Annotated in this window: 60 protein-coding genes, 3 tRNA genes and 2 pseudogenes (1 of these 65 only partly in view); 37 read left to right on the top strand and 28 right to left on the bottom strand. The window is 50.6% G+C overall.

Annotated elements, in window-relative coordinates:
• From O3660_RS02930 to O3660_RS02905, 6 genes are all read right to left on the bottom strand, one after another.
• Positions 1-78, bottom strand: partial view of a CHAP domain-containing protein gene (locus tag O3660_RS02930; RefSeq protein ID WP_003684181.1) — the 5' portion only. 747 nt of this gene lie to the left of the window's left edge; only the first 78 of its 825 coding nucleotides appear in the window; the start codon lies at positions 76-78; its stop codon lies beyond the left edge, outside the window.
• Between the two features lie 38 nt (positions 79-116).
• Entirely contained in the window at positions 117-572 is a 456-nt protein-coding gene (locus tag O3660_RS02925; protein ID WP_036472608.1) for a DUF6636 domain-containing protein, read from the bottom strand.
• Positions 573-613: 41 nt separating this feature from the next.
• Positions 614-1669 (bottom strand): hypothetical protein, encoded by a 1056-nt coding sequence (locus tag O3660_RS02920; protein WP_371464533.1) that lies wholly within the window; start codon positions 1667-1669, stop codon positions 614-616.
• Positions 1670-1905: 236 nt separating this feature from the next.
• Positions 1906-2094, bottom strand: coding sequence for a hypothetical protein (locus O3660_RS02915; protein ID WP_314553572.1), 189 nt, complete (start codon positions 2092-2094; stop codon positions 1906-1908).
• 233 nt (positions 2095-2327) lie between these two features.
• Entirely contained in the window at positions 2328-2729 is a 402-nt protein-coding gene (locus tag O3660_RS02910) for a hypothetical protein (protein ID WP_371464532.1), read from the bottom strand.
• 405 nt (positions 2730-3134) lie between these two features.
• Positions 3135-3434 carry a porin gene (locus O3660_RS02905; protein ID WP_283121674.1) on the bottom strand — a complete coding sequence of 100 codons (300 nt, stop codon included), beginning with the start codon at positions 3432-3434 and terminating at the stop codon, positions 3135-3137.
• A gap of 94 nt (positions 3435-3528) precedes the next feature.
• Between O3660_RS02905 and O3660_RS02900 the strand changes: the two genes are divergently transcribed.
• The 4 genes from O3660_RS02900 (at position 3529) to O3660_RS02885 (ending at position 7370) form a co-directional block, all read left to right on the top strand.
• The gene (locus O3660_RS02900; RefSeq protein WP_371464529.1) at positions 3529-4359 is read left to right on the top strand and encodes a carbon-nitrogen hydrolase family protein; all 831 of its coding nucleotides are present in this window, start codon (positions 3529-3531) and stop codon (positions 4357-4359) included.
• 9 nt (positions 4360-4368) lie between these two features.
• A complete protein-coding gene (ruvC, locus tag O3660_RS02895; protein ID WP_003684216.1) occupies positions 4369-4914 on the top strand; it encodes a crossover junction endodeoxyribonuclease RuvC in 546 nt (181 codons plus the stop codon).
• Between the two features lie 78 nt (positions 4915-4992).
• Positions 4993-5877 (top strand): lipid A biosynthesis lauroyl acyltransferase, encoded by an 885-nt coding sequence (locus O3660_RS02890; RefSeq protein ID WP_283121683.1) that lies wholly within the window; start codon positions 4993-4995, stop codon positions 5875-5877.
• Positions 5878-6575: 698 nt separating this feature from the next.
• Positions 6576-7370 carry a 3'-5' exonuclease gene (locus O3660_RS02885; RefSeq protein ID WP_371464528.1) on the top strand — a complete coding sequence of 265 codons (795 nt, stop codon included), beginning with the start codon at positions 6576-6578 and terminating at the stop codon, positions 7368-7370.
• 92 nt (positions 7371-7462) lie between these two features.
• On the opposite strand, the gene prmC is transcribed toward O3660_RS02885, so the two are convergent.
• From prmC to tldD, 6 genes are all read right to left on the bottom strand, one after another.
• A complete protein-coding gene (gene prmC, locus O3660_RS02880; RefSeq protein WP_049350818.1) occupies positions 7463-8275 on the bottom strand; it encodes a peptide chain release factor N(5)-glutamine methyltransferase in 813 nt (270 codons plus the stop codon).
• Between the two features lie 415 nt (positions 8276-8690).
• On the bottom strand, positions 8691-9545 hold the full coding sequence (locus tag O3660_RS02875; protein WP_049350819.1) for an amino acid ABC transporter substrate-binding protein: 855 nt from the start codon (positions 9543-9545) through the stop codon (positions 8691-8693).
• A 73-nt stretch (positions 9546-9618) separates the two neighbouring features.
• Positions 9619-10350, bottom strand: coding sequence for an amino acid ABC transporter ATP-binding protein (locus O3660_RS02870; RefSeq protein ID WP_049350820.1), 732 nt, complete (start codon positions 10348-10350; stop codon positions 9619-9621).
• Between the two features lies 1 nt (position 10351).
• Positions 10352-11020, bottom strand: a complete 669-nt coding sequence (locus O3660_RS02865) for an amino acid ABC transporter permease (RefSeq protein WP_371464526.1) — start codon at positions 11018-11020, stop codon at positions 10352-10354.
• A complete protein-coding gene (locus O3660_RS02860) occupies positions 11010-11669 on the bottom strand; it encodes an amino acid ABC transporter permease (protein ID WP_049350821.1) in 660 nt (219 codons plus the stop codon). Before O3660_RS02860 ends, O3660_RS02865 begins: the two co-directional genes overlap by 11 nt.
• A gap of 151 nt (positions 11670-11820) precedes the next feature.
• Positions 11821-13263: a metalloprotease TldD gene (tldD, locus tag O3660_RS02855; RefSeq protein WP_049358141.1), complete on the bottom strand. Its 1443-nt coding sequence runs from the start codon at positions 13261-13263 to the stop codon at positions 11821-11823.
• A gap of 256 nt (positions 13264-13519) precedes the next feature.
• Between tldD and O3660_RS02850 the strand changes: the two genes are divergently transcribed.
• On the top strand, positions 13520-14020 hold the full coding sequence (locus tag O3660_RS02850; RefSeq protein WP_049351498.1) for a DUF4189 domain-containing protein: 501 nt from the start codon (positions 13520-13522) through the stop codon (positions 14018-14020).
• 393 nt (positions 14021-14413) lie between these two features.
• Here the strand turns inward: O3660_RS02850 and O3660_RS02845 are convergent, their stop codons facing one another.
• From O3660_RS02845 to O3660_RS02820, 6 genes are all read right to left on the bottom strand, one after another.
• Positions 14414-15256 (bottom strand): hypothetical protein, encoded by an 843-nt coding sequence (locus O3660_RS02845; protein WP_049351499.1) that lies wholly within the window; start codon positions 15254-15256, stop codon positions 14414-14416.
• A gap of 15 nt (positions 15257-15271) precedes the next feature.
• Positions 15272-17032, bottom strand: coding sequence for a bifunctional biotin--[acetyl-CoA-carboxylase] ligase/type III pantothenate kinase (locus O3660_RS02840; RefSeq protein ID WP_049351500.1), 1761 nt, complete (start codon positions 17030-17032; stop codon positions 15272-15274).
• Entirely contained in the window at positions 17029-17535 is a 507-nt protein-coding gene (locus tag O3660_RS02835) for a bifunctional heptose 7-phosphate kinase/heptose 1-phosphate adenyltransferase (RefSeq protein ID WP_152333332.1), read from the bottom strand. Before O3660_RS02835 ends, O3660_RS02840 begins: the two co-directional genes overlap by 4 nt.
• A gap of 258 nt (positions 17536-17793) precedes the next feature.
• Positions 17794-17869 (bottom strand) — tRNA-His (locus tag O3660_RS02830).
• Between the two features lie 9 nt (positions 17870-17878).
• A tRNA-Arg gene (locus O3660_RS02825) sits at positions 17879-17955 on the bottom strand.
• Positions 17956-17982: 27 nt separating this feature from the next.
• Positions 17983-18060, bottom strand: a tRNA-Pro gene (locus O3660_RS02820).
• A gap of 201 nt (positions 18061-18261) precedes the next feature.
• Between O3660_RS02820 and folD the strand changes: the two genes are divergently transcribed.
• The 22 genes from folD to O3660_RS02710 all read left to right on the top strand — a co-directional run bounded on the left by folD (position 18262) and on the right by O3660_RS02710 (position 38154).
• Positions 18262-19113 (top strand): bifunctional methylenetetrahydrofolate dehydrogenase/methenyltetrahydrofolate cyclohydrolase FolD, encoded by an 852-nt coding sequence (folD, locus tag O3660_RS02815; protein ID WP_049329493.1) that lies wholly within the window; start codon positions 18262-18264, stop codon positions 19111-19113.
• Positions 19114-19196: 83 nt separating this feature from the next.
• Positions 19197-20270: an AI-2E family transporter gene (locus O3660_RS02810; RefSeq protein ID WP_049351502.1), complete on the top strand. Its 1074-nt coding sequence runs from the start codon at positions 19197-19199 to the stop codon at positions 20268-20270.
• Positions 20271-20399: 129 nt separating this feature from the next.
• On the top strand, positions 20400-21641 hold the full coding sequence (locus O3660_RS02805) for an aromatic amino acid transporter (protein ID WP_049351503.1): 1242 nt from the start codon (positions 20400-20402) through the stop codon (positions 21639-21641).
• Between the two features lie 93 nt (positions 21642-21734).
• The gene (locus O3660_RS02800) at positions 21735-22208 is read left to right on the top strand and encodes a cell surface protein (RefSeq protein WP_371464524.1); all 474 of its coding nucleotides are present in this window, start codon (positions 21735-21737) and stop codon (positions 22206-22208) included.
• Positions 22205-23266, top strand: a complete 1062-nt coding sequence (locus O3660_RS02795) for a glycosyltransferase family 4 protein (RefSeq protein WP_049351505.1) — start codon at positions 22205-22207, stop codon at positions 23264-23266. Before O3660_RS02800 ends, O3660_RS02795 begins: the two co-directional genes overlap by 4 nt.
• Positions 23267-23286: 20 nt before the next feature.
• The gene (gene gmhB, locus O3660_RS02790) at positions 23287-23865 is read left to right on the top strand and encodes a D-glycero-beta-D-manno-heptose 1,7-bisphosphate 7-phosphatase (protein ID WP_049351506.1); all 579 of its coding nucleotides are present in this window, start codon (positions 23287-23289) and stop codon (positions 23863-23865) included.
• A gap of 71 nt (positions 23866-23936) precedes the next feature.
• A complete protein-coding gene (locus tag O3660_RS02785; protein WP_049351507.1) occupies positions 23937-24668 on the top strand; it encodes a lysophospholipid acyltransferase family protein in 732 nt (243 codons plus the stop codon).
• Positions 24669-24732: 64 nt separating this feature from the next.
• Positions 24733-25428, top strand: a complete 696-nt coding sequence (locus O3660_RS02780; protein ID WP_049351511.1) for a M48 family metallopeptidase — start codon at positions 24733-24735, stop codon at positions 25426-25428.
• 172 nt (positions 25429-25600) lie between these two features.
• The gene (locus O3660_RS02775) at positions 25601-25972 is read left to right on the top strand and encodes a hypothetical protein (RefSeq protein ID WP_049351508.1); all 372 of its coding nucleotides are present in this window, start codon (positions 25601-25603) and stop codon (positions 25970-25972) included.
• Between the two features lie 156 nt (positions 25973-26128).
• On the top strand, positions 26129-27604 hold the full coding sequence (locus tag O3660_RS02770; protein WP_318250483.1) for a surface lipoprotein assembly modifier: 1476 nt from the start codon (positions 26129-26131) through the stop codon (positions 27602-27604).
• A gap of 288 nt (positions 27605-27892) precedes the next feature.
• Positions 27893-29389, top strand: a complete 1497-nt coding sequence (locus O3660_RS02765; protein WP_318250484.1) for a subtype B tannase — start codon at positions 27893-27895, stop codon at positions 29387-29389.
• 292 nt (positions 29390-29681) lie between these two features.
• Positions 29682-30725 carry a 3-deoxy-7-phosphoheptulonate synthase AroG gene (gene aroG, locus O3660_RS02760; RefSeq protein ID WP_049329504.1) on the top strand — a complete coding sequence of 348 codons (1044 nt, stop codon included), beginning with the start codon at positions 29682-29684 and terminating at the stop codon, positions 30723-30725.
• A gap of 164 nt (positions 30726-30889) precedes the next feature.
• Positions 30890-31897 (top strand): IS5 family transposase, encoded by a 1008-nt coding sequence (locus tag O3660_RS02755; RefSeq protein ID WP_371464521.1) that lies wholly within the window; start codon positions 30890-30892, stop codon positions 31895-31897.
• 232 nt (positions 31898-32129) lie between these two features.
• On the top strand, positions 32130-33038 hold the full coding sequence (locus O3660_RS02750; protein WP_049351227.1) for a hypothetical protein: 909 nt from the start codon (positions 32130-32132) through the stop codon (positions 33036-33038).
• Positions 33039-33075: 37 nt separating this feature from the next.
• Positions 33076-33495 (top strand): nuclear transport factor 2 family protein, encoded by a 420-nt coding sequence (locus O3660_RS02745; RefSeq protein ID WP_049351226.1) that lies wholly within the window; start codon positions 33076-33078, stop codon positions 33493-33495.
• Between the two features lie 115 nt (positions 33496-33610).
• A complete protein-coding gene (locus O3660_RS02740) occupies positions 33611-33856 on the top strand; it encodes a GNAT family N-acetyltransferase (RefSeq protein ID WP_049329758.1) in 246 nt (81 codons plus the stop codon).
• A 19-nt stretch (positions 33857-33875) separates the two neighbouring features.
• On the top strand, positions 33876-35042 hold the full coding sequence (locus O3660_RS02735) for a beta-ketoacyl-ACP synthase III (RefSeq protein WP_371464520.1): 1167 nt from the start codon (positions 33876-33878) through the stop codon (positions 35040-35042).
• Positions 35043-35438 carry a hypothetical protein gene (locus O3660_RS02730; protein WP_049351224.1) on the top strand — a complete coding sequence of 132 codons (396 nt, stop codon included), beginning with the start codon at positions 35043-35045 and terminating at the stop codon, positions 35436-35438.
• Positions 35439-35447: 9 nt separating this feature from the next.
• On the top strand, positions 35448-36122 hold the full coding sequence (locus O3660_RS02725; protein ID WP_250601432.1) for a glutathione S-transferase family protein: 675 nt from the start codon (positions 35448-35450) through the stop codon (positions 36120-36122).
• A 162-nt stretch (positions 36123-36284) separates the two neighbouring features.
• Entirely contained in the window at positions 36285-36959 is a 675-nt protein-coding gene (gene tsaB, locus O3660_RS02720) for a tRNA (adenosine(37)-N6)-threonylcarbamoyltransferase complex dimerization subunit type 1 TsaB (protein ID WP_371464519.1), read from the top strand.
• On the top strand, positions 36956-37399 hold the full coding sequence (gene rimI / locus O3660_RS02715) for a ribosomal protein S18-alanine N-acetyltransferase (RefSeq protein ID WP_049351221.1): 444 nt from the start codon (positions 36956-36958) through the stop codon (positions 37397-37399). Before tsaB ends, rimI begins: the two co-directional genes overlap by 4 nt.
• Positions 37393-38154 (top strand): uracil-DNA glycosylase family protein, encoded by a 762-nt coding sequence (locus tag O3660_RS02710; RefSeq protein ID WP_049351220.1) that lies wholly within the window; start codon positions 37393-37395, stop codon positions 38152-38154. The genes rimI and O3660_RS02710 overlap by 7 nt, the downstream gene beginning before the upstream one ends.
• Before the next feature lie 71 nt (positions 38155-38225).
• Here O3660_RS02710 and O3660_RS02705 read toward each other — a convergent pair whose 3' ends face one another.
• The 4 genes from O3660_RS02705 to thiE are packed head-to-tail and all read right to left on the bottom strand — an operon-like array spanning position 38226 to position 40276.
• Positions 38226-39014: a thiazole synthase gene (locus O3660_RS02705; protein ID WP_049332237.1), complete on the bottom strand. Its 789-nt coding sequence runs from the start codon at positions 39012-39014 to the stop codon at positions 38226-38228.
• Between the two features lie 55 nt (positions 39015-39069).
• Positions 39070-39363: a YciI family protein gene (locus tag O3660_RS02700; protein ID WP_049351219.1), complete on the bottom strand. Its 294-nt coding sequence runs from the start codon at positions 39361-39363 to the stop codon at positions 39070-39072.
• Between the two features lie 58 nt (positions 39364-39421).
• Positions 39422-39616: a sulfur carrier protein ThiS gene (gene thiS, locus O3660_RS02695; protein WP_049351218.1), complete on the bottom strand. Its 195-nt coding sequence runs from the start codon at positions 39614-39616 to the stop codon at positions 39422-39424.
• A 42-nt stretch (positions 39617-39658) separates the two neighbouring features.
• Complete coding sequence (thiE, locus tag O3660_RS02690) at positions 39659-40276, bottom strand: thiamine phosphate synthase (protein ID WP_049329750.1); 618 nt, start codon at positions 40274-40276, stop codon at positions 39659-39661.
• Between the two features lie 207 nt (positions 40277-40483).
• Here thiE and O3660_RS02685 point away from each other — a divergent pair, with 207 nt between their 5' ends.
• Positions 40484-40867 carry a hypothetical protein gene (locus O3660_RS02685; RefSeq protein ID WP_004518967.1) on the top strand — a complete coding sequence of 128 codons (384 nt, stop codon included), beginning with the start codon at positions 40484-40486 and terminating at the stop codon, positions 40865-40867.
• A 20-nt stretch (positions 40868-40887) separates the two neighbouring features.
• Here the strand turns inward: O3660_RS02685 and O3660_RS02680 are convergent.
• Positions 40888-41417 (bottom strand): annotated as a pseudogene (locus O3660_RS02680) (IS1595 family transposase); the annotation flags it as partial.
• Between the two features lie 218 nt (positions 41418-41635).
• On the opposite strand from O3660_RS02680, the gene O3660_RS02675 reads away from it, so the two are divergent.
• Positions 41636-41902, top strand: coding sequence for a SemiSWEET family transporter (locus tag O3660_RS02675; protein ID WP_004518970.1), 267 nt, complete (start codon positions 41636-41638; stop codon positions 41900-41902).
• Positions 41903-42051: 149 nt separating this feature from the next.
• On the opposite strand, the gene mgtE is transcribed toward O3660_RS02675, so the two are convergent.
• The 3 genes from mgtE to O3660_RS02660 all read right to left on the bottom strand — a co-directional run bounded on the left by mgtE (position 42052) and on the right by O3660_RS02660 (position 45384).
• Positions 42052-43524: a magnesium transporter gene (gene mgtE / locus O3660_RS02670; RefSeq protein ID WP_049352817.1), complete on the bottom strand. Its 1473-nt coding sequence runs from the start codon at positions 43522-43524 to the stop codon at positions 42052-42054.
• Between the two features lie 232 nt (positions 43525-43756).
• Entirely contained in the window at positions 43757-43849 is a 93-nt protein-coding gene (locus O3660_RS02665) for a methionine/alanine import family NSS transporter small subunit (RefSeq protein WP_036472778.1), read from the bottom strand.
• Positions 43849-45384 (bottom strand): sodium-dependent transporter, encoded by a 1536-nt coding sequence (locus tag O3660_RS02660; RefSeq protein ID WP_080974689.1) that lies wholly within the window; start codon positions 45382-45384, stop codon positions 43849-43851. The genes O3660_RS02665 and O3660_RS02660 overlap by 1 nt, the downstream gene beginning before the upstream one ends.
• A gap of 775 nt (positions 45385-46159) precedes the next feature.
• On the opposite strand from O3660_RS02660, the gene gap reads away from it, so the two are divergent.
• The 8 genes and pseudogenes from gap (at position 46160) to O3660_RS02620 (ending at position 53605) form a co-directional block, all read left to right on the top strand.
• Entirely contained in the window at positions 46160-47188 is a 1029-nt protein-coding gene (gene gap, locus O3660_RS02655; protein WP_003684617.1) for a type I glyceraldehyde-3-phosphate dehydrogenase, read from the top strand.
• A gap of 100 nt (positions 47189-47288) precedes the next feature.
• A complete protein-coding gene (gene uvrD, locus O3660_RS02650; RefSeq protein WP_371464517.1) occupies positions 47289-49496 on the top strand; it encodes a DNA helicase II in 2208 nt (735 codons plus the stop codon).
• A 106-nt stretch (positions 49497-49602) separates the two neighbouring features.
• Positions 49603-50043 carry a hypothetical protein gene (locus O3660_RS02645; protein ID WP_314053741.1) on the top strand — a complete coding sequence of 147 codons (441 nt, stop codon included), beginning with the start codon at positions 49603-49605 and terminating at the stop codon, positions 50041-50043.
• Positions 49989-50711, top strand: coding sequence for a type IV secretory system conjugative DNA transfer family protein (locus tag O3660_RS02640; RefSeq protein WP_241479531.1), 723 nt, complete (start codon positions 49989-49991; stop codon positions 50709-50711). Before O3660_RS02645 ends, O3660_RS02640 begins: the two co-directional genes overlap by 55 nt.
• A gap of 155 nt (positions 50712-50866) precedes the next feature.
• Entirely contained in the window at positions 50867-51349 is a 483-nt protein-coding gene (locus tag O3660_RS02635) for a DUF6636 domain-containing protein (RefSeq protein ID WP_065425725.1), read from the top strand.
• A gap of 66 nt (positions 51350-51415) precedes the next feature.
• The gene (locus O3660_RS02630) at positions 51416-52240 is read left to right on the top strand and encodes a CHAP domain-containing protein (RefSeq protein WP_371464516.1); all 825 of its coding nucleotides are present in this window, start codon (positions 51416-51418) and stop codon (positions 52238-52240) included.
• Between the two features lie 243 nt (positions 52241-52483).
• Positions 52484-53176: pseudogene (locus O3660_RS02625) on the top strand (IS110 family transposase); the annotation flags it as partial.
• A gap of 219 nt (positions 53177-53395) precedes the next feature.
• Entirely contained in the window at positions 53396-53605 is a 210-nt protein-coding gene (locus O3660_RS02620; RefSeq protein WP_049351538.1) for a hypothetical protein, read from the top strand.
• A 38-nt stretch (positions 53606-53643) separates the two neighbouring features.
• Here O3660_RS02620 and uvrB read toward each other — a convergent pair whose 3' ends face one another.
• Both uvrB and O3660_RS02610 read right to left on the bottom strand, forming a co-directional pair.
• Positions 53644-55671, bottom strand: a complete 2028-nt coding sequence (gene uvrB / locus O3660_RS02615) for an excinuclease ABC subunit UvrB (RefSeq protein WP_371464515.1) — start codon at positions 55669-55671, stop codon at positions 53644-53646.
• A gap of 254 nt (positions 55672-55925) precedes the next feature.
• Complete coding sequence (locus tag O3660_RS02610) at positions 55926-56339, bottom strand: type IV pilin protein (RefSeq protein ID WP_070747509.1); 414 nt, start codon at positions 56337-56339, stop codon at positions 55926-55928.
• Positions 56340-56448: the final 109 nt, after the last annotated feature.

The raw sequence follows: 56448 nt of genomic DNA, 5'->3' as shown, positions 1-56448 counted from the left end.
ATAATCATTGATAACCTGTTCTCGAACTTGGTCTCTTTGATTTTCTTGCTTGTGATTACCAGTTTTATTTGTATCCATATACCATTCCTTTAATAAATTAAATTCCTAAAGATGTATTAAAACAGCTTCTGCACTTCCTGACTAATCTTAAATCCATGTTTATCTTGATTTATGCAAGTTACTTCTGAACCGGAAGCCGTACATTGCCAGCCATTACCTTTAACTGTTTCTCCATTTTTCAAGATACGGGCTTTGGGATTAAAAGGAAAGTCACTATGACAAACCATATCTGCTTTACCGGTTTTACCCAAGAAGAATGTTCCACCCCATTCAAGTTCGCAATCGTTGGGGCGCGGTAAAACAGGCTTACCTTTAATTTCAGTCAGACATGATACACCCTGAGCCAAATCAGATACTTTCGCATCACCGCCGCAATAAATCTTACCGTTTCCGGCACGAAAATCGATATTATATAATCCACTATTTATCACATCTTCAGTTTCTTCCATTGGAGATACAGCACAAGCCGAAACTGATAAAGTTAATGATATTAGAATAAATAATTTCTGCATACAAAGACTCCTATTAGGGTTTTAAGGTTATTAAATATTTCCTAACTAAACGATCGACCGCCATAGCTGCGCTCTTCTTGAACTTGTGGAGTATTTTGAGCAACTTCTTGAGCCTGATTTTGTTTTAAGGTCTCTCGCAACTCATCTCTAAAATTTGCCACCACATCGGCATTGTCAGCCAATGCTTTGGCTGTGAACGTACCATCTTTGTCATTTTTAAAGCCTTGAATTAAAGCTTGAAGTTTATCGGCTGGCCTGTCATTACCCTCAGAAGATTTGGAATGTTCTTGCTGACGAGTTGGAGCTGTGATTCTTTCGATGTTTTCGTCCCGACGTTTTGCATCTGCTGGGTGTTTGATTCCATATACAGTACTCATACGAAAATTTTTTAAATCTTCCATATCAAGCTGACCATGCACTTTTACAGTTCTATTTCCAGGTAAAGTGACTCCATTGTCTTTTTCTGTTTGTGCAATAAACTTAACAAGAGCCTCATTAACTTTTGCACCATATTGATTGCCAATATCCGCAATAAAGACCTTTGCCTGCATGCTGTTATTCAAAAATTCTCTATTTACTTTATTTTTAACATTACTAATCTTTTCCTCTACCTTTAAAATTTTATCATCTAAATTTTCATTATAGTTTTCATTAATTAATTTTATTCCTGTCGGGGATGATAGAGCAGCATCCAATTTGGGCTTGATTTGCTTGTAGAATGCTTTATCTTCATCACTCATTCCCCGAGTTGCTATCTTTCCTTCCTTAGTCTTGACATCATTAAATGGTTTGTATATCCGATGAAGCTGCGTCATCTCAGATTCTGATAAAAAAGAATTTCCTGCATTATCTTTGGCATGATGAAGTATTTTTTCTAATAACTTTTGGCCATTTTTATTAGATCCCACATCAAATTGAATTCCACCAAAGCTTGGACCACTAGAACCATTTACAGCATTAGACATTTCATATGCACCATACCCCCCACGCAATTCATTTACCATCATAGCTTGATGTAGATAATATTTAAAACCATCTTTAGGGGTTAAATGATCGCCACCGGTAAAACGAAGGCTATGATTCGCTTTCTTTGCCATACTTTATTCCTTTCTTAAAACAAATTAGAAGCGCTCCAATGCTTTCAAATGAGCTTGCGATTGCTCAATTCGACATTGAAGAATATACCAATCAGATGCAGATTTTAGATCTGTATTATTTGTAGGATCAGAACAAAGTTGTTCTCTATATGCATTCCAAGTTTTACGTACTTTAATAAAATAAGAGGAAGGCAAAGCATGTAGAGCCATATCTTTTTGTTTTACTCGTCGGTATATCATCTTATATTTTTCATCAATTTTTTTTCTAAACGGCTATCCCAAACATCCAAGCAATCATAACTAACATTTTCAATATTTTCTAACGCACTTTTAGGACAGACTTCTTTTTTATGCTCTATATTTTCCTGTGCAAAACATGAACCTGCCCCTAATAGGCAAACAGAAAGAAATAATGCTTTTTTCATTTTTTAAATTCCTTAAATTTGTAATAAATTACCCTATTGAATAGATGATTTTAATCCTTTCTATTTTTTCAAACATCCTTTAATACGAAAAAAGGTATATGCAAGTCCCACCAAATCGCCATTTAAAACAATAAAAATAGTAAGTCAAAAATACACTATACAATTATTCTCAAAATAAAAAATAGGCCGTCTGAAAATCTTTCAGACGGCCTGAGACCTTTGCAAAATTCCTTTTAGAAGCGCTCCAATGCTTTCAAATGAGCTTGCGATTGCTCAATTCGGCATTGAAGAATATACCAATCAGATGCAGATTTTAGATCTGTATTATTTGTAGGATCAGAACAAAGTTGTTCTCTATATGCATTCCAAGTTTTACGTACTTTAATAAAATAAGAAGAAGGCAAAGCATGTAGAGCCATATCTTTTTGTTTTACTCGTCGGTATATCATCTTATATTTTTCATCAATTTTTTTTTCTAAACGGCTATCCCAAACATCCAAGCAATCATAACTAACATTTTCAATATTTTCTAACGCACTTTTGGGACAGACTTCTTTTTTATGCTCTATATTTTCCTGTGCAAAACATGAACCTGCCCCTAATAGGCAAATAGAGAGAAACAATGCTTTTTTCATTTTAAACTCCTTACATTTGTAATGGTTTAGCCCATTATAGCAATAACCATTTTTAAAACTAATAAATTTATATTTTATTGCTCACAATATTCTAGCACCATTTTGAAAACTTAGTACTAATAAATAATTATCAATCAGATTTCAAAGATAAAATTTAAAAAAACAACCGTTCTTTTATTATGCTTCTATAAATTTCATAGAATAGATGATTTTAATCCTTTCTATTTTTTCAAACATCCTTTAATACGAAAAAAGGTATATGCAACCCCACCAAATCGCCATTTAAAACAATAAAAACAGTAAGTTAAAAAAATACACTATACAATTATTCTCAAAATAAAAAACAGGCCGTCTGAAAACCAGTTATCCTGATTTTTCAGACGGCCTTTACTATTCAATCTTTCCTTAACGGCCAAAATTATCTCGACGTTCGCGCCAGTCTTGGCGGATGGAGCCGCTTTTGCCGACCGGTGTGTCTTGTTCGACTTCCCAAATAAAATTCGTTCCGCCTCCAATCGGATGCGAGCCGCGCAAACCGATGTGGCTGCCTTGGTCGGCAACGGCGGTTCGGCTGTATGTTTGGCCGCCGAAACGGGTTTGCGAGGTTTCGATGCCGCTTTTGATGCTGCCGTAAAGCTGTACGTCGGCGTGTGCGGCAAGTGCGGCGGGGGAAAGTGCGGCAGTGAGGAGAAGTTTCAAGTTCATGGTTTATCCTTTTTGGGAGAGGAATTGTGTGACGATTGTATCGGCCTTGTACGTAAACAAGTTACAATTCTTGCAAAATCTGACAGGAGTTTTGATGATGCGCTCTTTACGCGCCGCCGCTGTGCAAATGGTGTCGTCCACCGACCCCGAAACCAATATTGCCACCATGAAGCGCCTTGTCCGCGAGGCGGCCGAGCAAGGGGCGGATTGGGTGTTGCTGCCTGAATATTGGCCGCTGATGGGCAAAAACGATACGGATAAGCTGGCATTTGCCGAGCCTTTGGACGATGGACGAGTTGGCCAAACCTGCCACCCCCGTTTTCAGACGGCCTTAAGCGAAACGGCAAGGGAATGCGGCGTGGTGTTGTTTGGCGGTACGGTTCCGCTGCAAAGCCCAAACGCTGGCAAGGTGATGAACACGATGCTGGTGTATGACCGCGACGGCAACCGAGTCGGGCTTTACCACAAAATGCACCTGTTCGGCTTTTCCGGTTTGGGCGAACGCTACGCCGAAGCCGATACGATATTGGCGGGCAACGATGTGCCGAAGCTGAGCGTGGACGATGTTCCGCTGGCGGCCGGGGTCTGCTACGATTTGCGCTTTCCTGAGTTTTTCCGCGCCCAGCAGCCGTTTGATGTTTTGCTGTTACCGGCTGCATTTACCTACACGACCGGCAAGGCGCATTGGGAATTGCTGCTGCGCGCCCGTGCGGTGGAAAACCAATGCTACGTCATCGCGTCGGCACAAGGCGGACTGCATGAAAGCGGCCGCCGCACATTCGGCCACAGTATGATTATTGACCCTTGGGGCGATGTGTTGGCGACGTTGCCGGAAGGCGAAGGCGTGATTTGTGCCGATTTGGATACTGCGCGCCTGCAAAGCGTGCGCACGCGCCTGCCTGCCCTGAAACACCGATTACTTTAAACACGCACTATGTCCCAGTTCCAACCCACACGCATTCTTGGCATCGACCCTGGCAGCCGCGTGACCGGCTTCGGCGTGATTGATGTCCACGGCCGCGAGCATCATTATGTTGCTTCCGGCTGTATCAAAACGCCGACCGGCGCGTCGCTTTCCGAACGCATCGCCGTGATTGTCCGCCATATCGACGAAATCATCCGCCACTATCAACCCCATCAGGCAGCCATCGAGCAAGTATTCGTCAACGTCAATCCGGCCGCAACGTTAATGCTCGGTCAGGCGCGCGGTGCAGCGATTGCCGCTTTGGTCATGCACGATTTGCCCGTGTTTGAATACACCGCTCTTCAGGTCAAGCAGGCTGTGGTCGGCAAGGGTAAAGCCGCCAAAGAGCAAGTGCAGCATATGGTGGTCCAAATGCTTGCACTTTCAGGCACGCCGCAAGCCGATGCCGCCGACGGACTCGCCGTCGCCCTCACCCACGCCCTGCGCAATCACGGATTGGCTTCGCAACTCAACCCCGACGGACTGCAGGTCAAACGCGGCCGCTTCCAATGGTAAGCCGACATTCAGGCCGTCTGAAATAGTGTTCCAGCCCGTTTTCAGACGGCCTTTCGGTTATAATAGCCCTTTGCCCACATACAGCGAGCCTTCATGAAAGCCGCCTTCCTTTTTCTCTACCTCATCCGCCTGCTGCCTTTTTGCGTGTTGCACAAGATTGCCGACGCGATCGGTATTCTCGCCTATTACGCAGTCAAACCGCGCCGCAAAGTCGGCGAGGTCAACCTTAAAAAATGCTTTCCCGAGCTGAACGACAGCCAGCGCACTGCCCTGCTCAAACGCCACTTCCAACACATGGCAAAGCTGATGCTCGAATACGGCCTCTACTGGTACGCACCTGCGGACAAGCTGCGCTCGTTGGTACGCTATCAAGACAAACACCATCTTGACGAAGCCCTCGCCGCCGGCGAAAAAGTCATCATCCTCTATCCGCACTTTACCGCATTTGAAATGGCGGTTTACACGCTCAATCAGGATGTGCCGCTGACCAGTATGTATTCGCACCAAAAAAACAAAACCCTGGACGAGCAAATCCTGAAAGGCCGTCACCGCTACAACAATGTTTTCCTGATCGGCCGCACAGAAGGCCTGCGTGCCATCATCAAACACCTGCGCAAAAGCGATGCGCCCTTTCTTTATCTGCCCGACCAAGACTTCGGCCGCAACGATTCCATTTTCGTCAATTTCTTCGGCATTCAGACGGCCACGATTACCGGCCTTAGCCGTATCGCCGGCATGACCAAAGCCAAAATCATTCCCGCCATCCCCACGCGCGAAACCGACAATACCGTAACCCTGCGCTTCCATCCGGCTTGGGACAATTTCCCGACTGAAAATGTCGAAGCCGACACCCAGCGCATGAACGACTTCATCGAAGAGCGGGTACGCGAGCATCCCGAACAATATTTCTGGCTGCACAAACGCTTCAAAACCCGTCCCGAAGGCGAAAGCAGCTTTTATTGACTACATTGAATTACAATTTGAATATACAAAAAGCGGCGAAATTTTTCTTTCGCCGCTTTTTCATTTTAATTGAATCAAACCGAAACTCATGTTTGAGTTCAAACAATCAAATAATATTCCGCTTTAAATGCTTTAAAAATAACTTTTTTCATTTATATATTAAATTTAATTTCTTTTAAAAACAATATATTGCAAAATAGTTCATTTGAAAAAATACATTTTAATCATTCAAAATATGAAATAAAATTAAATTAAAATTTAAAAAAATAAAATAAATACCTAACTTTTGAACAATTATGAAATATAATTGCAAAAATATGACAACACCTGAAATTTATACCAAAACAAGCCTTCAGAAAAAAATACTTGGCAAACTGTAAAAATTCGCGTAAATTTCACTACATCAAATTACAAAACGTTCAGACGGCCTCGCCGGTTTTAGATACTTTTGTAAGCAATTTTCTGATATTGCAAGAAATTGCGGTATCTTTAGAGGATTTCGGTGCAATACCCGAAATGAAAGTTTACTGATGCAGAGTTGAGCTGCATCTGTAAAGCTGCAGGTGAAAGCCTGTATTGTTTGTGAAGCGTAAATCTCTGATTTGAGGTATTGGGGCAATCCTGTGGGGGATTGCCTCTTTTTTTATCTGCGCCGTCATGCCACAATGACATCATCCCTTATCCAACCCGATCACGCCATGACTCCAATACTCGCCTTCGACATCGAAACCATTCCCGACGTAAACGGCATCCGCCAGCTTTACGATTTGCCAGCCGATTCGCCCGACAACGAAGTCGTCCTGTTTGCCCAACAGCAACGCCGCGCCAAAACCGGCAGCGACTTTATGCAACACCATCTGCACCAAGTCGTCGCCATCTCCTGCTGTATGCGCTGGGGGCAAGACAAAATCCGCGTCAGCACCATCGGCGATCCCGAAGACAGCGAAGAAATCATGATTGCCAAGTTCTTCGAGGTCATCGAAAACTATACGCCACAACTCGTCAGCTGGAACGGCGGCGGTTTCGACCTGCCCGTCCTCCACTACCGCGCCCTGATACACGGCATCAGCGCCGCCCGCTATTGGGACATGGGCGACGGCGATTTTGGCGACAGCCGCGACTTTAAGTGGAACAACTACATCAGCCGCTACCACACCCGCCATTGCGACCTGATGGATTTGCTCGCCCTCTACCAACCGCGTGCCAGCGTGCCTTTGGACGATATGGCCAAACTCTGCGGCTTCCCCGGCAAATTGGGCATGGACGGCAGCAAGGTTTGGGACGCCTATCATGCAGGCCGTCTGAAAGACATCCGCGACTATTGCGAAACCGATGCCGCCAATACCTATCTCATGTATCAACGCTTCCGCATGATGAGCGGCGCGCTCGATGCCGACGAATACGAAGTCGAAATCAAACGCATCAAACATTATCTGGCCGCACAAGCCGAAGAAAAACAACACTGGGCGGAGTTCGTCGCTGCTTGGCATTAAACCAGGCCGTCTGAACAGCTAAACCAAAAAACCAAAAAACCAAAAGGGCGTGATCGACACGCCCTTTTTTATATTCCGACAAATCATGCCCGCTAAGCAGGCAAACGCCCCAGCGTGACCCTGTCCAATCCAGCCAAATCCTGTTCGGTTGCCACTTCGACAAAACCGTTCTCCAACATAATATTCCGTACTGCTTCGCCTTGGTCATAGCCGTGTTCAAACAGCAGCCAGCCGTTGGCTTTCAGGTATTTTGGAGCTTCTTGGGTAATGTGGCGGATATGGCTGAGGCCGTCTGAAAAGTCGGTCAGCGCGTTTTGCGGTTCAAACCTCAAATCGCCTTGCGACAAATGTTCATCGCCATCCTCGATATACGGCGGATTGGAAACAATCACATCATATCGGCCTTCAGACGGCCTGTCGGTATCAAACCACGAACCCTGCGCAAACTCGACTTTTGCGCCCAATTCGGCCGCATTTTGACGGGCAGTATCTAAAGCACCGACGCTGATATCGGATGCGCGAACATCGGCATTAACGCGTTCAAGCGCGACGGTCACGGCAATGGCGCCGCTGCCCGTTCCCAAATCCCACACGCGGCCTTGCGGCGGCAAGCGTTTGAGCACGGCTTCCACCAAATGCTCGGTTTCAGGGCGTGGAATCAGTACATGGGGATTGACGGCAAAACGTCTCCCGTAAAATTCACGCTCGCCCAACAGATAGGCCATCGGCTCGCCTTTCAGACGGCGTTGCACCAGCCTGTCCGCCCGCTGCCGGACTTCGTCCGGAATTTCTTCCACGCCCCGTGTCAACAACTGCACGCGCGTATATCCCGAAGCATATTGCAGCAGCATTCTTGCTTCATTTTTAGGCAGTTTTGACAAGCCCAACCATTCGTCAAACGTCATTTTTTATCCCGTCTGCCGCCGATGCGGCTCGAACATTTTTTCCGGCTTTGCGGCACGCTTATTCAAAAAATATCATTTTCGCTTTGAAATTATATAATAAAGAAAAACACCTTATCGCCGTTTCGATACCATAGGAATTTATCCGAATAACAGAAACGCTCCGCCATCATTCCGCGAAAGCGGTCATCCGGAAACATAAGGCTGAAGCGATTTTCGGGAATGACGATTTGAAAGTTGCCCGAAATTCAAAAACAAGCGAAACCGAACGGGGCGGATTCCCTTCCAAGCGGCAACAACGGAATAAATAAAAAACAATGATATAGTTGATTTTACTTTGAATTTGCGATATTTGTGGCAGCTGAAAAAATCCGCACCCGCCTTCAAATGCGGATACGGATTTTCTTGTTAAACAAACTTATTCGGCCAACAATGCTTCCGGTTTGACTTTTTCGCCATACACGGGCAACAGGGTTTTTTCATAGGCGGCTTTCAGACGGCCGTCTTTTTTCATGGCGGCGATTTCGCCGTTGACCCAGTTCAAGAGATCGGCGTTGCCTTTTTGGACGGCGGGTGCGATAAATTCGGCAGGGCCTAAATTACCGATGGCGACTTCAAAATCCGGGTTTTCTTTCGCCCACGCCCACAGCAGGGCGTTGTCGTGGGCAAGTGCCGCGCCGCGTCCGTCTTTCAGCGCGTCGAAGGTTTCGGTGTTTTGGTCGAATTTCAGCAGTTTGACTTCGGGATGGCTTTTGGTGAAGAAGGCGTCGGCGGTGGTGCCTTTGTTGACCAGCAGGGTTTGGTCTTTCAGTTGCGCCACGTCGGTAATCGGTTTGCCTTTGGGGGAAACCACGCCCAATGCCACTTTCATGTAGGGGTCGGCAAAATCGACAGCTTCGGCGCGTTCGGGGGTTTTGGTGAAGTTGGCCAGGATGAGGTCGACTTTGCCGGAACGGACGTATTCAACGCGGTTTGCAGCCTCGGTCAGGACGAACTCGACTTTGTCTGGGCTGCCGAGCAGGTCTTTGGCCAGGTCTTTGGCAATTTCAACGTCAAAGCCTTGGTTTTTGCCGTTTGCGTCAACATAGCCGAACGGAGGTTTGTCGCCGAATACGCCGATACGGATGACGCCTTTTTCTTTAATGGCGGCAACGGTTGCCGCGCCGCTGTTTTGTGAAGATTGGGGGTCGCCGGAGCCGCTTCCGCAGGCGGTCAGACCGACGGCGATGGCGGCGGAAGCGAGTAGCGCTTTGAATTTTGCGTTCAGTTTCATTGGGAATCTCCTTTTTGAATGTTTGCTTGGAATAGAATGCCGTCTGAAAGGGTTTCGGACGGTTTGCGGTCAATCAGTAGTCCATACCTGCCAGAAATTGGCGGGCACGCTCGCTTTTGGGTGCGGAGAAGAAGGTTTCGGGATCGGACGATTCGACGATGCCGCCTTTGTCCATAAAGACGATGCAGTCGGCAACTTTGCGGGCGAACCCCATTTCATGGGTAACAATCAGCATGCTCATGCCTTCGCGGGCGAGTTCCAAAACCACTTCCAAGACTTCGCGCACCATTTCGGGGTCGAGTGCGGCGGTGATTTCGTCCAACAAAATCACTTCCGGATTTAGGCACAGGGCGCGGACAATGGCGATGCGCTGTTTCTGGCCGCCGGAAAGTTCGCGCGGATAGGCGTTTTTGCGGTCGGATAAACCGACGCGTTCCAACAGTTTGTCGGCTTGTGCTTCCGCTTCGGCGCGGTTGCGGTTTTGTACTTTTACCGGGCCTAAGAGGATGTTTTCGATGACGGTCATATGGGCAAACAATTCATAGCTTTGAAAGACCATGCCGACTTTTTGCCGGGCGGTTTGCCAGGAAACGTCTTTACCGAATTCGCCAACACCGTCCATCACGATGCTGCCGCCTTGGTGCGGCTCCAAACCGTTGACGCAGCGCAGGAGGGTGGATTTGCCGCAGCCGGACGGACCCAATAACACAATCACTTCGCCTTTTTCCAAGTCCAAATCTAAGGATTGAATGGCGGTTACGCTGCCGTATTGTTTGTGCAGCTTGCGGATGCTCAATAAAGCCATATCAGTGTTCCCATTTTTGTTCCAGCTTTGCCGCCAACAGCGACAGCGGCCAACAGCATAAGAAATACAGCATAAAAATCAGGCCATAAACCCAAAATGAGGCATTGGGCTGCGTCAGCAGAGAGTTTTCAATAATTTGCTGTCCCACTTTGACCACTTCAATCACGCCGATAAGCGAGGCGAGCGAACTGGTTTTAATCATTCGCGTAAACAAATTAACCGCCCCCGGCAAAGCGCGGCGGACACCTTGCGGCAATTCGATGTAGCGGAACACTTGACGACGGCTCAAACCCAGTGCCAAGCCCGATTCGACTTGATGTTTTTCAATCGATTCCAATGCGCCGCGCACCAAATCGCCCATTTCGGCGATGCCCCAAAGCGTAAAAACCCAAACGCAAACCCAAAATCCGCCGATGTGTATGCCCGTCCACACGGACAAACCGAAATACAGGCCGAACAGCCACACCAAAATCGGCACGATGCGGATGGTTTCGAGATAAAACCGTCCGATAAGGCGGACAAGCCGGTTGCTCGAACGCAAAACCAGGCCGAACAACGTCCCCAATACGCAAGAAGCCGCAACAGAGATTAAAGAAATTTGTGCCGTTAAGAGCAGGCCTTCGCCCAAACGTGCCGCATTTTTTCCTTCAAAAAGCCAGTCAAACGCCATATTTCGCCCTCCGTATGCGGTTTTCCAATCGCCGCACCAACAAAGAAACAGGCAGCAGGATAATCAGATAAGCGGCAAACAGCAGGAACAATGCCTCGTTGGTTTTATAGTCCATACCAATCACATCTTTGGTAACAAACAACAATTCCGCAATACCGACCGCGCTAATAACGGATGTTTCTTTCATTAAAAACAATATATTAGCAGCAAAAGCCGGAAAAGCGACTGCCCAAGCCTGCGGCAATTCGACATAGCGGAACACTTGAAATCGGCTCAAACCAACGGCTTTGCCCGCCTCGACCTGCCCTTTTGGCACTGCCAAAATGCCGGCGCGGACGGCTTCCGCCATATAGCTTGCGCCCAAGAAAACCAGCGCGATCACGCCGCAGGTGAAACCGTCCCATTTGATGCCCATTTTCGGCAGGCCGTAATACAGGAAAAATAACTGGATCAACAGGGGCGTATTGCGCGACAGTTCGATATAGGCGCGTGCCAATGCGTAGAAAGGGCGGATGCGGTATGCCGTTACCACGGCGACGGGCAGGCCGAACAGCAACGACAAAACAACGCCGTAAACGGACAATTCCAGCGTCAGCTTTGCCGCATCGGCGAATTTGGGTATGGCATCGATCAGATAAGGCCAGTTCATCAGAATCAGACAATCAGCTTAACGAAAGGCGGTATTTTAATGAACTTGTAAGATAATGTTAAAGAATTCTTGGGAATATCAAACATCATAAAAAAGAATAAGGCGATGCCGTCTGAAAAAACTTTCAGACGGCATCGTACTGGATTCCGCGTCAGATTGCGCTGCCGCCGACGGTCAGCCCGGCATCGATACGCAAAGTCGGCTGCCCCACGCCGACGGGGACGCTCTGCCCTTCTTTGCCGCACACGCCGACACCGCTGTCCAACGCGGTATCGTTGCCTATCATGGAAACATGTTTCAGCACTTCGGGGCCGTTGCCGATGATGGTCGCGCCTTTGACAGGGTATTGCAGTTTGCCGCCTTCCACCCACCACGCTTCGGATGCGCTGAACACGAACTTGCCGCTGGTAATGTCCACTTGTCCGCCGCCAAAGTTGACCGCGTAAATGCCCTTGTCGATGGACGCGATGATTTCTTCCGGCTCATAGCTGCCGTTTTCCATAAAGGTATTGGTCATGCGCGGCATAGGCGCAGAAGCGTAACTTTCGCGGCGGCCGTTGCCAGTCGATTGCGTGCCCATCAGGCGGGCGTTGGTTTCGTCCTGCATATAGCCGACCAAAATGCCGTCTTCAATCAATACAGTGCGGCGGGTTTCGTTGCCTTCGTCGTCGATATTGAGCGAACCGCGTCTGTCAGCAATATCGCCTTGGTCCACAACGGTAACGCCTTTGGCGGCCACGCGCTCGCCGATTCGGCCGGAGAAAACGCTGGTTTCTTTGCGGTTGAAATCGCCTTCCAAACCATGTCCGACCGCTTCGTGCAACAACACGCCCGGCCAGCCGTTGCCCAAAACGACGGTCATCTCACCGGCAGGCGCAGGACGGGATTCGAGATTGGTCAGGGCTTGTTTAACGGCGGAATCGACAAACCGATGCACCAAGTTCTCATCGAAATACGCCAAATCATAACGCCCGCCGCCTCCCGCACTGCCCTGCTCTCGTCGCTCGCCCTGCTTGGCAATGATGGTAACATTCATGCGCACCATCGGGCGGATGTCGGCAGCGTGTTTGCCGTCCAAACGGGCGATGTACACCATGTCGTATTCGCAGGTCAAACCGGCCATCACTTGCACGATACGCGGATCGGCGGCTTTGGCCAGCGTTTCGACTTTGTTCAACAGCGCGACTTTGGCAGCGGAATCAAGGCTGGCAATAGGGTCAATCGCCATGTGGACAGGCTTGCCGTAGGCAGGTGTCGGCACTTTGACGCTGGCCTCGCTACCGGCCGCACCGATCACGCGCACGGCTTTGGCAGAGCGGTTGATCGAATCAATACACAGGCTGTCGGCGTAGGCAAAAGCGGTTTTATCGCCCGAAACGGCACGCACGCCCACGCCCTGATCGATTTGAAAACTGCCCGATTTAACGATGCCTTCTTCCAGATGCCAACTTTCATAGGCAGTACGCTGACAATAGATGTCGGCATAATCAACATGGTTGGCGCCGATAATGCTCAGGCTTTGGGCGAGCAAATCGGGGGAAAGATGGTTGGCTTCGAGCAAATCCCGCTGTACGGCGGCGTAGGTTTGTTGCATAATTTTTCAGACGGCCCGACAAGCAGGCAAAGTTAATTTGGCCTTGATTATACGGTATTTTATATGGCTTTGGATATGTTGATTGCTTGGGTTTATGAGTGATTGAAACAAATCAAAAGGCCGTCTGAAAGATAGGGGCGAAATGTTTGCCTTGCCCTATTTCAACGTCAGCCGCGTAAAGAAGATAACAAATCATCGTATGATTGATGCAGCGCAGGCTGATAAAGATTCAAATAATAAATAGATTGGAATTGAAATGAAAAAGTTACTTGTTGTATTGCTAGGACTGGCAAGTCTTAATGTTTATGCTGCTGACCCCGTAACCAGAGGAGCATTACAAAACAATCCGGCGCTGTGTCAGTATGGCTATAACCCCAACTGTACATCGTCTCGTCAGTATCAACGAAATCAACCTACGGAAATTGTCAATATCGATGTCCCTTCAAAATATGGGGCTTGGGCAGTTAATACTAAAACAGGTATATCAGGTGGGGCACTCGAGATGGATTCACTTGCCGCTGCAAAAGAACTAGCCATTAAAACCTGCGAAGAGGATGGAAAAAATAAACCGTGTAAAGTTTTGGCTTGGGTTCGAAATGGCTGTATAGCAGTTGCTCAAAGAAAAGATGGAAAAGTCTTTTTTGGAATAACTTCCCCAGGCTTAGCTGAAACGGAAGCTTTGAGAAAGTGCCAAGCTTCAGGAAGGTTTCAATGTGTCATTAAAACTCCCGAAGGCTGCTCACTGCCTAAATTCTAATAAACAAAAGGCCGTCTTTATTCAGACGGCCTTTTCAATCATGGTAAAGCCAATACCGCAATTTAATTTCCATACAAAACAAATCATTACGATAAAACCCATTATTTTTTCAATTTTGCTATTGATAATAGTTATTATTAGCGTATAATCAAAACCACTCGGAAGACGTCCTAATCCGAGCCATTAAACGACAGATTTTATCCCCCCTCTTCCCCATTATCTCTTGATACTCGGAGTGCGCATATACGAAACATACCTGTTCCCCTTTATATCAGATACTCAAAACCGAAAAACACGAAACCCACTGCCGATACAGTGGGTTTCGTGTTATGTGCGTTCGGTTTATCAGGCTTGGGACTGCTGTTCAGGCCGTCTGAGACCGAATAGACCTGATTATCGGCAGGTTTTCATGTTCAATTTGCCATAACGGCCGACAATGTTTCTGATGTCTTGGGCATCGCGCTCATCGACCGCCATAAAGACCACGGTCATGCGCGCCACGCTCAAACCGGTATCGGGTGCGCTTCTGTCTTCCTGCTCGACAATGCGCGCGCCGCCGAAACCTGCGCTGGACAAGCGTGAAATCAAAACTTGGGCGGAAGAACGGCTGCGTGTTACGTCAATGCTGATTTCGCCGTTGTGAATGCTGCCGCTAAAGCCGCGGCTGCCTAAGGCATCAAGCTGGGCGGAAGTGTCGCCGTCGGCAGGCAAGACCACGCGGAAGGTTTTGGAAGAAGTCTCGCCAGCGGATGCGCCGTTGCGTTTTTCGATACTGCGGCTGGCGGCATGAGGCCATTTGCCCAACAGGCCTTTGATGCGGTGGTAGTCGTCTTCATCCATCACCACGGTGGCGCTGCTGGTACACAAGCGTTCCACGCCGGCCGCACCCATCTCTTCTTCGGCGGTGCGACGCTCTTGCGCCTCTTTCTCGCGGCGCATTTTTTCTTTTTTCTCTTTCAACTGCTGCGCTTCTTGCTTTTTACGCAAGGCTTCCGCTTCTTCTGATTCAGGTTCGGCCATAATCAGGCCGTCTGATTCGACCACCACCCAATCGGGTTGCGATGCCTGCTGAGGCTCGGCTTTGGGCGCGCCCAAAGAAGACGGGCGTAATAATTCGTGCGTACCGCCTTCCAAAGCAGATTCGGGTTTGGCGGTTTTATGTTGTGTCCGATAGGCAACCATGCTGCCAAAAACAATGATGTTGAGTGCGACCAAGACCGCAAACAGCCATTTCATGATGCGTTTTCCTTTTTATTGTCCGTTGCGATGGGCAATCCAATGCAAGAGCCCGTGAATCACGAGATTATCGACGATTTTCACTTGATTGTCATGAACGAATGACTCCGGCAGCGCCTGCACGACTCTGCCCGCGCCGCCGCCCGTGATAATAATATCGACCGGTTTGTCCCCGCCCGTTTTGTCTTTCAGACGGCCATGCATCATCATCAACGCGCCGCAAACGGCATCCATCATGCCGCTGGCAATGGCGTTCGGCGTTGTGGTTGGGAACGGATATACCTTGCCGATGGGGCGGTTGAGGTTGGCGGTTTTGAGCGCCATCGCCTCTTTCATCAAGTGGAAACCGGGCATGATGGTGCCGCCGAGATAATGATTGTCTTCCGTCAGCGCGTCGGTGGTTATGGCGGTACCGCAGCTGACGACGACGCAGGCGTTTTGCGTAAAGCGGCGGCTGCCCAGCGCATTAAACCAACGGTCGGAGCCATGTTCTTCAGGGCAGCGGTAATGGTTGCGGATACCCAAAGCCTGCGGCATGGAAGACAGCCATTCGACCGGACGGGTTAATTGTTCTTCAACCATCGCTTTTTTTACCGAACCGCACACGGCGCAACCGACAATCTTCACATCTTCATCGGCAAATTGTAGCCATTCTTCGCCCAGCTGGGTCAAATCACGATACGGTGCGTGGCCAACTTCGGAAAATGTGCCGTTCTCCACCCACGCCCATTTCAACTGACTGTTGCCTCCGTCCAGCAGCAAAAAGCGTTCCGGTTTGGCGGCGGCAGGTTGTGCCGGACGATTATCCGGACGCAAGCTGATCTCGCCGCTGACGATGGTTTTCTCGCCCTTGTCCGTCTGCAAACGCAACGCGCCTTGCGCATCCACGCCTTTGACCACACCCTCGTGTACAACGCGTCCTTCCTGAAGCAGCAACACTGGTCTGTCCGTATCGCGGTTGGCGGCATTGTATTCGCCGACACATGACGCAAATCCGTTTTGTGCGTATTCGTTCAACAGCGCATCAAGTTGCGTCAACACCGCATTCAACAAGGTTTTGACGCTTACGCCCTGCTTAGAGGCCGTCTGAAACAAGGCCTGCACGGAAGTGGCGTTTTCAACTTCTTTCGGTAATACAAAATTGATGCCGATGCCGATGATGGCGACAGTCTTATTCTCTACCCTCGCCGTTTCAATCAAAATACCGGCCAATTTATCGTTGGCCACGACCAAATCGTTCGGCCACTTGATATTTACGTCCAAACCGATATCGGCAAGCGCACGGCGGCAAGCCAATGCCACCACCAACGCCAGCGAACCCAGCTCATACTGCGGCCTATCAAACGTCCAGCCCAAGCTGAACATCAGACATTCGCCTTGTCGGTTGACCCAATTTCGCCCTTGCCGTCCGCGGCCTTTGGTTTGGAAATGCGCCACACACAAGGTCTTATGCGCCAAATCTGCCGACTGGCGTGCCAACGCCATGATTTCATCGTTACTGGACGAACATTCGTGTTTCAACTGCGCACGAAAACCCTGTTTTCCTGCCATTTGCTGCAGAGATTCTTCGGCAAACACAGCCAAAGGGCGCACCAAACGCCATTGCCCGTCATGCTGGCGCAACAAACCGCGGATATGACTCGGCATCTGCTGCCAGAATCCGTTTAATTGTTGCGGTTTCATACCGACCACTCGCGCCAACTGAGAAACGTGTTGCGGCAGGCCGTCTGAAAGCGCGGCGAGCAAAGTCCAATGGCGGCTGTTCAAATCCGTCATTCGCCTCCTCCGGCTTCGCGGATTTTCGCCAACGTTTTGGTGGTCGAAGTCTGGTGTAAAAACGGAATCGAAAATACTTTGCCGCCACGCGCAAACGTCTCGGCCGCACCGACAATCTTATCCACAGACCAATCGCCGCCTTTAATCAATACATCGGGTTTGACCATTTCAATCAACGCAGCCGGCGTATCGTCATCAAACCATGTGACCAAATCCACGCTCGCCAATGCCGCTGCCACTGCCGCGCGGTTTTCCAAAAGATTAATCGGACGGTCGTCCCCTTTGCCCTGACGGCGCACCGAAGCATCGGTATTCAACGCCAACACCAAAGCCGCACCGGCCGATCGCGCCTGCGCCAGATACGTTACATGGCCCCTATGGAGAATATCGAAACAACCGTTGGTAAACACCAGCGGACGGGGCAATGCCGCCAAACGCTCCGCCAGCTTTTCGGGCGGACAAATTTTGGATTCAAATTCTGGAGCTGACCATTCGGACATGATGCGGTTCCTTTGGGAATGAAACAGAAAATAATCGGGGTATTATAAAGGATAACGGCGAAACGCCATAAAAAGATACCGAACGGTACAATATTCGGGCTTGATTGCGTATTCACTGATATTTGATAACACGGCAAACGCCATTTTTACCGATGCCATGATGAAACGGTTTGATAAATACTTTTTTGAAACCCAATTAAATCTGAAGTAAAATTCGGGTATAAATGGAAAAAGCCTGCATACAATATGCAGGCTTTCATCTGGGGTGGCTGATGGGGCTCGAACCCACGACAACTGGAATCACAATCCAGGGCTCTACCAACTGAGCTACAGCCACCGTAAAAATTGGCACGCCCGACAGGAATCGAACCTGTAACCCCCGACTTAGAAGGTCGGTGCTCTATCCGGTTGAGCTACGGGCGCTCATGCCGATTCGTGCTAAGAATTTTGTGGTCGGGGCGGTGGGATTCGAACTCACGACCCTCTGCTCCCAAAGCAGATGCGCTAACCGGGCTGCGCTACGCCCCGACTGAAGACCTGAACTATACAGACCCTTTTTAACCCGGTCAACACTTACTTTGCTTTATTTTTTCATTTTTCGATTATCTTATTATTTTTAATCGTTATTTATTTTTATGCTTCGTAATCAGGGCTACTCTTTTGTGTCAGGCCGTCTGAAAAATGCGATAATTTAAACGCAATATTTATCCCTATTGAGGAGGAAAAATCATGGCTGCACAACTTATAGACGGAAAAAAAATCTCCCAGCAACGCATCGAGGCGGTCGCGCAGGCGGTAAAAGCGCGTCAGGAAAAAGGTTTGCACACGCCTTGCTTGGCGGTGGTATTGGTTGGCGATGACCCTGCCAGCGCGGTTTACGTACGCAATAAAAAACTGGCCTGCCAAAAAAGCGGCATCGAATCGCGCTCTTATGAGCTGCCGTCTGAAACCACGCAAGACGATTTGCTGAAACTGGTGGACGAATTAAACGGCGACCCTGCCGTCGACGGTATTTTGGTGCAACTGCCGCTGCCGGCACACATCGACAGCCAAGCGGTTTTGGAACGTATCGTGCCGCATAAAGATGTGGACGGCTTCCACCCTTACAACGTCGGCCGCCTGGTCGTTAAAATGCCGCTGATGCGCCCTTGCACGCCCAAAGGCGTGATGACTTTGTTGGAAGCCTACGGCATCGACCCGAAAGGCAAAAAAGCCGTCGTCGTCGGCGCGTCCAATATTGTCGGCCGCCCGCAGGCGTTGGAATTGCTGCTGTCCCGCGCGACGGTAACCATCTGCCACAGCGCCACGCAAAACCTTGCCGATGAAGTTGCGGCCGCAGATATTTTGGTGGTCGGCGTAGGTATTCCGAATTTCGTTAAAGGCGAATGGGTCAAACCCGGCGCAGTCGTTATCGATGTGGGCATCAACCGTTTGGACGACGGCAGCCTGTGCGGCGACGTTGAGTTTGATGTCGCCAAAGAACGCGCGTCCATGATTACGCCCGTTCCCGGCGGCGTCGGCCCGATGACGATTGCCACTTTGTTGGAAAACACGGTACACGCGGCCTCATTGCACGATTAATCTCTGTCATTAAGTTAGGCCGTCGGAACATGGTTTTTCAGACGGCCTGACCTGTTTTTTGCTTTTTACCTTATTGGCTTCACATGTCCTTACTCTCTTCCCACACCGACAACCCGACTTTCCGCAACGCCTCCTATATCCTGATGGGTTTGGCCTTGCTGATTGTCTTGCACTACCATTTTCTGCCGCTGCTGCTGTCAGTTATCCTGACCTATATCTTTATTACGCGCACCAACGGCGTCATCCTCAAACTCCGCCGCCGTGTTTTGCCACGCAACACGCGGCTGCATAAATCGCTTAACGCGCACAACATCAACCTGATTTCCACCGCGCTGACGCTGGCCATCGTGTTCAGCATCATCACGATGATGTCTTTGGGCATTTACCACCTGATACACGGCGGCCATGTCGGCTTTATGTTGGCCAAGCTGGCGGCGATTTTGGAAGACACCAAAAACAGCCAAGACCTGCCTGCGGCCATTCTCAATATGCTGCCCAACAATATGGCCGAAATCAAAGCCTCGGCGATCAAGCTGATTGAAGAATACCGCGCCGCGCTGACCCGTATCAGTAAAAACAGCATCACGTCCTTCGTGTACATCCTCATCGGCATCATCATCGGCGCCATGCTCAGTTTCCACCGCCTGAAAATGCGCAAAAACCGCCACAAAATGCCGCTGTTTAAAGCCGAATTGATGCGGCGCATCGTCAATTTTGAAACCAGCTTTGAACGCGTGTTCCTCGCCCAAGTCAAAATCTCGCTGATCGACACCTTCCTGACCGGCCTGTACCTCTACTTGGTTTTGCCGCTGTTCGGCGTTGACCTGCCGTTTAAAATGACCGTCCTGATCGTCGCCTTTATCGTTGGCCTGATTCCAGTGGCAGGCAACCTGATTTCCAACACCATCATCATTATTTTGAGCCTCGGCTCATCGCTTTACGTCGCACTCGCCTCGTTGGTTTTCCTTGTTGTCATCCATAAACTCGAATATTTCCTCAACGCCAAAATCATCGGCTCTGAAATCGAATCCAGCGCATGGGAATTGCTGGTGGCGATGGTCGTCTTTGAACGCATTTTCGGCATCGGCGGCATCATCGTCGCGCCGGTTTATTACGCCTACCTGAAAAACGAATTGAAACTGCGAAAATTGATTTGATCAGTTGCGTTTATACACATCAAAGGCCGTCTGAAAACGACAATCGGGTTTTCAGACGGCCTTTGCTTTACCTTTTCTTACACTTTACGGCATAATGGCAGCCACGCATTTCTAGAAGAAAGATAAACAATGTCAACCAAAACTCCTTCCCTATTCGGCGGCGCGATGATTATCGCCGGTACGGTTATCGGCGCAGGCATGCTTGCCAACCCGACCGCCACATCCGGCGTATGGTTTACCGGCTCGCTGGCCGTGTTGCTGTACACCTGGTTTTCCATGCTCTCCAGCGGCCTGATGATTTTGGAAGTCAACACCCATTATCCGCACGGCGCCAGCTTCGACACCATGGTTAAAGACCTGCTCGGCCCGGTTTGGAACGTCATCAACGGCGTTGCCGTCGCTTTCGTTTTATACCTGCTCACCTACGCCTACATCTTCGTCGGCGGTGACCTGACCGCCAAAGGCATCGGCAGCGCGGTAGGCGGCGAAATCTCGCTCACCGTCGGCCAACTCGTCTTCTTCGGCATTCTCGCCTTTTGCGTTTGGGCATCCGCACGCTTGGTTGACCGCTTCACCAGCATCCTCATCGGCGGCATGGTATTGACCTTTATTTGGGCAACCGGTGGCCTGATTGCCGATGCCAAAATGCCTGTCTTGTTCGACACCCAAGCCCCTGCCGGCACCAGCTACTGGATTTATGTCGCCACCGCCCTGCCCGTCTGCCTTGCCTCATTCGGCTTCCACGGCAACGTTTCCAGCCTGCTCAAATACTTTAAAGGCGATGCGCCCAAAGTAGCCAAATCCCTGTGGTCGGGGACGCTGATTGCCTTAGTGATTTACGTCCTCTGGCAAATCGCCATCCAAGGCAACCTGCCGCGCAGCGAGTTCGCACCGGTTATTGCCGCAGAAGGCCAAGTCTCCGTCCTCATCGAAACCCTGTCCAAGTTCGCCCAAACCGGCAATATGGACAAAGTGTTGACCCTGTTCTCCTACATGGCGATTGCAACGTCCTTCCTCGGCGTAACGCTCGGCCTGTTCGACTACATCGCTGACATCTTCAAATGGAACGACAGCATCTCCGGCCGTACCAAAACCGCCGCGCTGACCTTCCTGCCGCCTTTGATCTCCTGCCTGCTCTTCCCTACCGGCTTCGTTACCGCCATCGGCTACGTCGGTCTGGCCGCAACCATCTGGACAGGCATCATCCCCGCCATGCTGCTCTACCGCTCGCGCCATAAATTCGGCATCGGCAAAAACTACAAAGTTTACGGCGGATTCTGGCTGATGGTTTGGGTCTTCCTCTTCGGCATCATCAACATTGCCGCCCAAATACTGAGCCAAATGGAGCTCGTTCCCGTATTTAAAGGTTAAATTCCCTTAAGGCCGTCTGAAACACCCTCTTTCAGACGGCCTAATTCATTATTTTCCGCTACAATACCCCCTTTCCCCCAACGAACACCGTCCATGTACGACAATATCCGCTTCCATTTCGACGAAGACTACCCCGACCAGATCCCGCCCGAAAACGCCGCCACCCATATCGGCATGTACTGGCAGTGGGCGGCGCAGGCAAGCCTCGTCAACCCCGTCTGGCAAACCGCCCCCGAAACCGCAGCCGACTTCTCCGCCATGACCTCGGGCAAAATCAGCGGACGGCACTTCCTGCTCAAACACATGGACGGCGCATTGACGGCGGACGACTTTACCGAACTCGGCCAACGGTTTACCGAGTTCTACTACACCGACGAAGAAGACGGCTACGGCGCATTTATGGAAGACTACATCCTCGCCCTCGACACACCCTCGCTCGGCGGCTTCTACCACGTCAAAAACACCCCGGAAACCTTCGCCAAACTGACCCCCGTTTTTCAGACGGCATTTGAAAAATGGAAAAGCAGTTTGAAAGTAGAAAAATATTCGAAAGAATCCACACAATGAAACCGAACTATTCTATCGACATTGCTATTAACTGCTTCCGTCCAGGTGGCGGCATGGAAAGCTACACTTTCGACCTGGTCCGTGGTTTAAACGCACACGGCATCAAACCTACCGTCTTTGCTGCACAAATCGATACAACGATTCCTGAATACCGCCAAGTTGATACGCATCACGTCAATCAAAAAAAGATTCCAAAAAAGTTGCGTCCTTTTTTCTTCAGTATGCAATTGGCCAAACTCCGGCAAAACAGGAATATCCCCCTTATTGCCTGCAATCCCAGTGATTATGCTGATATCTTTGTCTGCGGCGGTACACACTTAGGTTACCTGCACAACATGGGTAAAACCCCAAACCTACTTGATAGACTCATCATTCGGCGTAACCGCACCAACTACTCAACGGCAAAATTGATCATGGCGCATTCACACCTAATGCAACACGAGTTGATCAACCTCTATGGGGTACCTTCTGAAAAAATCCATGTTATCCATCCACCTGCCGATACTGCACGCTTCTACGCTAAACCGGAAGAAATTCCTGCAACTCGTGCGAGATACGGATTTAAAGACGACGAAACTATTTTCCTATTTCCATCAACCGGACACACCCGAAAAGGCTTGGATTTATTAGCAGAATTTTTTGAGCATACCGATTTGCCCATCAAACTGGCTGTTGCCGGATCGGCTTTACCCCACCCGATGAACAACGTTATTGAGCTTGGTTTCTGCAAAAATATGCCTGAACTTTACCGAGCTGCTGACTTCACCATTATGGCATCACTGTACGAACCATTCGGACTGGTTGGTATAGAATCTATTTTGTGTGGAACCCGAGTTGTTTTCTCCGACAATATGGCATGTACCGAAGTCATGAACGAAAATGCAGGCTTCTTTTTCTCACGTCAAAACCCAGAAACATTGGCACAAGCCATCACTCAAGCAGTTTCTCTCAAACGACAGGGAAAACACAAAATTACCTCTCCTATGCAGGCATTAACCTATAATCCCACCTTAACGCATCATATCGACCAAACTCTCAATATGTTGAAGGCCGTCTGAAAACAATATTTAGGAACACCATGAAACTCATCATCCTCGACCGCGACGGCGTCATCAACCAAGACCGCGACGATTTCGTCAAATCCGTTGACGAATGGATTCCCATCGAAGGCAGCATGGATGCCATCGCCTTTTTAACGCAGGCAGGCTACACCATCGCCGTGGCCACCAACCAATCCGGTATCGGCCGCAAATACTTTACCGTGCAAGACCTGACCGAAATGCACGCGAAAATGCACCGCCTTGCCGTTCAAGCAGGCGGTACCATCGACGGCATTTGGTTTTGCCCGCACACCGCCGCCGACAACTGCGAATGCCGCAAACCCAAGCCCGGCATGATTATCGACATTATCGAACGCTTCAAGGCCAATGCCGCCGAAACCTGGCTGGTCGGCGACAGCCTGCGCGACCTGCAGGCCATTGATGCCGCAGGCGGCAAATCCGCGCTCGTCCTGACCGGCAAAGGCAAAAAAACGCTGGCCAAACACGAACAAGAACTGCCCGAACATACCCAAGTCTTCGACAACCTGCTGGCTTTCTCGCAATACATCATGCGTGAAAACACACAAATCGAAGAAGCCACGCAAGCCATCCTATAAACGACAAGGCCGTCTGAAAACTGCCGACAACGGTGTTTAGACGGCCTTCAAACGACAGACTTTTCCCCGATATGCTGATTATCCGCAACCTGATTTACTGGTTCATCCTTTCCTTTAGCATTATTTTGCTGTTCCCCTTTATGCTGCTTGCCCTGCCCTTCCAAGGCGGCGCACACAAAATGGCGCAAGTTTGGGTGCGCATCCTCAACTGGTCGCTCAAGCACATCATCGGTTTGAACTACACCTTAAGCGGCGCGGAAAACATTCCCGACCACCCTGCCATCATTTGCGCCAAACACCAAAGCGGCTGGGAAACCCTCGCCCTGCAAGAAATTTTTCCGCCACAAGTCTATGTTGCCAAACGCGAACTCTTCAAAATCCCTTTCTTCGGCTGGGGCTTGAAGCTGGTCAAAACCATCGGCATCGACCGCAACAACCGCAGCGAAGCCAACAAACAACTTTTAGAACAAGGCCTTGCGCGTAAAAACGAAGGCTATTGGATTACCATTTTCCCCGAAGGCACACGCCTGCCACCCGGCGAAAAAGGCCGCTACAAGCTCGGCGGCGCGCGCATGGCAAAAATGTTCGAGATGGACATCGTCCCCGTCGCGCTCAACAGCGGCGAGTTTTGGCCACGAAATTCCTTCCTCAAATACCCCGGCACGGTCAGCGTCATCATCGGCAAACCCATTGCCCACAACAACGGCAATGAAGCCGAACTCATGGCCCAATGCGAGCAATGGATCGAAAGCCAACAGCCCCTGATTACCGGACAAGGTCCGTTCGCGCCCAAAACCAAATAAATCATTCCATCGGGTGAGCCGCTATGCCCGCCTTTCCATGCCGTCCAATATTTCCATTAATATCATGCCCCGCCTCCATACCCACACCCTTTCAGACGGCCTCACCATTCATATCCAGCTCAAACGCAGCGCCAAGAAAAACCTCATCTTGCGCCCCGTTTCCGCCGATACCGTCAGCATCAATATCCCTCCATTTGTTACCCAGCACACCTTTACCCAATGGCTGAACGACAACGAAGCCCTCCTGCGCCGTACCTTAAACAAAACACCGGCCCGACCAACACCCACCGACTCGCTTCCCGAATGGATTTGGTATCAAGGCGTTCAGACGGCCTTGTCCGTCCACGTAGCAAACCACATCCAAATCAGGCCGTCTGAAATCCTGTTGCCCGAAAAAGAAACCGCCGCCCAACTTACCCATTTGCGCCGCCTTCTGCACGAGCGTGCGCACGAGTATCTGCTGCCGCGCCTCGAAGGCCATATCCGAACCACCCGTCTGACCCCGAGTGCCATTTCCCTTTCCAACGCCAAAACCTTCTGGGGCGTTTGCCGCCACACCACCGGCATCCGCCTCAACTGGCGGCTCATCGGCGCGCCCGAATATGTCGCCGACTACGTCTGCCTGCACGAACTCGCCCACCTGCGCCATCCCGACCACAGTCCTGCATTTTGGGCTCTGACCCACTCGCTCACGCCGCATGTTGACCAAGCCGAACAATGGCTGAAGGCGCACGGCAGCGAATTGTTCCGCCTCGGCTAAGTCTTTCCCAGCAGCATTTTTCTGCAAGCAAACACCAGCCCAAAGCAAAGAACCAACGCCCTCCAAACAAATCATGTAGCCGCGCGTAAAATCAGGTTTATCCGCTTGCCGCCCCTCATACCTGCCGATAAGATGATGCCGTTCTCAAAACCCTTTTCAGAAAGGAAAACCGATGACCAAAACAAAATCGTTACTGGCCACCGGCATTTTGGCTCTTTTCTCCGCCACGGCATTCGCCTCCCCACTGCCTTCCGAAATCTACCGTCCGGATGGCGCGCACACCATAAAAGCCGATCATCAAGGCAACGGCGAATTTGAATACGAAGCCGAACTTTCCGGCCAACGCAATTCCATTCCTTCTTTGGCCAAAAAAGTGATCGCCCACGCGCGCAGCAAAGGTTTCCATGTGGTTGAGTCTGAAATCAAACACGACGATGCCGATCTGAAATTCAAACGTGGCAAACAAGAGCTGGACGTTTCCATCGAAGACAAAGGCCAAGGCCGTATCGAATACAAAGCCGATTTGGACTTGGACAAAAACTAAATCCGACTCGCAAACAAAGGCCGTCTGAAATCCCATCGGGTTTCAGATGGCCTTTTATCGTCTTTATCAGATAAAATGGCAATCGGTTTGCAAAATTTCCGACTCAAAACATTGTACAATCTGCCCACTTATACCGATAACATCCCAAACATTGCCATGAAAAAACGTCTGCTCCTCCTCGCCATCCTTCCCCTTTCCCTTCACGCCGCCGATGTGCCGCCTGACGTAAAACCCGAGCTTCAAGTCAACACTGCCGAACCCCAACAACCCGAAACGCACAACATTCCTGCCGAGCAGACAAATAGGCCGTCTGAAAAAATCATCAACGTCGATGCCGATACCCTGCTTGCCAACACCGAATTACTGGCACGCGCCATGTATTCCGCCGTCGTCGCCCACAACATCCCCGGCATCAAAGCCGTTTTGCCCATTTACGAACAATGGCCAGAACACGACCGCGCCATGGCACGCTATGCCAAAGGTTTGCTTGCCCAATCCGAAGGACGCGCCGCCGAAGCCATCGGCCATTACCGCCGCTTTATCGCCGAGCAGCCCGATGCTTCCGCCGTCCGCTGGCAGCTTGCGACCGCCTTGTTTGAAGACAAACAAAACGAAGCCGCGGCCGACCAGTTCGACAAACTGCAAACCGAATCCCTCCCGCCTGCCTTGCAAGAACGCATCGAAACCTACCGCAAAGCCCTGCGCGAACGCGACTCATGGCAATTCAATGCCGGCTTGAACATCACGCGCGAACAAAACATCAACCAAGCCCCCGGCCAACGCCGTCTGGGCAACCACCTGAGCGATGAACAATGCCGCGCAGTGCGCCTTATCTATCCCGACGACGACTGCTTCCGAGGCTGGACATTCCCCGAACCCATCGATGCCACCGCCATCCACTACCAAATCGGCGCAGAAAAAAAATGGTCTCTGCCCCGCGGCTTCTATGCCACGGCAGGCGCAGACCATTACGGCAAAATCTATCCCAAACACACCAACTACAACGACCTCACCACACGCTTCTCGGCAGGCATCGGCTATGCCGACCAGCGCAACGACGTCGGCATGACCCCGTTCCACGAACGCCGCTTCTACGGCAACGACCCCTATACCTACACCAACGGCGCACGCCTCCACTACAACCATTGGTGGCAACCCAAGCTGCAAACCCTCAGCGCATTTGAAGCAGGCCGTCTGAAAAACGGCCGCCGCGAGCATTCCAACAACACCAGCCAACTGCTCAGCAACTCCATCGTGTACTACCGCAACGCGCGCCAATACTGGGTAGCCGGTATCGACCTCTACCGCGAACGCAACCGCGACGACAAAAGCGACAGCTTCAACCGCTACGCCCTGCGCACCACATGGGGACAAGAATGGCCCAAAGGCCTCTCCACCGTCCTACGCCTCAGCGCCGCCCAACGCCATTACCAAGCCCCCAGCTTCTTCAGCAACGAACAAAACCGCCGCGACAAAGAAGCTTCCGCCTCCCTGAGCGTATGGCATCGCGCCCTCCATTTCAAAGGCATCACCCCACGCCTGACCATTGCCCACAACAAAACATGGAGCAACGACAAGTTCTACGAATACGGCAAAACCAAAATGTTTATCGAATTGAGCAAAACGTTCTGACAAGTAGAACCAACCTGTGAATAAAGCAAAAATGCCTGTCCTGCATATTGATTTACAAGACAGATTCAAACTTTTACAGATACCGGATAAATAGATTTTTAAAGCATAACGCCTTATTAAATTCATATTTATCAAATAGATAAAATCCAAGCCAATATTACTTTACCAACATAACGTACAACACCGCATAACGTTACAAAAAATCAGGCCGTCTGAAACCCGACTTGGCGTTTCAGACGGCCTTAGTATTTGTTATCATATCCGTTCACCTCTTCAGAAAGTATGATGATGAATGCCCTGAACAAAACCCTCTTATCCGTTTCTGTCGCACTGGGATTGAGCGCCTGCGCTTCCGTCAAAACCGCAGACACCTACGACCTAGACTTCTCCAAACAAAAATACACCGAACAAAGCATCGAAGTGAACGGTCAAGCCGTCAAATTCCGCGCTTACGAAGGCGTGGTGTACGTCCGCAATCCTGTCGATACCCGTTACGAAATCATCAATATTTATGTACCCGAAGCCTATTACAACGGCGGCGAGATAGACGGTTTCAATGCCGAAACCGCACCGATTTTCCTGCCCAACCAAATCGGCGGTTATATGCCTGCCGAACCGGGTAAACCTGCTTTAGAAGGCAAACGCGACGAGCCTGAAGACGGCCAAAAATCGCCCAACGCCGCCCTGGTTGCCCTCTCCAAAGGCTACGTCGTCGCCTCCCCTGGCGCACGCGGCCGGACAGAACCCACCGGCAAAGCACCCGCCGTAATTGTCGATTTGAAAGCCGCTGTCCGTTACCTGAAAGCCAACGACAAAGCCATGCCCGGCGATGCCGAAAAAATCATTTCCAACGGCACAAGCGCGGGCGGCGCGATGTCCGCCCTCTTAGGCGCAACAGCCGACCAAAAAGATTACGAAAAATATCTGAAAGCATTGGGTGCGGCAGACAGCAGCGACAAGATTTTCGCCGTATCCGCCTACTGCCCGATTACCGATTTGGACCATGCCGACATGGCTTACGAATGGCAGTTCAACGGCGTTAACGACTACAAAAAAATGAACATTTCCATGCTCGACTACCGCGTCAAACGCGAGCTGGTTGCCGGTACGCTGACCGATGACGAGAAAAAACTATCCGACCTCCTCAAACCCTTATACCCAGTATACCTCAACAGCCTGAACCTAAAATCCCCCGAAGGCAAACCCCTGACACTGGACGCCCAAGGCAACGGCAGCTTTAAAAACCATATTGCCGGTTTACTTGCCAAATCCGCACAAGCCCAGCTTGATGCAGGCAAAGACCTGAGCGACCGCACATGGCTGACCGTCCGCAACGGCAAAGTCGTCTCCGTCGATTTCGATGCCTACGCCAAAGCCGCCGGCCGCCAAAAAACACCGCCGGCCTTTGACGGCGTAGATTTAAGCGCAGGCGAAAACCAACTCTTCGGCACCAATACCGTCGATAAACGCCACTTCACCGCGTTCTCCATGCAACACAATACCGCCGCCAACGCCGAAATCGCAGATGAAGAAACCATCAAAATCATGAACCCGCTCAACTACATCGGCAAACCGGGCGTAAGCCTGCCGCAAAACTGGCGCATCCGTGTCGGCACCAACGACCGCGACACCTCACTGGCAGTCTCCGCCGTCTTAGCCGCCAAACTGCAAAACAACGGCCAAACCGTCGACTACGCCCTGCCTTGGGATGTCGGCCACGGCGGCGATTATGACTTGGACGAACTGTTTGCCTGGATGAAACAAGTCAGCAGCTCTGCAAAATAAGCGTTCGCAACATAGATTGAGATGAGATTTAGTATCCGTTTTAATTAAAGAAAGGCCGTCTGAACTTTTTCAGACGGCCTATATTTTGATAAAAGCTCAAAGCCCTTTATTATATAAATGAAATTTCTTAATAGCATTAAATATTAATTTTCTTAAATAATATAATTTTAAATTCCATAAAATAATTTAAATAAAGAAATTTTAGAATAAAATTGCTAAAACAAAAAACTAAGCCTTGTTTAATTCTGCTAAAACCTGTAACCTGTATCAAAAATAAACAAGAGAGTCCATCATGTCCCAACACCACCCTACCGACGATATTAAGATTAAAGAAGTCAAAGAGTTACTCCCTCCAATCGCACATTTGTATGAGCTGCCTGTTACGCCTCAGGTTGCCAATTTGGTTTATAAAACACGTCATGAAATTGCGGATTTGGTTCATGGCCGCGACAACCGTTTGCTGGTCATCATCGGCCCATGTTCGATTCACGATACTAAGGCGGCGGTTGAATATGCGCAAAAATTACTGCCCTTGCGCAAAAAATATGAGAAAGAGCTGCTGATTGTAATGCGCGTGTATTTTGAAAAACCGCGTACAACCGTTGGCTGGAAAGGCTTGATTAACGATCCGCACTTGGACGGTACGTTTGACATCAACTACGGCCTGCGCCAAGCGCGTCAGTTGTTGCTGACTTTGAACGAAATGGGCATGCCTGCTTCGACTGAATTCTTGGACATGATTACGCCGCAATACTACGCAGACCTGATTTCTTGGGGCGCGATTGGTGCGCGTACGACTGAAAGCCAGGTACACCGCGAATTGGCCAGCGGCCTCTCCTGCCCTGTCGGTTTTAAAAACGGTACGGACGGCAATCTGAAAATCGCCATCGACGCCATCGGTGCCGCCAATCATCCGCACCACTTCCTGTCTGTAACCAAAGCCGGTCATTCCGCGATTGTCCACACCAGCGGCAACCCTGACTGCCATGCAATTTTGCGTGGCGGAAAAGAGCCTAATTACAGCGCGGAACACGTTAAAGACGCGGTTGCGCAGCTTCAAAAAGCCGGTGTGAGCAGCAAACTGATGGTGGACTGCAGCCATGCCAACAGCCGTAAAGACTTCCGCAAACAAATGGATGTAGCGCGCGATGTTGCGGCGCAGCTGAAAGCCGGTGAAGAAAACATCATGGGCGTGATGGTGGAAAGCCACTTGGTTGAAGGCCGTCAAGACAAGCCTGAAGTTTATGGTCAAAGTATTACGGATGCCTGCATCGGTTGGGATACGACTGAAGAATTGCTGGCCCTGCTTGCCGAGGCGAAAGGTTACCAAGCGTAAGTGCGAAACTATTAAAAAGACCGGATATGTTCCGGTCTTTTTTGTGCCTGTCATTTTGATTTCTTTGCTCAGGTTTAGAATAAAAAAGTATGAGACCTTTGCAAAATTCCCTAAAATCCCCTAAATTCCCCTAAATTCCCACAAAGACATTTAGGGGATTTCTCATGAGCACCTTCTTCCAGCAAACCGCACAAGCCATGATTGCCAAACACATCGACCGCTTCCCACTATTGAAGTTGGATCAAGTGATTGATTGGCAACCGATCGAACAGTACCTGAACCGTCAAAGAACCCATTACCTTAGAGACCACCGCGGCCGTCCCGTCTATCCCCTTTTGTCCATGTTCAAAGCCGTCCTGCTCGGACAATGGCACAGCCTCTCCGATCCCGAACTCGAACACAGCCTCATCACCCGCATCGATTTCAACCTGTTTTGCCGTTTTGACGAACTGAGCATCCCCGATTACAGCACCTTATGCCGCTACCGCAACTGGCTGGCGCAAGACGACACCCTGTCCGAATTGCTGGAACTGATTAACCGCCAACTGACTGAAAAAGGTTTAAAAGTAGAGAAAGCATCCGCCGCCGTCATTGACGCCACCATTATTCAGACCGCCGGCAGCAAACAGCGTCAGGCCATAGAAGTTGATGAGGAAGGACAAGTCAGCGGCCAAACCACACCGAGCAAAGATAAAGATGCCCGCTGGACAAAGAAAAACGGTTTATACAGACTCGGTTACAAGCAGCATACCCGTACCGATGAGGAAGGCTATATCGAGAAACTGCACATCACTCCCGCCAATACCCATGAGTGCAACCACCTGTCTCCTTTGCTGGGAGGAATAGCCAAAGACACAACCGTCTATGCAGATAAGGGCTACGACAGTGCGGAAAACCGGCAACATCTGGAAGAGCATCAGTTGTTGGACGGCATTATGCGCAAGGCCTGCCGCAAACATCCTCTGACGGAAGCGCAAACCAAACGCAACCGATATTTGTCGAAGACCCGTTATGTGGTCGAACAAAGCTTCGGTACGCTGCACCGTAAATTCCGCTACGCCCGGGCAGCCTATTTTGGTCTGCTCAAAGTGAGTGCGCAAAGCCATCTGAAGGCGATGTGTTTAAACCTGTTGAAAGCGGCTAACAGGCTAAGTGTGCCTGTTGCCGCCTAAAAGGCGGCCCGGATGCCTGATTATCAGGTATCCGGGGAGGATTAAGGGGGTATTTGAATAGAATCAGTGGATATTTGAAACAAAAGCAGCCGAAAACCTTCGTTTAGGTTTCGGCTGTCGGGGGAAGGGCTTTTTTGCAAAGGTCTCTGAATATGAATAAAGTTCAAGGCCGGTCGGTTTACTATATAATACCGTCCAAACCAACCATAACTTACTCATTGCAGGGAAGATAATGAAAAAAGTGCTGATTGTGCATTACTCGCAAACGGGGCAGCTCTCCAGCCTGGCGCGAAATTTTGCCGCGCCGTTGCAAACAGCCGGCGTACAGGTCGATTGCGTCAATATCGTACCGGAGCAGACATTTCCGTTTCCGTGGCCGTTTTGGCGTTTTTTCGATACCTTTCCTGAAACCGTCCATTTAAAACCCGCCCCGATTCTGCCGCCGCAAATTCCATCCGAAGATTACGATGTGGTGGTCATTGCCTACACCGTTTGGTTCCTCTCTCCTTCGCAACCGATGACCGCCTTTTTGCAACGCGAAGAAACGCGCCGGCTGCTGGACGGCAAACCGGTCATCACGCTTATCGGCTGCCGCAATATGTGGCTGGGCGCGCAGGAAAAAATGAAATCTTTGCTGAAACAAAACGGCGCCAAACTCATCGGCAACATCGTAAAAATCGATGCCTGCAACAGCGCGGCTAGTTTCATTACCACGCCCGCATGGATGCTGACCGGCGACAAGCGCTACTTCCGCTCCCTGCCCTCCGCCGGCATTGCTGAAGAAGAATTGGCGGATGCGGCGCGGTTTGGTACGAAATTGCGCGATACACTATTGAACCAACAACCTTTGGACGAAACCCTGTTTCAAAACATGGGCGCAGTGACAGTCAATGAAAAACTGATTTTCAGCGAACGCGCCGCCGGTCGCAGCTTCTTCGTCTGGGGCAAGCTTTTGATGGCGGCAGGCCGTATTTCTCCGCTCTTGCGCCGTGCCTTGTTGTGCTTTTACATCGTATTTTTATTGGCGATGATTTTGGTGGTTTTACCTGTCAGCGTGATTTTGAAAAAACTGCTGCATCCGCTGCTCAAAGGCCGTCTGAAAAAACTGGCGGATTATTACGGCCAACCTTCCGGCGGATAAATCGGATTGCGGGCGGCAACCTGTAAGGAGACTGTATATGGACGATTTTGAACGCATTTACCGCGACTGGCACGAATATGCCAAAAACCGCGACACCGACGCGCTGATTGCGCTGTATGCCGACGACGCCGTATTTGAAAGCCCGCTGGTGCCCGCGATTATGAATACCGACAGCGGCATCCTGTGCGGCAAGGCCGAAATCCTGCGTTTTTTACAGGAAGGTACGCGCCGCCGTCCCAACGATTTGGTGCGCTGGTATCGGGACGGCCGCTATTTCGTTGCGGGCGATACGCTGGTGTGGGAATACCCGCGCCAGACGCCCGACGGCGATCAGGTGGATATTTTGGAAGTGATGCGACTGGAAGGCGGCAAAATCAAGCACCACCGCATTTATTGGGGCTGGTTCGGCACGCAGATGCTGACAGCTTCGGCACTCGCCAAAGCGGTTAAGGCTTGACGCCGGAAGCCGCACCGACGTTGGCAGAGGCCGTCTGAAAACGACCAAAATGTTTTGCAGCAACGGCCGACGACAGTCTTGCTTTTCAGACGGCCTCAAATACAGAAAGCACTCCATGCCCGAAGTTATCCACTACCCCGAACGCCGTCGCTTTCAAATCGATATTGACGGTTTGGAAGCAGGCTACATCAGCTATACCGAACACAACGGCGGCTGGGACATAAACCATACCGAGGTCTCGCCCAACTTCCGTCATCGCGGCATTGCCAAACTGCTGGTGAGCGCGCTGATGGAATACGCCGAAACACACCACATCCCGTTGACTGCAAGCTGCGACTACGCGGCACGGTTTATCGGTTGATTATTTTGACAACCACATCATGACATCGAATAACACACTCAAAGACGTTTATCTCAACCGCGTTTCTGCCTTCTTGCCCAATGCCCCCGTCGGCAATGACGAAATGGAAGCCGTCCTCGGCATGGCAGGCGATGTACCATCACGCGTGCGCCGTATGATTTTGCGTTCCAACGGCATTTTGTCGCGCCATTACGCCATCGACCCCGAAAGCCGCCGCACGACGCATACCAATGCTGAGTTGGCTGCCGAAGCGGTCAATGGCTTATTTGCCCAAGGCGTTCCTGCAGAAGCCATCGGCAGCCTAGCGTGCGCCACTTCCTATCCCGACCAAACCATGCCCGGACACGGCGTGATGGTGCATGGTTTGCTGGATATGCCGCCTTGCGAAGTGTTCAGCATGGCAGGCGTATGCGCGGCAGGTATGGCGGCAATGAAACACGCCTACAACGCTGTGCGCACCGGCGAACACGCACATGCAGTTTCCGTTGCTTCCGAAAACGCCTCGGCGGTCATGCGCGGCGAAGTGTTCCAAAGCGAAACCGACCATAAAAAACTGGAAAACGCGTCCCCCGAAATCGGGTTTGAAAAAGACTTTTTGCGCTGGATGCTGTCTGACGGCGCAGGCGCGGTGTATCTGTCCGACCGCCCCAATTCAGACGGCCTCAGCCTGAAAATCCATTGGATAGACCTGCTTTCCTACGCCAACGAAATTCCGCCCTGCATGTATGCCGGCGCAGAATTCCGCGACGGCGTATTTGAAGGCTGGAAACACGCCGATGCCGATTACGGCCGCCGCCACAGCCTGATGGCGGTCAAACAAGACGTCAAACTGCTGAACGAAAATATCGTCCGCTATACAGTGGAAAAACCCCTCTCCCAAATCGCCGCCAAACACGGCATCCGCGCCGAAGAAATCGATTGGTTCCTGCCACACTACTCTTCCGGCTTTTTCCGCGACCGCCTTTCAGACGGCCTGAAAAATATCGGCTTCGACATTCCGCAGGAAAAATGGTTTACCAATCTGCACAGCAAGGGCAACACGGGTTCGGCCTCGATTTACATCATCCTTGAAGAATTTATGCGCACTTTCCCTATCGAACACGGCCAAAAAATCCTGTGTTACGTTCCGGAAAGCGGACGCTTTTCAACATGTTTCATGCTTTTGGAAGCAGTAAAGGCCGTCTGAATGAAAATTGACGACATCCCTCAAGACAACAGCGCCAGCTACCACGGCCACCGTAAAGTCATCTACGGCACCCGCGACGGCCACTACGAAGCGGCCACCAGCAACGGTTGGCAGGACGAAGCCTACGCCACCGAAATGGCAGTGTGCGAACTCGATGCCCAAACGCATGCCGCGCGCGAAGCTGTCGAAAAAGGCGAATATTCGCCGCTGTACTACCATATGTTCCGTTGCCGTTATGATGAAACCGGCTTGGCCATGGCGGCAGGCGTATGGAAATGGCAGCTGCGCCGGCATTTCCGTCCCGAAGTGTTCGCCAAACTACCGACCAAAACTCTGCAAAAATACGCCGATGCCTGCCAAATCAGCATAGACAGCCTCAAACAAACCAATATTTAAAGCCCCCTCATGATTACCCTGCATTCGCTCGACCAATCCCGCGCCCTGCGCATTGTTTGGCTGCTTGAAATCCTCGGTACGCCTTACCGCCTGCAAACCTACCGCCGCCATCCCGACACTTTGCTCGCCCCTGACGAACTCAAAGCCATCCATCCCTTGGGCAAATCGCCTTTATTGGATGATAACGGCTTTATCTTGGCGGAAAGCGGCGCGATTACCGACTATCTGATTCAAACCTATGGCAACGGCCGTCTGATGCCCGAACGCGGCAGCCGCGAATACTGGCAATATCAACGCTGGCTGCATTACGCCGAAGGTTCGCTGATGCCGTTATTGCTGCTCGGACTGGTGTTCCGCCGGATTGAAAGCGCGCCCATGCCGTTTTTCGTCAAACCGATTGCCCGCAAAATCAGCGGCAGCGTCAAAAGCAGCTTTATCCATCCGCAAGCCGCGCTGCATCTTGCCCACATCAACAGCGAATTGGAAAACCGCAAATGGTTGGTCGGCAACAGCCTCAGTGGTGCCGACATCATGATGAGCTATCCGCTGCAAGCCGCAGCCGACCGCTTCGATTTTGCCGACTACCCCAATATCCGCGCTTATTTGCAGCGTATCGAAGCGCATGAAGCCTACCGCCGCGCCGTTGAAAAAGCAGGTTCGCCTTTATTGAAACTCGACAAATAAAACAAGGCCGTCTGAAACGTTTTCAGACGGCCTGAAACCTTGGTTCACTTATCGAATAGCTTTGCAGCAAACGGCATTTTTACCCAAGCGCCGCCCGAGTGCTTTGTTCCCCCTCGCCGTTCCACTATAATAGCAACCCATATCCTTCTAAAAAATAACACCATGCCAACCGACAAACGCCCGACTCTTGCCATCGACACCAGCACATCCTTTCTGTCCATCGCATTGGAATATCAAGGCGAAGTCCGCCTGTTTCACGAAAACGTCGGCACCAAGCAATCCGAACAAATCCTGCCGCAAATCGAGTGCCTCTTTAAAGAAGCGGGCATCACGGCTGCCGACTTGGGCTGCATCGTTTATGCACAAGGTCCCGGCGCATTTACCGGCCTGCGTATCGGCGCGGCGGTTGCACAAGGTTTGGCCACGCCGTTTGACACGCCCATGATCGGCATTCCCTGCCTCGATGCCGCCGCTTCGCTGCTGCCGCCATCAAGCTGCGTACTGGCGGCCACCGATGCGCGCATGGGCGAAGTGTTCTACGCATGGTTTGATACGCAAAACCACGTCCGCTTGAGCGATTACACGGTTGGCAAAGCCGCCGCCATTATCGCGCCTGAAGGCCAAACGCCTACCGGCGGCATCGGCAATGCCTTTGCCCTCGCCGACAAACCGCCTTTTGACGGTCAAGCCGATATGCCGACCGCCGCCGACTATCTTAAACTTGCCCGCAGCGGCCGCTATCTTGCTACTGACGCGGCGCACGCCGAGTTGCTCTACGTCCGCAACAAAATTGCCCTGACCGCACAAGAGCAAGCCCAACAAAAGGCCAAACCGTGAACCTGCGCCCAGCCGTACTTGCCGACTGCCCCGCTCTTGCCACCATCGACGCACAAGGCAATCCTTCGTCGTGGACGGCGCAGCAGTTTGAATCAGCCGTTCAACACCATCCCGACAGCGTTTGGCTCAGCCAGACCGACCACCAAATTACCGGCTTTATCGTGTGGCAAACCGTATTTGACGAATCCGAGCTACATTTGATTGCCGTCGCGCCAGAATGCCGCCGCCAAGGCATTGCGTCCGCCCTGCTGCAACACTGGCAAAACGCAGTGCAACAGCAAGGCGCAACCCGATTGCTGCTCGAAGTCCGCGCAAGCAATGAAACCGCGCAACAGCTCTACCGCAAACACGGCTTCCAAACCTGCGGCCGCCGCAAAAACTACTACGCCCTGCCCGACGGTGGCAGCGAAGATGCCGTATTAATGGAGAAATCATGTTAAGCAGCCGCTATCTGCACCTGCACGAAGCCTTGGGCTTGGGCCCGATGTGGCTGAACCGAAACGCCAAAATCATCCATGCTGCGCCTCAAGCCGCAGCCGCGCCCGTCCGCCCCAAAACCATTGTTGCCGATACCGCCCAAGCCGTGCGCACTTTATCCGCAGGTGCCCATCAGGCACGCACTGCCGCCATTGCCACTGCGCAAACGGCCAAACCTGCTGCTCGCGTTCCCGAAGCAACACCCAAAGCCATTGCCGAAACACCGGCAAAAACAGAAAAAGCCGCGCATTCAGACAATCTGCCCCGTCTTGACGTAACCATCAGGCCGTCTGAAATCATGGTAGTCAGCATTTGTCCGTCCACCGAAGACAGCCTGCACGGTACACTGTTTAGCGGCGACGTCGGCACGCTTCTCGACAACATCCTCGCCGCCATCGGCCTCAAACCCGAGCAGGCGCATAAAACCGCATGGGTCAAAACCGCACCCGTGTTCACCGCCCTGCCCGATGCCGAACACATCCGCTCCGAGCTTGCCGAAATGCAAAACGAGCTGACCGCTTCGCAAGCGCGCGCAATATTGTTTCTCGGCAAAATCTTTGATAGCCCAGACATGATCGGGCTGATGAACGAATTGTGCGCAGAGCGGCCGTATTTCGTCATTCCCCACCCCGCTCGCCTGCTGATGCAGCCGCAATTCAAAGCGCAGGCATGGCAAATCTTAAAGCCATTGAAACAGCTTTTGGCCAAGGCCGTCTGAACATTCTGTTCAACCTAAAATCAGGTTTTTCATCAACAAAAAAGGGCGTGTACGACACGCCCTAATGTTTATCAATATTCCGCCGAATGCCAGAAAGGCTGACCCACCGTCGGCGTACTGGCACGCGCTTTCTCACGCGCCTCCACAGGTTCCGCCTCATAAGCCAGACGGCCCGACTCGACCGCAAGCGCAAAAGCGCGTGCCATATTGACCGGATCGCCGCTACGGGAAACGGCGGTGTTCAGCAACACGCCGTCAAAACCCCATTCCATCACTTGCGCCGCCTGCGAAGGCAAACCCAAACCGGCATCAATAATCAACGGCGTATCGGGCAGGCGTTCACGCAGGACTTTCAGCGCATAAGCATGAACCGCGCCCAGACCCGTGCCAATCGGCGCCGCCCACGGCATCAACGCCTGACAGCCTGCGTCAAGCAGTCGGCGGCAGGCAATCAGGTCTTCGGTGCAATAAGGCAGCACTTTGAAGCCATCTTTAATCAGGATTTCCGCCGCTTCGACCAGTTGGAACACATCTGGCTGCAAAGTATCGTCATCACCGATAAGTTCGAGCTTGATCCAATCGGTATCAAACACTTCACGCGCCATTTGCGCAGTGGTCACGGCTTCCTGAACGCTTTGACAGCCTGCGGTATTGGGCAACACAGGTACGCCCATTTCTTCCAACAACGACCAAAAGCCCTGCCCGTGCGCTTCGCCGCCGCTGCCGGCACGACGCAACGAAACGGTAATCATCGCCGGTTGCGCGATTTGGACAGACTGCTTGAGGATTTCCGGCGTCGGATAAGCAGCCGTACCAAGCAGCAGCCGTGAAGGGAAAGTTTCTCCATATAGGGTAAACATGATAGATTCCTTTGTAATATTATTTTTTAGGGCAAGAGCCTTCTGAAAAATCGGTTCAGATAGTTTCCAAATAGTTTTCAAGTCCTTCGGCGACCTTAGTCGGAATAAACTCGGTAATTGTGTATTTCGCTACGCCTTCTCGGTGAAACGGGTCTTCTGTAATTAATTTTTCCACCTGTTCCCTACCTGATGCTTTCATCAGGATAACGCCACCTGTCCGCGGCTGTTTGCGTCCAGACATCACAAATACACCTGCTTGATAATACCGTTCAAGATACGCAATATGCTCGGACAGGTAGGTTTCAACCGCAGCCAAGTCTTTAATATATTCCAACGATAAGATAAACATTTCTTTTCCTTTTCTCAGCATTAAACCAATAGCGCAGCTATACGCGCAGTAAAACCGCTTATCCGCCGACTACCGGGCGCACAATGTCCACTTTATCGTTTTCGTTCAAAACCGTTTCCGCATACGTGCCTTTGGCGACAAACTGGGTATTGACGGCAACGGCAAACGGTTTTGGCGGCGAAGTTTGGGCGATAAGGTCGGCAACGGTTGTGCCGTTTAATGTGATGGTTTCATTGTTCAATATAATCTTCATGATGTTTGCTCCTCTTGTCAGACTTCTTATTTTCAGACGGCCTTATTCATCCCACAAAGCCTGAAACGCTTTAACCACCGCTTCGGGATTTTCCGCTTCGGTCACGGCGCGGACGACGGCAAGTGAGGAAACGCCGGTGGCAAGCACATCTTCGGCGTTGTTCAAATCGATGCCGCCGATGGCGACGACGGGCGTGCCGCGTGCCTGTCTGACGTATTCGCGCAGTTTGTCCAAACCTTGCGGGGCGGTCGGCATTTGCTTGGTCGTGGTCGGGAAAATCGCACCGCTGGCGACGTAGCTAGGTTGTACGGACAAGGCGCGATCGAGTTCGGCAACAGAGTGCGTACTCAAGCCCAAGCGCAAACCGGCAGCTTCAATCGCGGCTAGGTCGGCAGTGTCCATGTCTTCCTGCCCGAGATGCACGCCGTATGCACCTGCGGCAATCGCTTCGCGCCAGTGGTCGTTGATGAAAAGCTGGGTTGCACTGTTTTGACAGGCTACGACGCAACGTTCGATTTCGCGTTTCAACTCGTCGCCATGCAGGATTTTACAGCGCAGTTGCACCGTGTCGGCACCTGCTTTGACCATGCGCTCGACCCAGTCAGCAGTGGGAACAACGGCGTAAAATTTCAGGGGAGATTTGAGTGGCGGGAAGGTCATAACGGCTCCGAAAGGAATAATTCGTTGTTATATTATCAGAAAAGGCCGTCTGAATAATATTTGTTTTCAGACGGCCTGATTGAAAAAATGAATATTGCCCTATTCGGCTTTGGCTTTATAAAAATATGAACATACTGATGGGTTATCAAAATGAGTGCCATATTGGCGCCCCACATTCGGAGACCCAACCCATGAAAAAAATTTCTCTTGTTAGCCGCCCTTCCCTTACTGTTTACCACTTATTCAAATGCCGCCACGCCTAAAGCGGAAGCTTCAAAACCAGCTTCGGCACACAAACAAACCAAGCAGCGTTTTTCCGGCAAAATCACCGGCTATCAAACCGCCGAGCATTTGTTCTCCGTACGCAAGGGCGACCGCCTGCGCATCAGTAAAACCGGCAGCCCTAACGCCTATTTCAACGTATGGGCACCCAAAGACGATGAAGCCGTATTTAACGGTTCGGCACAAGGCGATAAATTTGACGGTATCGCTACCCAATCGGGCAAATATAAAGTGCAGGTCTATATGATGCGCGCCCAAGCCCGCCGTAACACTACTGCCCATTACGCCGTAAACGTCATCAAAAACTAAGGGGCTGACGTAGATTAGCCCTAAATTCCACACCAATCTCGCAGGATTTTAAGCTGTTGAGACGGTGTGCCGAAGTTAAATCGAAATTCGCATTCTTTCAAGAACAGCGGGAAAGATTTGCGATCGATTCCGTTGTATTTTCGCAAGAAACGTTTTGCCTGATTCCAAAAATTCTCAATGCCGTTAATGTGGTTCTGACGGTCGACAAATTCCTTGGAATGGTTGATGCGGTAATGGATAAAACCGCTCACGTCCAACTTATCATAGCTGCTCAGGCTATCCGTGTAAACAATGCTGTCCGGCATGATTTTCTTTTTGATGACAGGGAATAACGTTTCAGACTTGGCATTATCCACCACAACGGTATAGACCCGTCCGTTGCGTTTCAGAATGCCGAAGACAACCACTTTTCCTGCCGCACCTCGACCACGTCTGCCTTTACGCTGTCCGCCGAAATAGCTTTCGTCCAGCTCGACAGATCCCTCGAAAACCTCATCGGCAGCCAAGGCCAAATGATGGATGATGACATACATATTTTGCGGTAGAATAGAGTTATTTATCCTGCGACTAGGTAGAAGGCGCGGAAAGTCCGGCAGAACTGGTCAGCCTGATTGAAAGCGGCGACTACGAAGCCCTGCTTGCCGAAGATTCGGACGAACATGGCCAAGGCCACGAACATCATTGCGGCTGCGGCTGTTCCCTCGGCTGAGTCAGCCTGCCCATATTATCTACCGCCTCGATTTTCATATTAAAAGGAGACTTACCAGCATGATAAGCAAAGCAAAATTCAATACCGTTGTCGGCAGCATAGGAGCGGCAATAGGTATTTTCGTATTTGTCGCCTATATCCCCCAAATTATCGCCAATATGCAAGGGGCAAAGGCGCAGCCGTGGCAACCCCTGTTTGCAGCAGTATCCTGTCTGATTTGGGTTTTGTACGGTTGGAGCAAAGAACCCCGGAAAGACTGGATTCTGATTATACCCAACGCAGTCGGCGTGATATTGGGATTTCTGACTTTTCTGACTTCGCTTTAAACAAGGGGCTAATCTACGTCAGCCCCAAAACTAAACGCCCTCATGATGTAAAGCTTTAAAAAACAGCAAAGGCCGTCTGAAAATTGAAATTTCAGACGGCCTTTTAAACGGTTTGAAAAGGACGTATCGAACACGTCTTTTTTTTCCTATTACAACAGGAACATGGTTGCTAATCCCAAGAAAATCAGGAAGCCGCCGGAGTCGGTAACCGCGGTAATCAGCACCGAGCTGCCCAATGCCGGGTCGCGTCCGGCTTTGTCCATCATGACGGGAATGAGGACGCCGACGGTCGCGGCCAGCAAAAGGTTCAAGGTCATCGCGGCCACCATGACCAAACCGATGCCGATGTTGCCGTAGAGCAGCCATGAAATCACGCCCATTACCGTGCCCCAAATAATGCCGTTGACGAGGGCGACGCCGACTTCTTTTTTCAGCAGGCGGCCTGCCTGCGTACTGGTCATTTGTCCCATTGCCATGGCGCGGACGATCATGGTGATGGTTTGGTTGCCGGAGTTGCCGCCGATGCCGGCGACGATGGGCATCAGCGCAGCCAGTGCGACGATTTTCTCGATACTGCCTTCAAATGCGCCAATTACGCGGCTGGCGATAAAGGCGGTACACAGGTTGATGGCAAGCCACATCCAGCGGTTTTTCACCGAGTCCCAAATCGGGGCGAACAAGTCCTCTTCTTCTTGCAAACCGGCCATGTTAAACATGTCGGCTTCGGATTCTTCACGGATCACATCCACCATTTCGTCAATGGTGATCCTGCCGATCAGCTTTTTGTTTTCATCGACAACCGGCGCGGTGACCAAGTCATAACGTTCAAACGCCTGTGCCGCTTCTTCCACGTCGTCTTCGGGACGGAAGCGCACGACATCGGTGGCCATCACGTCCGCCACCATGTCTTCGGGGTCGGCGACCAAGAGTTTGCGGATGGGCAACACGCCTTGCAACACGTCGTTTTCATCAACCACGAAAATCTTGTCGGTATGGTCGGGCAGGCTGTCGAAACGGCGCAAGTAGCGCAACACGACCTCACACGCCACATCGGCGCGGATGCTGACCAATTCAAAGTCCATAATCGCGCCGACTTGGTTATCTTCGTAAGACATCGCCGCTTTGACCTGCTCGCGTTCTTCTTCATCACGCGTTTGCAGCGCTTCGTACACCACTTGGTGCGGCAGGTCGTCTGCCAGTTCTGCCAATTCGTCTGCGTCCAAATCATCGACGGCGGCCAACAGCTCGTCTTTGTCCATGGACTCGATCAGCATTTCGCGCACGGAGTCGGATACTTCCAGCAAGACTTCGCCGTCGTCTTCAGGGGCGACCAAAAGCCAAACGATGTTACGCTCGCGCGGCGGCAGGGATTCCAAGACGGCGGCCACGTCGGCAGGGTGCAACTCGGCCAAGAGGACGGTCAGCTCGGTAAACTTGTCGCGCAGGCTTGCGTCTTCAATCGGCACGCCTGCTTCGATTTGTTCAAAGGACGGCTCGAGGATTTCGCATAATGCGTGGATGCGGTCGATATCGTCAGAGATGCGATCGTCAGAAATGCGGTCTTCTACCACATCATTGTCGGGGGTATTGTCGAGATTCGGAGGGGTTTGTTCGATGCTCATAAATGCTCCGCCCGCCGGACGCGGGAAGGCATTTCGGCGGGATGATTATTGTTGTTGTGTATCAGATGGGAAGTTCAAAGGCGAACTGGGAAGGTCCATAATTCAAGCCTACTGAGAGGCACAGAGTTGTAAACGGTGCATATTCTACTCTTTTTTAGGCCGTTTTACCATTTTTAACGGAAAAGGCCGTCTGAAATTTAAATTTCAGACGGCCTTTTCATTTGCTCAAACCTTATTCTTTAGGCAGGCGCAGGACGGAGACGATGAATCCGCCCCAAATGACGATCAATGCGACAAGCATCATAATAATGGCTGAAGTACTCATTATTCGTCTCCTTCACGTTCGTGTTCATGTTCGTCTTTGACGTTGAAGTTCTGACCATGTTTCCACGGCAAGAACGACAGCAGGACAGACAATACCAAGAGAGCGCCGACCATGCCCCAACCGAAGATATTGAGAAAGCTGTCAGGATAGCCGCTGTAATTCTCTTTTAAGAGGCCGGCGGTATCTTGATAAAGCATATAGCCGAGCATAGCGACGGTAACCACCACGCTGGCAGTCCATACAATGCCGACACGGATGGAAGACAGCGCGTTCAAGTGATTGCGCAGTTCGGGCAGTTTGCGCAACAAAACAATCGCCAAAACGTAAAGAAAACCGGAAGCCACAATGCCGTAGGTATTGATGAATTTATCCAATACGTCCAACACAGGCAGGCCGGTGGTCGTACCGAACAGCAAGGTAGAAATAATCGCCATTGGCACGCCTGCAATCAGAGTCGCGCTGACACGGCCGATGTTCATTTTGTCTTGAATCGCGGCCACAATCACTTCAACGATGGAAATCATGGAAGTGACACCGGCAAACACCAGCGAGCCAAAGAACAACACTCCGATCAACGCGCCCATAGGGGCTTGGTTGATGATGGTCGGGAACGCGATAAACGCCAAGCCGATACCGCTGGATGCCACTTCGCTGACTTCCTTGCCTGCCGCGTGCGCCATAAAGCCCAATGCTGCGAATACGCCGATACCGGCGAGCAACTCAAAGCTGCTGTTGGCAAAGCCGACAACCAAGCCTGTGCCGCCCAAATCGGTTTTTTTCTTCAGGTAAGAAGAATAAGTAATCATAATGCCGAAGCAGATGGAGAGCGAGAAGAAAATCTGGCCATATGCGGCTACCCAGACTTTCGGATCTGCCAAACGGCTCCAGTCAGGCGTAAACAAAGCGTCCAAACCTTTTGCCGCACCCGGCAGAGTCAGGGCAATGCCCACCATGATGACAAACATCACCACCAACAAAGGCATGAAGAATGTGGATGCACCGGCCACGCCTTTTTGTACGCCCAAAGCCATAATCGCCAGCGTAAACACCCACACGGCAATCAGCGGACCGGCAACTTTACCGACAAAATCCAAACCCAAGTCTTTGGCATCGGCCATTTGCAGGAAGTCTTTGAAGAAGAAGGTCTGCGGATCCGCACCCCATGCCGAAGTCAACGAATAATAGGCATAGCTTGCCGCCCAGCCGACAATCACGGCGTAGTAGATACAGATGATGACGTTGGTCAGGAAATTCCACCAACCCATCGGCTCAAACAAACGGCCGAGGCGGCGGAAAGCCAAAGGTGGCGAACCGCGGTAACGGTGGCCGATGGCGTAGTCGAGCAGCAACAGCGGAATACCTGCCGTCAACAGCGCAACCAAATAAGGGAGGATGAAAGCACCGCCGCCGTTGTCGAAAGCGATGTAAGGGAATCGCCAAATGTTGCCTAAGCCCACGGCCGAGCCGATGGCAGCAAACATAAAGGCGCGGCGACTGCTAAACGTCGCGCGTTCGCTGGATTGAGAATTTGACACGATGAACCTCTTAAAAGTCGAGTGTCGCCAAGGCCGTTCAGCCTTGCGCGTATATATTTAGGAATCAGGCCGGACAAGCCGGTCGGTTAAAGTAGATATTCGGATAAGGATAATATCCGGTATAGAGGATGCACCGCTTATGGCCATGCAAACATAATCTGACCTTATCGTAAAAAAATTTAACAGTGTTGACAAGTCATAATTAAATTTAAATCACAAGCAAAATCTTCATACACTACGACTAAAACCTTCATACACTTATTTATATAACACTCAAACACAGCTCAATCCACCGTTTTTCCCTCCCTTGTTCCGACCATTTCCCCTTTGCTAAAAATCGCCCTCCCCTTATCCGGCAAGGAAAAGCAGGAATCCAAGGCGTTTAAATTCCATGTCATCAAAAATGTTCAGACGGCCTTTTCCTTTTGCTCGATTAAACCCGGGCCGTCTGAAAATTACACTGTTGTATGTTGTAATCAAAAGCCACACTCACATTCTGTTTAATATAAACAAAAACAATCCGCCTCTTCCCGTTTCATTCATTACCATGATTTAAAACGAGCATAAAACACTAAAAATAGAATTAATAAAAAATAAAATTTCAAAAAATGCAAAATAACATTAAATTTAAACCTTTATTTCTACTATAATCATCTACAATCAAAAATAATCGAACCTAAAAATTTCAATAAAACATTAATTACACAACACTACAATTTTGCTATAATTGCCACCATTCGCTCCATAACCCAAACCCAAAAGAAGAGGAAAAGCCATGGGTATCAAAGTTGCCATCAACGGCTACGGCCGTATTGGCCGCCAAGTAGTGCGCGCTATTTTTGACTACAAACTGCAAGACCAACTCGACATCGTTGCCATCAATGCCAGCGGCAGCATCGAGACCAATGCTCACCTGACCAAATTCGACACTGTTCACGGCCGCTTCAACTCTGAAGTTTCCCACGATGAGAAACACCTCATCATCGACGGTAAAAAAATCCCTTACTTCTCTACCCGCAACCCAGCCGAATTGCCATGGGGCGAATTGGGCGTTGACCTGGTAATGGAATGTACCGGTGCGTTCACCAGCAAAGAGAAAGCCAAAATCCACTTGGAAAGCGGCGCGAAAAAAGTGCTGATTTCCGCTCCCGGCGGCGATGACGTTGACGCAACCGTGGTTTACGGCGTAAACGACGACGTGATTACCGACGACATGACCGTTATCTCCAACGCATCTTGTACCACCAACTGCCTGGCACCTGTAGCCAAAGTGTTGAACGAAAACATCGGCATCGTAAACGGCGTGATGACCACCATCCACGCACTGACCAACGACCAAACCGTAACCGACGTACGCCACAAAGACCTGCGCCGTGCGCGTAGCGGCGTGGAAAACATGATTCCGACCAAAACCGGTGCTGCAAAAGCCGTCGGTTTGGTATTGCCGGACCTGAAAGGCAAACTCGACGGCCTCGCCATCCGCGTACCGACCGTCAACGTTTCCCTGGTTGACCTGAGCTTCCAAGCAGGCCGCGACACTTCTGCCGAAGAAATCAACGCGCTGATGAAAGCCGCTTCCGAAGAAGGCCGTCTGAAAGGCGTATTGGCCTACAATACCCTGCCACTGGTTTCTATGGACTTCAACCACACTACCCAAGCCAGCACATTTGACTCTACGCTGACCAAAGTAACCGCAGGCAAAATGGTTAAAGTGTTCGCATGGTACGACAACGAGTGGGGCTTCAGCTGCCAAATGCTGAACACCGCGCGCCGTATGTTCGGTTTGGAAGTACGTCCGTTCTAATCGGCTTCCAACACAAAGGCCGTCTGAAACATCTTTTCAGACGGCCTTTTGTATTTCCTTTAAAATATTGCATTCCCATTTCTTTTCAGACGGCCTCTTCATGTTTCCCAACGAATCCGCCCCCAACCTCCTGCAAGGCTTAAACCCCGAACAACTCTCCGCCGTAACCTGGCCGCCGCAATCTGCCCTCGTCTTGGCAGGCGCGGGCAGCGGCAAAACGCGCGTACTGACCACGCGCATCGCCTGGCTGTTGCAAAGCGGACAAGCCAGCGTACACAGCATTATGGCGGTAACGTTTACCAACAAAGCCGCCAAAGAAATGCAGACACGTTTGGGCGCAATGATTCCCGTCAACGTCCGCGCCATGTGGCTCGGCACGTTCCACGGTCTCTGCCACCGTTTTCTACGGCTGCACCACCGCGATGCCGGCCTGCCGTCTTCCTTTCAAATCCTCGACAGCGGCGACCAGCTTTCCCTCATCAAACGCCTGCTCAAAAGCCTCAACATCTCTGAAGAAATCATCGCACCGCGTTCGCTGCAAGGCTTTATCAACGCGCAAAAAGAATCCGGTTTGCGCGCTTCCGTGTTGAGCGCGCCCGACCCGCACACAAGCCGCATGATTGAATGCTACGCCGAGTACGACAAAATCTGCCAACGCGAAGGCGTGGTCGATTTCGCCGAACTCATGCTCCGCAGCTACGAAATGCTGCAAAGCAACGAAATCCTGCGCCAGCACTACCAAAACCGCTTCAACCACATCCTAGTCGACGAGTTCCAAGACACCAACAAACTGCAATACGCCTGGCTCAAACTCATGGCGGGCGGCAACGCGGCGGTATTTGCCGTCGGCGACGACGACCAAAGCATCTACCGTTTCCGCGGCGCGCACGTCGGCAACATGACCGCGCTGATGGAAGAGTTCCACATCGACGCGCCCGTCAAACTCGAACAAAACTACCGCTCCGTCGGCAACATCCTCGCCGCCGCCAACGCCGTGATCGAAAACAACGACGAACGCCTCGGCAAAAACCTGCGCACCGATGCCGAAGCAGGCGACAAAATCCGCTACTACTCCGCCTTTACCGACCTCGAAGAAGCCCAGTTCATCGTTGACGAAACCAAAGCCCTCGAACGCGAAGGCTGGAATTTGGACGAAATCGCCGTCCTCTACCGCAGCAACGCCCAATCGCGCGTCATCGAACAAAGCCTGTTCCGCAGCGGCATTCCCTACAAAATCTACGGAGGCCTGCGCTTTTACGAACGCCAAGAAATCAAACACGCGCTCGCCTACCTGCGCCTTGCCGTCAATCCAGACGACGACAACGCCCTCTTGCGCGTGATTAACTTCCCGCCGCGCGGCATCGGCGCACGCACCATCGAAAACCTTCAGACGGCCTCAAACGAACAAGGCATCACCCTCTGGCAGGCTGCCTGCAATGCCGGCGCAAAAGCCACCAAAATCGCCGCCTTCGTCCGCCTGATTGAAGCCCTGCGCAACCAAGTCGGACAAATGCCCCTGTCCGAAATCATCGTCGGCATCCTCAAAGACAGCGGCCTGACCGAACACTACAAAACCCAAAAAGGCGACAACCAAGACCGCCTCGACAACCTCGACGAACTCGTCAACGCCGCCATCGAGTTCAAACCCGAAGACAGCAACTTTGAAACCCTGCCCGAAAACATTTCAGACGACCCCGCCTTCCCCATCCTCGCCTTCCTCAGCAACGCCGCCCTCGAATCCGGCGAAAACCAAGCAGGCGCAGGCGAAAAAGCCGTCCAACTCATGACCGTCCACGCCTCCAAAGGCTTGGAATTTAACGCTGTCTTCCTCACCGGCATGGAAGAAGGCCGCTTCCCCAGCGAAATGAGCCTTGCCGAACGCGGCGGCCTCGAAGAAGAACGCCGCCTCATGTACGTCGCCATCACCCGCGCCCGCAAACGCCTTTACATCACCATGGCGCAACAACGAATGCTGCACGGACAAACCCAATTCGGCATCGTCTCCCGCTTCGTCGAAGAAATCCCGCCCGAAGTATTGCACTACCTGTCCGTCAAAAAGACAACCTACGACAGCTACGGTAGCCCGCGCCCAACCGCCGCGCCCAAAGACAAAATCATCGACGACTACAAACAGCCCCAAACCTATGCAGGCTTCCGCATCGGGCAAAACGTCCGCCACGCCAAGTTCGGCACAGGCGTCATCATCGATGCCGTGGACAAAGGCGAATCCGCCCGTCTGACCATCAACTTCGGCAAACAGGGCGTGAAAGAGTTGGACACCAAGTTTGCGAAATTGGAAGAGATGTAGAGACTAGAAGGCTTGGAATGATAAAGGCCGTCTGAAACCCGTAGAATGGGCTTTGCCCAAGAATCAAAAACAAAATTTCAGACGACTTCTTTTACCCAGCATTGTCGTGGACAAAGCCCACGCTACAATGCACATTGACGAGGCGAAAGGCCGTCTGAAAACTAGATTTCAGACGGCTTTTATTCTAAAAGTTTTCAGACGACGTTTGAGATTGTCTGAAAGTTGGAAACAATGGTTTGAACAGCAAAAAACGCGTGCGTGCGTACCGCACACACCCTACACCTCGGTTTTAAAGTTTGTGCCATTCGCAGGTGGGGTGTGTGGCGCAGCCACGCACGCGGTTGGTCATGCAGGCTACGCTTGCTACCCGTCAGGTTTAAAATTTATGCCACCTGCAGGTAGGGTGTGTGGCACAGCCACGCACGCGGTTGGTCATGCAGGCTACGCTTGCTACCCGTCAGGTTTAAAATTTATGCCACCTGCAGGTAGGGTGTGTGGCACAGCCACGCACGCGGTTGGTCATGCAGACTACGGCTTGCTATTGTAGATGCGGCAACCAGTGCGGATGATTTTCTGCTTACCGATGTACGCAAACAAAAGATGACTATCTATATCGGTATCCAACCAAACAAACTGGCTGAAGCCCGATTAATCATTAATCTATTCTTTAGCCAACTGATTAACCTTAATACCAAAGAACTTCCTCAAAGCAATAAGGAATTGCGGTATCAGTGCCTTTTATTGATGGATGAATTTACTTCCATAGGTGCTGTAGATATTATTGCCAAATCAGTCAGTTATATCGCAGGTTACAACATTAGGCTGTTTCCGATCATTCAATCTTTAGCCCAATTAGATTCTGTATATGGAAAAGAAGTAAGCCGGACTATGGTAACCAACCATGCCTTGCAAATCCTCTACACCCCGCGGGAGCAACAAGATGCAGTGGATTACTCGGAAATGCTCGGTTATACATCAGTAAAAAAATCCAATGTAACTAAAGGCAGGGAGAAAAGTGTCAGTATTGGTGACGAACGTCGGGCATTGATGCTTCCACAAGAATTAAAGGCAATGCCGGAAGATAAAGAGATTTTCGTGTATGAGGGTCTATCCCATCCTGTGATGTGTGAAAAAATCCGCTATTATAAAGATAGTTCGTTTACAAAACGATTACAGGGCAAGATTAAAGTGCCTAGATTAAACGTATCTGCTTAACCATATAATTTCTATGAAATATTTAAGGCCGTCTAAAACCGTATCCCGATACAGTTTCAGACGGCCTACAAAGTGCGGTCAATTTTAGCCGTGTTTTTCATTTTAAGGATTTATTGCTACAATGCTACAAAATCACAGCTACTCAAGGAGTTATTATGCAATATAAAAAATTACTCATTATCCCAACTATTGCATTTTCTATTTTTTCGGCAGGTTGTACAGTGAATGCAAAAGAGCCTGTTTCTACAATAAACGATTCATATATGAATGAAACAACGAACTACAAATTTAACTTTCGTGCTGCCAATGGCACAATTTATTGTGGAGCAGAAAGTCAGCTTGAAGATGCAGAAGTAATAGGCGTAGAGTGTTTTACCCGAATTGAGAATGAGCCGATTTTTCCACGCGGTGAGTGTGAATTGGAATGGGGTGAATCGTTTTTTGTGGGACAAAATGGAAAAGCCAGTCTGGTTTGTAGTAGCGATTTTCCATTTAACCCTAGGGCAACAATATTAAAATCAGGGGAAAGTATTAAAGGTGATGGTTGGCAATGCACAGCAAGCGAATCAACGCTAACTTGTACTAACCGTGATAAACATGGCTTTAAAATCAACAAACAGTCACAGGAATTATTTTAATCCCTAAAAATCATCAGGTAGCCGTTGTATTATTTAGATTTCAACCATTATTTCAAAGGAATGAAAATGGCAGCAAATGAATTTAAAGTAAGCAATCAAGAAAATTTGAAAGAATATATTAAAGATCAAGTAATTAATGATTATATTGAAAACTTAAGGAAATATAACGGCTATACAGAAAAAGGCAAAGACATAACCATTTTTGGTGCGCACTATGGACTACAAGGACAATTTTGGTGCGATATGTATGTTGATTATGTTATGGAAGAATCTTTTGGTAAACAAAATGCAAGACAAATGATTGGGGGATTTTCTGCAAGAACAGAAAATAGTAAAAATAATTATCAAAAAATTGGGGGGTGGAATGATTCGGCAAATTATACACCCCAAAAGGGAGACCAGATTTTTTTCCTCTTACCTACAAAAGACAAAACTAGAACTGTTAATCATACTGGCGTTGTTACCGATGTGGATTTGGAAAAAGGGATTGTTTACACGATAGAAGGAAATACAAGTGCCAAACCAGGCGATCGTTCTGGAACAACTGTCAGAAAAAAACAATATAATTTAAATCATCCTTCAATTAAGGGGTATGGCACGCCTAATTGGGATATTGAAATTAAGGACAGATTAGATAATTTAGAACAAAACGAAAATACAAAAGAAAACAACTCTCCAGCCGACAAACTCCAAGCCCTTATTCAAGGTTTGAAAAACGACACCGACGGCACATTTGCCACCAAAGCCTTGGCAGAAAATCCCGATGTAGTGGCAAATTTCCGTGCCGAACAGACAGAAGCCTTAAAAGAAAACCGCCAGCAGCAAGAAACCGCCCAAAATACGCCGCAAATGCAAGAAGAACGCAGCTATGGCGGTAGGTCGTTCGGTTGATTTAACAGATTATAGGGAATGCTGATAAAGCATTCCTTTTGTTTTATTTTTTCTTTAAGAAAGCGATTCATGGATAACAATGAAATTGAGCGTGCGCACAAACTTTTGCTCGAGACGGCGGATGGTTATGGCGCAATTCAAGCAAAACAGCAATAAAATTGTTCAAAATCTTCAAGAAAAATTGGACAAATCCCTTTACGAACAACGTGAAATGATTACGGATATGGTTCGTTCCAGCGTTATGCACGAACCGATGCCAAAGATGCCCAAATGCTTGCCTTCTTCGCACAGATGATGACGCAGAAAGAGGGTTGGCAAACCATGCTCTATCACCCGCCCACCGAAGCGGAAGAAGTGTTGGAAGCCTTGGTTAACCGCCGCAACCAACTGGTGCAGATGCGGACTGCCGAGAAAAACCGTCTGTATCAGGTTCACGAAACGCAAGTTGAAAGCGTCAAACAACTGATTGCCCATTTTGACCGGCTGATTGACGAGTTGGACAAACAAATCGACGAACACACCCACACGCATTTTGACGGCAAAGCCCAAGTGGCGGAGCAAATCAAAGGCATCGGTTCGATAACGACGGCTACGCTGATGGCGATGCTGCCCGAATTGGGACGGCTGAACCACAAACGGCTAGCGAGTCTGGTCGGTATTGCCCCGCACCCGAGGGAGAGCGGGGAAACCAAATTCAAAAGCCGCTGCTTCGGCGGAAGGTCTGCGGTGCGTAAGGCGCTGTATATGGCTACCGTAGTGGCAACACGTTTTGAATCGCTTATTCGGGATTTCTACCAACGCCTGCTGTCCAAGGGTAAGCCGTATAAGGTTGCTGTTACGGCATGTATGCGCAAACTGCTGACGATATTGAATGCCCGGATGCGTGATTACTTTGCCGAAAACGGTATCACCGAAAACGGTATCCGCACGGCTTGATTTGAGTTTTGGTATTTTTGCCCGACGGGGTGAAAAATACAGTTGCTACGCTTGCTACGGCTTGCTTTTTATTGTATTAAAATTTTATATATTTTTTAAAATTTATTTATAATCATATATTTGAAAATTTTAATATAGAATGTTTTGAGAATATTTGACAAATGAAAAACATTTTGAGAGAATGCATCCGTTGTCAATCAATTAAAGAAAGAGGTAGCCATGTTTGGTTTTAATGGTATTCACAAAGAAGTAACAATTTCCATGTTCCAAGCAATGCCACGCAGGGATCAAGATATGGTTATGCAAGATTTATATGATAAGGGTTACAATGGTAAGGAAATAGCCAAATTCTTCCAGTTATCTGAAGCATCTGTGTATAACAGAATCAAGGCACATCGAGGCCGCACAGAAAATTTGTCTAAAGCATAATTAAGAAAGCCCACTTAATTTAGTGGGCTTTCTGTTTTTCACTCCGCCCCAAACAACAACCTTTCCTTAATCCCCCGAATCCTATCCCTTAACACCGCCGCTTCTTCAAACTGCAAATCCCTAGCCGCCTGCTGCATGGCTTTTTCCAGTTTGGCAATTTCTTTAATCGCGTCTTCTTCGTTGTGAATCTCACCGACTTTAACCTTGTTTTTGCCTTTCAGACGGCCTTTGCCGCTGTCTTCTTCGTGGTACACGCCGTCGATGATGTCTTTGACTTGTTTTTTAATCTGCTGCGGTATGATGCCGTGTTCTTCGTTGAATTTAATTTGTTTTTCGCGGCGGCGTTCGGTTTCGTCGATAGCGGCTTTCATGGAGTCGGTGATTTTGTCGGCGTACAGGATGGCGACGCCGTTCACGTTGCGCGCGGCGCGGCCTATGGTTTGAATCAGGCTGCGGTGCGAGCGTAGGAAGCCTTCTTTGTCGGCGTCGAGGATGGCGACGAGAGAGACTTCGGGGATGTCGAGGCCTTCACGCAAGAGATTGATGCCGACCAGCACGTCAAACAGGCCGAGCCGCAAATCTCTAATGATTTCAACGCGCTCTACGGTGTCGATGTCGCTGTGCAGGTAGCGCACTTTGATGCCGAGTTCGCTGTAATAGTCGGTGAGTTGCTCCGCCATGCGTTTGGTGAGGGTGGTAACGAGCACGCGTTCGCCTTTTTTGATGCGGTCGTTGATTTCGCTCATTAAGTCATCGACTTGGGTGGCGACGGGGCGGATGATGATTTGGGGATCGACCAGTCCAGTGGGGCGGACAACTTGTTCGACCACTTGTCCGGCGTGTTCTTCTTCGTATTTGGCGGGGGTGGCGGAAACGAAGACGGTTTGCGGCATGACTTTTTCAAATTCGTGGAATTTGAGCGGGCGGTTGTCGCGGGCGGAAGGCAGGCGGAAGCCGTAGTCGACGAGGTTTTGCTTGCGCGATGCGTCGCCTTTGTACATGCCGCCGATTTGGGTTACGGTAACGTGGCTTTCGTCGATGAACATGATGGCGTTGTCGGGCAGGTAGTCCATCAGTGTGGGCGGCGGTTCGCCTTCTTTTTTGCCGGAGAAGTGGCGGGAGTAGTTTTCGATACCTTTGCAGAAGCCCATTTCATAGAGCATTTCGAGGTCGAAGCGGGTGCGCTGTTCGATGCGTTGTTGCTCGACGGGGCGTTGTTCGCGGGCGAAAAACTCGATGCGTTCGCGCAATTCTTCTTTGATGGACTCGCAGGCGCGCAAGACGGTGTCGCGCGGGGTAACGTAGTGGCTGGACGGGAAGACGGTGTAGCGGCCGACGCGCTGGTGCAGGCTGCCTGAAAGCGGGTCGAACATATCAAGGCGGTCGATTTCGTCGTCGAACAGGCTGATGCGCAAGGCGTTTTCGGAGCTTTCTGCGGGGTACACGTCAATCACGTCGCCGCGCACGCGGAAGCTGCCGCGTTTGAAGTCCAAATCGCCGCGTTCGTACTGCATGGAAACGAGCGTGGCGATGATGTCGCGCTGCTCGATGGTGTCGCCTTCTTTGACGGACAACACCATTTGTTGGTATTCGGTCGGGTCGCCGATACCGTAAATGGCGGACACGGTGGCGACGATAATCACGTCATCGCGCGTCATCAGGTTTTTGGTGGCGGAAAGGCGCATCTGCTCGATGTGTTCGTTGATTGCGCTGTCTTTTTCGATGAACAGGTCGCGGCTGGGCACATAGGCTTCGGGCTGGTAATAGTCGTAGTAGGAGACGAAATATTCCACCGCGTTTTCAGGGAAAAACTCGCGCATTTCGGCGTAGAGCTGGGCGGCAAGGGTTTTGTTGTGCGCCATGATGATAGCAGGGCGGCCGCTTTGGGCGATGACGTTTGCCATGGTGTAGGTTTTGCCCGAACCGGTTACGCCGAGCAGGGTTTGATAGGCCAGGCCGTCTGAAAGCCCTTCGAGCAGGTCGGCAATGGCGGTGGGTTGGTCGCCTGCGGGCGGGAAGGGTTGGTGGAGTTTGAAGGGAGAATTGGGATATTGTATGACTTCCATAAGACGGCCTGTTTTATGTTCAGGTAAAGAGAAGATTATAACAAAGGGCCGTCTGAAAATTGATAGTGTGCCAATCTGACGAGACTAAATATTTCATCTCCTTCCTTAGCTAACTGAGATTGGTTGTGTTAGCAGGAACAATACTTGGATGCTGGGCTGGGTCAGCTGGAGCGAATAACCCATCTTCATTCACCAAAGGACGTGCCTGTGCACGTCCTTTTTCTTTATCCGCATCCTCCCTTTCGATCAGGTTTCTACCCCGTAAAAGGCCGACACTCCGCATCATTGCCCCTAAATATCTCCTCGCCGTCCATACAGCTGCCCTTCCCCTTCATCTTCTCGCACACCACCGCCGTCAGCGACTCGTTCAAGCGCAACACCCTCGGCTCCGCCTCCCTGTCCAACGCCACCGCCTTCAGAGTAAACTTCCCCTCCAAGATCCCCTTAGCCTGACCGCTCATCCTGATACAGAAACCACCCGCCTCCTTCACCGGCAGCTCCGGCCACTTCGTCGACGTCAGCTTAAAGCTGCCCTTTTTCGTATAGAACTGCTCCATAAAGCGCGCATTTTCCAGCAGGGCGGCATGCGCCGCACGCAGGTTGGCCGAGCGGACCGATTCCCGGTAGGCCGTAAATGCCACCGTCGCCAATATCGAAACCAACAACATCACCACCAACAGCTGTATCAAAGAGTAGCCCCTCTGCACAGTTGCCCTATTCCGTTTTCCATCAAATACATTTAAGTACATCTCTTTATTTCCTTTATCTTTTATATCC

It is taken from the genome of Neisseria sp. 27098_8_139 (assembly GCF_041433195.1).
Lineage (GTDB): Bacteria > Pseudomonadota > Gammaproteobacteria > Burkholderiales > Neisseriaceae > Neisseria > Neisseria subflava.
Note: the sequence above shows the minus strand (reverse complement) of the source record. Positions and strands in the feature narration are given on the sequence as shown.

Excerpts from the sequence above, each read along its gene's own strand:
- O3660_RS02840 (WP_049351500.1), bottom strand. The coding sequence starts at position 17,032 with ATGACGGATTTGAACAGCCGCCATTGGACTTTGCTCGCCGCGCTTTCA.
- O3660_RS02610 (WP_070747509.1), bottom strand. The coding sequence starts at position 56,339 with ATGTTGTTGGTTTCGATATTGGCGACGGTGGCATTTACGGCCTACCGG.
- O3660_RS02870 (WP_049350820.1), bottom strand. The coding sequence starts at position 10,350 with ATGGCTTTATTGAGCATCCGCAAGCTGCACAAACAATACGGCAGCGTA.
- O3660_RS02735 (WP_371464520.1), top strand. The coding sequence starts at position 33,876 with ATGACATCGAATAACACACTCAAAGACGTTTATCTCAACCGCGTTTCT.
- O3660_RS02860 (WP_049350821.1), bottom strand. The coding sequence starts at position 11,669 with ATGAACTGGCCTTATCTGATCGATGCCATACCCAAATTCGCCGATGCG.
- O3660_RS02795 (WP_049351505.1), top strand. The coding sequence starts at position 22,205 with ATGAAACCGAACTATTCTATCGACATTGCTATTAACTGCTTCCGTCCA.
- O3660_RS02850 (WP_049351498.1), top strand. The coding sequence starts at position 13,520 with ATGAAAAAGTTACTTGTTGTATTGCTAGGACTGGCAAGTCTTAATGTT.
- O3660_RS02620 (WP_049351538.1), top strand. The coding sequence starts at position 53,396 with ATGTTTGGTTTTAATGGTATTCACAAAGAAGTAACAATTTCCATGTTC.
- O3660_RS02780 (WP_049351511.1), top strand. The coding sequence starts at position 24,733 with ATGCCCCGCCTCCATACCCACACCCTTTCAGACGGCCTCACCATTCAT.
- O3660_RS02665 (WP_036472778.1), bottom strand. The coding sequence starts at position 43,849 with ATGAGTACTTCAGCCATTATTATGATGCTTGTCGCATTGATCGTCATT.
- folD (WP_049329493.1), top strand. The coding sequence starts at position 18,262 with ATGGCTGCACAACTTATAGACGGAAAAAAAATCTCCCAGCAACGCATC.
- mgtE (WP_049352817.1), bottom strand. The coding sequence starts at position 43,524 with ATGAGCATCGAACAAACCCCTCCGAATCTCGACAATACCCCCGACAAT.
- O3660_RS02765 (WP_318250484.1), top strand. The coding sequence starts at position 27,893 with ATGAATGCCCTGAACAAAACCCTCTTATCCGTTTCTGTCGCACTGGGA.
- gap (WP_003684617.1), top strand. The coding sequence starts at position 46,160 with ATGGGTATCAAAGTTGCCATCAACGGCTACGGCCGTATTGGCCGCCAA.
- thiE (WP_049329750.1), bottom strand. The coding sequence starts at position 40,276 with ATGACCTTCCCGCCACTCAAATCTCCCCTGAAATTTTACGCCGTTGTT.
- O3660_RS02770 (WP_318250483.1), top strand. The coding sequence starts at position 26,129 with ATGAAAAAACGTCTGCTCCTCCTCGCCATCCTTCCCCTTTCCCTTCAC.
- O3660_RS02630 (WP_371464516.1), top strand. The coding sequence starts at position 51,416 with ATGGCAGCAAATGAATTTAAAGTAAGCAATCAAGAAAATTTGAAAGAA.
- O3660_RS02740 (WP_049329758.1), top strand. The coding sequence starts at position 33,611 with ATGCCCGAAGTTATCCACTACCCCGAACGCCGTCGCTTTCAAATCGAT.
- O3660_RS02865 (WP_371464526.1), bottom strand. The coding sequence starts at position 11,020 with ATGGCGTTTGACTGGCTTTTTGAAGGAAAAAATGCGGCACGTTTGGGC.
- O3660_RS02800 (WP_371464524.1), top strand. The coding sequence starts at position 21,735 with ATGTACGACAATATCCGCTTCCATTTCGACGAAGACTACCCCGACCAG.
- O3660_RS02910 (WP_371464532.1), bottom strand. The coding sequence starts at position 2,729 with ATGAAAAAAGCATTGTTTCTCTCTATTTGCCTATTAGGGGCAGGTTCA.
- ruvC (WP_003684216.1), top strand. The coding sequence starts at position 4,369 with ATGTCCCAGTTCCAACCCACACGCATTCTTGGCATCGACCCTGGCAGC.
- O3660_RS02725 (WP_250601432.1), top strand. The coding sequence starts at position 35,448 with ATGATTACCCTGCATTCGCTCGACCAATCCCGCGCCCTGCGCATTGTT.
- O3660_RS02710 (WP_049351220.1), top strand. The coding sequence starts at position 37,393 with ATGTTAAGCAGCCGCTATCTGCACCTGCACGAAGCCTTGGGCTTGGGC.
- O3660_RS02905 (WP_283121674.1), bottom strand. The coding sequence starts at position 3,434 with ATGAACTTGAAACTTCTCCTCACTGCCGCACTTTCCCCCGCCGCACTT.
- O3660_RS02920 (WP_371464533.1), bottom strand. The coding sequence starts at position 1,669 with ATGGCAAAGAAAGCGAATCATAGCCTTCGTTTTACCGGTGGCGATCAT.
- O3660_RS02915 (WP_314553572.1), bottom strand. The coding sequence starts at position 2,094 with ATGAAAAAAGCATTATTTCTTTCTGTTTGCCTATTAGGGGCAGGTTCA.
- tsaB (WP_371464519.1), top strand. The coding sequence starts at position 36,285 with ATGCCAACCGACAAACGCCCGACTCTTGCCATCGACACCAGCACATCC.
- uvrD (WP_371464517.1), top strand. The coding sequence starts at position 47,289 with ATGTTTCCCAACGAATCCGCCCCCAACCTCCTGCAAGGCTTAAACCCC.
- uvrB (WP_371464515.1), bottom strand. The coding sequence starts at position 55,671 with ATGGAAGTCATACAATATCCCAATTCTCCCTTCAAACTCCACCAACCC.
- thiS (WP_049351218.1), bottom strand. The coding sequence starts at position 39,616 with ATGAAGATTATATTGAACAATGAAACCATCACATTAAACGGCACAACC.
- O3660_RS02635 (WP_065425725.1), top strand. The coding sequence starts at position 50,867 with ATGCAATATAAAAAATTACTCATTATCCCAACTATTGCATTTTCTATT.
- aroG (WP_049329504.1), top strand. The coding sequence starts at position 29,682 with ATGTCCCAACACCACCCTACCGACGATATTAAGATTAAAGAAGTCAAA.
- O3660_RS02700 (WP_049351219.1), bottom strand. The coding sequence starts at position 39,363 with ATGTTTATCTTATCGTTGGAATATATTAAAGACTTGGCTGCGGTTGAA.
- O3660_RS02755 (WP_371464521.1), top strand. The coding sequence starts at position 30,890 with ATGAGCACCTTCTTCCAGCAAACCGCACAAGCCATGATTGCCAAACAC.
- O3660_RS02705 (WP_049332237.1), bottom strand. The coding sequence starts at position 39,014 with ATGTTTACCCTATATGGAGAAACTTTCCCTTCACGGCTGCTGCTTGGT.
- O3660_RS02750 (WP_049351227.1), top strand. The coding sequence starts at position 32,130 with ATGAAAAAAGTGCTGATTGTGCATTACTCGCAAACGGGGCAGCTCTCC.
- O3660_RS02745 (WP_049351226.1), top strand. The coding sequence starts at position 33,076 with ATGGACGATTTTGAACGCATTTACCGCGACTGGCACGAATATGCCAAA.
- O3660_RS02900 (WP_371464529.1), top strand. The coding sequence starts at position 3,529 with ATGATGCGCTCTTTACGCGCCGCCGCTGTGCAAATGGTGTCGTCCACC.
- O3660_RS02675 (WP_004518970.1), top strand. The coding sequence starts at position 41,636 with ATGATAAGCAAAGCAAAATTCAATACCGTTGTCGGCAGCATAGGAGCG.
- O3660_RS02875 (WP_049350819.1), bottom strand. The coding sequence starts at position 9,545 with ATGAAACTGAACGCAAAATTCAAAGCGCTACTCGCTTCCGCCGCCATC.
- O3660_RS02885 (WP_371464528.1), top strand. The coding sequence starts at position 6,576 with ATGACTCCAATACTCGCCTTCGACATCGAAACCATTCCCGACGTAAAC.
- O3660_RS02775 (WP_049351508.1), top strand. The coding sequence starts at position 25,601 with ATGACCAAAACAAAATCGTTACTGGCCACCGGCATTTTGGCTCTTTTC.
- gmhB (WP_049351506.1), top strand. The coding sequence starts at position 23,287 with ATGAAACTCATCATCCTCGACCGCGACGGCGTCATCAACCAAGACCGC.
- O3660_RS02730 (WP_049351224.1), top strand. The coding sequence starts at position 35,043 with ATGAAAATTGACGACATCCCTCAAGACAACAGCGCCAGCTACCACGGC.
- O3660_RS02810 (WP_049351502.1), top strand. The coding sequence starts at position 19,197 with ATGTCCTTACTCTCTTCCCACACCGACAACCCGACTTTCCGCAACGCC.
- O3660_RS02925 (WP_036472608.1), bottom strand. The coding sequence starts at position 572 with ATGCAGAAATTATTTATTCTAATATCATTAACTTTATCAGTTTCGGCT.
- O3660_RS02785 (WP_049351507.1), top strand. The coding sequence starts at position 23,937 with ATGCTGATTATCCGCAACCTGATTTACTGGTTCATCCTTTCCTTTAGC.
- O3660_RS02805 (WP_049351503.1), top strand. The coding sequence starts at position 20,400 with ATGTCAACCAAAACTCCTTCCCTATTCGGCGGCGCGATGATTATCGCC.
- tldD (WP_049358141.1), bottom strand. The coding sequence starts at position 13,263 with ATGCAACAAACCTACGCCGCCGTACAGCGGGATTTGCTCGAAGCCAAC.
- O3660_RS02845 (WP_049351499.1), bottom strand. The coding sequence starts at position 15,256 with ATGAAATGGCTGTTTGCGGTCTTGGTCGCACTCAACATCATTGTTTTT.
- prmC (WP_049350818.1), bottom strand. The coding sequence starts at position 8,275 with ATGACGTTTGACGAATGGTTGGGCTTGTCAAAACTGCCTAAAAATGAA.